The 57671-nt window shown below is 60.4% G+C and carries 45 protein-coding genes (1 of these 45 running past the window's edge); 17 read left to right on the forward strand and 28 right to left on the reverse strand.

The genetic code is table 11. The annotated features are described in order from the left end of the window. The 3 genes from ACJ8IP_RS16675 to speA all read right to left on the reverse strand — a co-directional run. Nucleotides 1-146, reverse strand: a 146-nt coding sequence (locus ACJ8IP_RS16675) for a Hok/Gef family protein (RefSeq protein ID WP_442524489.1), incomplete at its 3' end; no start/stop codon positions are given. A gap of 337 nt (nucleotides 147-483) precedes the next feature. Beyond that, on the reverse strand, nucleotides 484-1404 hold the full coding sequence (gene speB / locus ACJ8IP_RS16680) for an agmatinase (protein ID WP_004937606.1): 921 nt from the start codon (nucleotides 1402-1404) through the stop codon (nucleotides 484-486). Between the two features lie 194 nt (nucleotides 1405-1598). Then, nucleotides 1599-3575, reverse strand: coding sequence for a biosynthetic arginine decarboxylase (gene speA / locus ACJ8IP_RS16685; RefSeq protein ID WP_028127388.1), 1977 nt, complete (start codon nucleotides 3573-3575; stop codon nucleotides 1599-1601). A 908-nt stretch (nucleotides 3576-4483) separates the two neighbouring features. Here speA and metK point away from each other — a divergent pair. Beyond that, nucleotides 4484-5638, forward strand: coding sequence for a methionine adenosyltransferase (gene metK, locus ACJ8IP_RS16690; protein WP_033644710.1), 1155 nt, complete (start codon nucleotides 4484-4486; stop codon nucleotides 5636-5638). Nucleotides 5639-5762: 124 nt separating this feature from the next. Here metK and ACJ8IP_RS16695 read toward each other — a convergent pair whose 3' ends face one another. The 7 genes from ACJ8IP_RS16695 to hrpB all read right to left on the reverse strand — a co-directional run bounded on the left by ACJ8IP_RS16695 (nucleotide 5763) and on the right by hrpB (nucleotide 17458). Then, nucleotides 5763-5915, reverse strand: a complete 153-nt coding sequence (locus tag ACJ8IP_RS16695) for a Hok/Gef family protein (RefSeq protein ID WP_004937610.1) — start codon at nucleotides 5913-5915, stop codon at nucleotides 5763-5765. 305 nt (nucleotides 5916-6220) lie between these two features. Then, a complete protein-coding gene (gene fhuB, locus ACJ8IP_RS16700) occupies nucleotides 6221-8209 on the reverse strand; it encodes a Fe(3+)-hydroxamate ABC transporter permease FhuB (RefSeq protein ID WP_164106401.1) in 1989 nt (662 codons plus the stop codon). Continuing rightward, nucleotides 8206-9114 (reverse strand): Fe(3+)-hydroxamate ABC transporter substrate-binding protein FhuD, encoded by a 909-nt coding sequence (fhuD, locus tag ACJ8IP_RS16705; RefSeq protein ID WP_164106403.1) that lies wholly within the window; start codon nucleotides 9112-9114, stop codon nucleotides 8206-8208. Before fhuD ends, fhuB begins: the two co-directional genes overlap by 4 nt. Next, nucleotides 9114-9911 (reverse strand): Fe3+-hydroxamate ABC transporter ATP-binding protein FhuC, encoded by a 798-nt coding sequence (fhuC, locus tag ACJ8IP_RS16710; RefSeq protein WP_033651341.1) that lies wholly within the window; start codon nucleotides 9909-9911, stop codon nucleotides 9114-9116. The genes fhuD and fhuC overlap by 1 nt, the downstream gene beginning before the upstream one ends. A 47-nt stretch (nucleotides 9912-9958) precedes the next feature. Then, nucleotides 9959-12157: a ferrichrome porin FhuA gene (gene fhuA, locus ACJ8IP_RS16715; protein ID WP_033644706.1), complete on the reverse strand. Its 2199-nt coding sequence runs from the start codon at nucleotides 12155-12157 to the stop codon at nucleotides 9959-9961. A gap of 251 nt (nucleotides 12158-12408) precedes the next feature. Beyond that, a complete protein-coding gene (gene mrcB, locus ACJ8IP_RS16720; RefSeq protein WP_033644705.1) occupies nucleotides 12409-14901 on the reverse strand; it encodes a bifunctional glycosyl transferase/transpeptidase in 2493 nt (830 codons plus the stop codon). 118 nt (nucleotides 14902-15019) lie between these two features. Further along, nucleotides 15020-17458, reverse strand: a complete 2439-nt coding sequence (hrpB, locus tag ACJ8IP_RS16725; protein ID WP_197752595.1) for an ATP-dependent helicase HrpB — start codon at nucleotides 17456-17458, stop codon at nucleotides 15020-15022. 190 nt (nucleotides 17459-17648) lie between these two features. On the opposite strand from hrpB, the gene thpR reads away from it, so the two are divergent. The 6 genes from thpR to folK all read left to right on the forward strand — a co-directional run bounded on the left by thpR (nucleotide 17649) and on the right by folK (nucleotide 22750). Beyond that, nucleotides 17649-18191 (forward strand): RNA 2',3'-cyclic phosphodiesterase, encoded by a 543-nt coding sequence (thpR, locus tag ACJ8IP_RS16730; protein ID WP_042785353.1) that lies wholly within the window; start codon nucleotides 17649-17651, stop codon nucleotides 18189-18191. Beyond that, nucleotides 18188-18895 (forward strand): DNA/RNA nuclease SfsA, encoded by a 708-nt coding sequence (gene sfsA, locus ACJ8IP_RS16735; RefSeq protein WP_004937572.1) that lies wholly within the window; start codon nucleotides 18188-18190, stop codon nucleotides 18893-18895. Before thpR ends, sfsA begins: the two co-directional genes overlap by 4 nt. A gap of 183 nt (nucleotides 18896-19078) precedes the next feature. After that, entirely contained in the window at nucleotides 19079-19534 is a 456-nt protein-coding gene (gene dksA / locus ACJ8IP_RS16740) for an RNA polymerase-binding protein DksA (RefSeq protein WP_004937569.1), read from the forward strand. A 195-nt stretch (nucleotides 19535-19729) separates the two neighbouring features. Then, nucleotides 19730-20641 (forward strand): tRNA glutamyl-Q(34) synthetase GluQRS, encoded by a 912-nt coding sequence (gene gluQRS / locus ACJ8IP_RS16745; protein WP_033644703.1) that lies wholly within the window; start codon nucleotides 19730-19732, stop codon nucleotides 20639-20641. Between the two features lie 61 nt (nucleotides 20642-20702). Next, complete coding sequence (pcnB, locus tag ACJ8IP_RS16750; RefSeq protein WP_071883579.1) at nucleotides 20703-22250, forward strand: polynucleotide adenylyltransferase PcnB; 1548 nt, start codon at nucleotides 20703-20705, stop codon at nucleotides 22248-22250. Continuing rightward, nucleotides 22250-22750, forward strand: coding sequence for a 2-amino-4-hydroxy-6-hydroxymethyldihydropteridine diphosphokinase (gene folK, locus ACJ8IP_RS16755; RefSeq protein ID WP_004937558.1), 501 nt, complete (start codon nucleotides 22250-22252; stop codon nucleotides 22748-22750). Before pcnB ends, folK begins: the two co-directional genes overlap by 1 nt. 5 nt (nucleotides 22751-22755) lie before the next feature. Here folK and qseC read toward each other — a convergent pair whose 3' ends face one another. Beyond that, on the reverse strand, nucleotides 22756-24114 hold the full coding sequence (gene qseC / locus ACJ8IP_RS16760; RefSeq protein ID WP_047573704.1) for a quorum sensing histidine kinase QseC: 1359 nt from the start codon (nucleotides 24112-24114) through the stop codon (nucleotides 22756-22758). After that, the gene (gene qseB / locus ACJ8IP_RS16765) at nucleotides 24111-24773 is read right to left on the reverse strand and encodes a quorum sensing response regulator transcription factor QseB (RefSeq protein ID WP_033651337.1); all 663 of its coding nucleotides are present in this window, start codon (nucleotides 24771-24773) and stop codon (nucleotides 24111-24113) included. Before qseB ends, qseC begins: the two co-directional genes overlap by 4 nt. A 166-nt stretch (nucleotides 24774-24939) precedes the next feature. On the opposite strand from qseB, the gene panB reads away from it, so the two are divergent. From panB to panD, 3 genes are all read left to right on the forward strand, one after another. Further along, on the forward strand, nucleotides 24940-25734 hold the full coding sequence (gene panB, locus ACJ8IP_RS16770; RefSeq protein WP_042785355.1) for a 3-methyl-2-oxobutanoate hydroxymethyltransferase: 795 nt from the start codon (nucleotides 24940-24942) through the stop codon (nucleotides 25732-25734). Nucleotides 25735-25757: 23 nt separating this feature from the next. Further along, on the forward strand, nucleotides 25758-26612 hold the full coding sequence (panC, locus tag ACJ8IP_RS16775; RefSeq protein WP_033651336.1) for a pantoate--beta-alanine ligase: 855 nt from the start codon (nucleotides 25758-25760) through the stop codon (nucleotides 26610-26612). A gap of 145 nt (nucleotides 26613-26757) precedes the next feature. Beyond that, on the forward strand, nucleotides 26758-27138 hold the full coding sequence (gene panD, locus ACJ8IP_RS16780) for an aspartate 1-decarboxylase (RefSeq protein WP_004937544.1): 381 nt from the start codon (nucleotides 26758-26760) through the stop codon (nucleotides 27136-27138). Nucleotides 27139-27174: 36 nt separating this feature from the next. Here panD and ACJ8IP_RS16785 read toward each other — a convergent pair whose 3' ends face one another. The 3 genes from ACJ8IP_RS16785 to ACJ8IP_RS16795 form a co-directional block, all read right to left on the reverse strand. After that, the gene (locus ACJ8IP_RS16785) at nucleotides 27175-28452 is read right to left on the reverse strand and encodes a polysaccharide deacetylase family protein (RefSeq protein ID WP_164106408.1); all 1278 of its coding nucleotides are present in this window, start codon (nucleotides 28450-28452) and stop codon (nucleotides 27175-27177) included. Nucleotides 28453-28629: 177 nt separating this feature from the next. Continuing rightward, nucleotides 28630-29400 carry an ABC transporter permease gene (locus ACJ8IP_RS16790; protein WP_033644696.1) on the reverse strand — a complete coding sequence of 257 codons (771 nt, stop codon included), beginning with the start codon at nucleotides 29398-29400 and terminating at the stop codon, nucleotides 28630-28632. After that, nucleotides 29397-30320: an ABC transporter ATP-binding protein gene (locus ACJ8IP_RS16795; protein WP_033644695.1), complete on the reverse strand. Its 924-nt coding sequence runs from the start codon at nucleotides 30318-30320 to the stop codon at nucleotides 29397-29399. Before ACJ8IP_RS16795 ends, ACJ8IP_RS16790 begins: the two co-directional genes overlap by 4 nt. 211 nt (nucleotides 30321-30531) lie before the next feature. On the opposite strand from ACJ8IP_RS16795, the gene can reads away from it, so the two are divergent. Next, the gene (can, locus tag ACJ8IP_RS16800; RefSeq protein WP_015379031.1) at nucleotides 30532-31188 is read left to right on the forward strand and encodes a carbonate dehydratase; all 657 of its coding nucleotides are present in this window, start codon (nucleotides 30532-30534) and stop codon (nucleotides 31186-31188) included. 37 nt (nucleotides 31189-31225) lie between these two features. On the opposite strand, the gene hpt is transcribed toward can, so the two are convergent. After that, nucleotides 31226-31762: a hypoxanthine phosphoribosyltransferase gene (gene hpt, locus ACJ8IP_RS16805; protein ID WP_048234659.1), complete on the reverse strand. Its 537-nt coding sequence runs from the start codon at nucleotides 31760-31762 to the stop codon at nucleotides 31226-31228. 98 nt (nucleotides 31763-31860) lie between these two features. Then, nucleotides 31861-33537 carry a multicopper oxidase CueO gene (gene cueO / locus ACJ8IP_RS16810; RefSeq protein ID WP_042785357.1) on the reverse strand — a complete coding sequence of 559 codons (1677 nt, stop codon included), beginning with the start codon at nucleotides 33535-33537 and terminating at the stop codon, nucleotides 31861-31863. Nucleotides 33538-33756: 219 nt separating this feature from the next. Between cueO and ACJ8IP_RS16815 the strand changes: the two genes are divergently transcribed. The 3 genes from ACJ8IP_RS16815 (at nucleotide 33757) to speD (ending at nucleotide 35913) form a co-directional block, all read left to right on the forward strand. After that, nucleotides 33757-34104: a YacC family pilotin-like protein gene (locus ACJ8IP_RS16815; protein WP_033644927.1), complete on the forward strand. Its 348-nt coding sequence runs from the start codon at nucleotides 33757-33759 to the stop codon at nucleotides 34102-34104. Nucleotides 34105-34227: 123 nt separating this feature from the next. After that, complete coding sequence (speE, locus tag ACJ8IP_RS16820) at nucleotides 34228-35091, forward strand: polyamine aminopropyltransferase (protein WP_164106410.1); 864 nt, start codon at nucleotides 34228-34230, stop codon at nucleotides 35089-35091. Between the two features lie 27 nt (nucleotides 35092-35118). Continuing rightward, nucleotides 35119-35913, forward strand: coding sequence for an adenosylmethionine decarboxylase (gene speD, locus ACJ8IP_RS16825; RefSeq protein ID WP_004937510.1), 795 nt, complete (start codon nucleotides 35119-35121; stop codon nucleotides 35911-35913). A 32-nt stretch (nucleotides 35914-35945) separates the two neighbouring features. On the opposite strand, the gene yacL is transcribed toward speD, so the two are convergent. From yacL to pdhR, 6 genes are all read right to left on the reverse strand, one after another. Next, nucleotides 35946-36308, reverse strand: coding sequence for a protein YacL (yacL, locus tag ACJ8IP_RS16830; RefSeq protein ID WP_004937507.1), 363 nt, complete (start codon nucleotides 36306-36308; stop codon nucleotides 35946-35948). 139 nt (nucleotides 36309-36447) lie between these two features. Further along, a complete protein-coding gene (gene acnB, locus ACJ8IP_RS16835; protein ID WP_033644692.1) occupies nucleotides 36448-39045 on the reverse strand; it encodes a bifunctional aconitate hydratase 2/2-methylisocitrate dehydratase in 2598 nt (865 codons plus the stop codon). 514 nt (nucleotides 39046-39559) lie between these two features. Beyond that, the gene (gene lpdA / locus ACJ8IP_RS16840) at nucleotides 39560-40984 is read right to left on the reverse strand and encodes a dihydrolipoyl dehydrogenase (protein ID WP_033644926.1); all 1425 of its coding nucleotides are present in this window, start codon (nucleotides 40982-40984) and stop codon (nucleotides 39560-39562) included. Between the two features lie 233 nt (nucleotides 40985-41217). Continuing rightward, nucleotides 41218-43098, reverse strand: coding sequence for a pyruvate dehydrogenase complex dihydrolipoyllysine-residue acetyltransferase (aceF, locus tag ACJ8IP_RS16845; protein ID WP_033644691.1), 1881 nt, complete (start codon nucleotides 43096-43098; stop codon nucleotides 41218-41220). Nucleotides 43099-43111: 13 nt separating this feature from the next. Beyond that, on the reverse strand, nucleotides 43112-45775 hold the full coding sequence (gene aceE / locus ACJ8IP_RS16850) for a pyruvate dehydrogenase (acetyl-transferring), homodimeric type (RefSeq protein WP_089197421.1): 2664 nt from the start codon (nucleotides 45773-45775) through the stop codon (nucleotides 43112-43114). A 165-nt stretch (nucleotides 45776-45940) separates the two neighbouring features. Then, nucleotides 45941-46705, reverse strand: coding sequence for a pyruvate dehydrogenase complex transcriptional repressor PdhR (gene pdhR, locus ACJ8IP_RS16855; protein WP_004937490.1), 765 nt, complete (start codon nucleotides 46703-46705; stop codon nucleotides 45941-45943). A 631-nt stretch (nucleotides 46706-47336) separates the two neighbouring features. On the opposite strand from pdhR, the gene ACJ8IP_RS16860 reads away from it, so the two are divergent. Then, on the forward strand, nucleotides 47337-48713 hold the full coding sequence (locus tag ACJ8IP_RS16860; protein ID WP_004937488.1) for an amino acid permease: 1377 nt from the start codon (nucleotides 47337-47339) through the stop codon (nucleotides 48711-48713). Nucleotides 48714-48776: 63 nt separating this feature from the next. On the opposite strand, the gene ACJ8IP_RS16865 is transcribed toward ACJ8IP_RS16860, so the two are convergent. Genes ACJ8IP_RS16865 through ACJ8IP_RS16875 form a run of 3 tightly spaced genes read right to left on the reverse strand, consistent with a single transcriptional unit; the run spans nucleotide 48777 to nucleotide 53349 of the window. Beyond that, nucleotides 48777-50012 (reverse strand): cytochrome c, encoded by a 1236-nt coding sequence (locus ACJ8IP_RS16865; protein WP_046687796.1) that lies wholly within the window; start codon nucleotides 50010-50012, stop codon nucleotides 48777-48779. Next, nucleotides 50009-50563 carry a (2Fe-2S)-binding protein gene (locus tag ACJ8IP_RS16870; RefSeq protein ID WP_015379038.1) on the reverse strand — a complete coding sequence of 185 codons (555 nt, stop codon included), beginning with the start codon at nucleotides 50561-50563 and terminating at the stop codon, nucleotides 50009-50011. Before ACJ8IP_RS16870 ends, ACJ8IP_RS16865 begins: the two co-directional genes overlap by 4 nt. Further along, nucleotides 50560-53349 (reverse strand): xanthine dehydrogenase family protein molybdopterin-binding subunit, encoded by a 2790-nt coding sequence (locus ACJ8IP_RS16875; protein ID WP_164057074.1) that lies wholly within the window; start codon nucleotides 53347-53349, stop codon nucleotides 50560-50562. The genes ACJ8IP_RS16870 and ACJ8IP_RS16875 overlap by 4 nt, the downstream gene beginning before the upstream one ends. 208 nt (nucleotides 53350-53557) lie before the next feature. Here ACJ8IP_RS16875 and ACJ8IP_RS16880 point away from each other — a divergent pair, with 208 nt between their 5' ends. Both ACJ8IP_RS16880 and ACJ8IP_RS16885 read left to right on the forward strand, forming a co-directional pair. Further along, nucleotides 53558-54142, forward strand: coding sequence for a nucleotidyltransferase family protein (locus tag ACJ8IP_RS16880; protein WP_047573692.1), 585 nt, complete (start codon nucleotides 53558-53560; stop codon nucleotides 54140-54142). Between the two features lie 8 nt (nucleotides 54143-54150). Beyond that, nucleotides 54151-55203, forward strand: coding sequence for an XdhC family protein (locus ACJ8IP_RS16885; RefSeq protein ID WP_047573689.1), 1053 nt, complete (start codon nucleotides 54151-54153; stop codon nucleotides 55201-55203). Here ACJ8IP_RS16885 and ACJ8IP_RS16890 read toward each other — a convergent pair. Then, a complete protein-coding gene (locus tag ACJ8IP_RS16890) occupies nucleotides 55127-55993 on the reverse strand; it encodes a helix-turn-helix domain-containing protein (protein ID WP_033644684.1) in 867 nt (288 codons plus the stop codon). The two genes, ACJ8IP_RS16885 and ACJ8IP_RS16890, sit on opposite strands and share 77 nt — an antisense overlap. Before the next feature lie 151 nt (nucleotides 55994-56144). After that, nucleotides 56145-57671: the 3' portion of a class I fumarate hydratase FumA gene (fumA, locus tag ACJ8IP_RS16895; RefSeq protein ID WP_089192247.1), read on the reverse strand. Its footprint extends 120 nt past the window's final position; the window shows 1527 of its 1647 coding nt (coding positions 121-1647); the start codon falls outside the window, past its right edge; its stop codon occupies nucleotides 56145-56147.

The following is a 57671-nucleotide window of genomic DNA, read 5'->3' on the forward strand; positions in this document are numbered from 1 at the left end:
TCGGATTCGTAAGCCAAAATGGCCGCAACCTCCGTAGTGCCCGATCGGATACGCAGCTCACACAGCGTGCTGCGGGTTATCCATGCCAGTGATATTACCGTGGCACAAATAACCACCAATCTTAACAGGCTCCGTTTGTTCGGCATCATGCCTTCTTCTCCTTGCCTCGCGGCGGGTAAGAGGCTAACTTAACGTTGTCTGGCGTTAGAGTTGGCCTCGGGTTGATGAATATCGACTCGGGGCTTTTCTCTTTGTACCTTTCACGCAGGCTCTAGATACAAAGATCCAGAGCACCCGCCCGCAGTATATTCATCCTCCCCGTTATCCCGGTTCCTTTTTACTGACTCCGTTTCATTTCTGCGCAAAATTGCGCAAAGGCGTTGCAACAGACTGAAAATCGCCGCACGGATGGCGACAAATGAAATAAAAAAAAGCGGCCCCCATACGATGGGAGCCGCTTTTTCAGCGAGGCGTGGCCTGGCGTCAGGCGTGTTTCTTGGCCGCCTGCAGGTACAGCATCTCCAGACCCAACGTCGCCGCGGCCAGCGCGGTGATCTCGGACTGGTCATAGGCCGGCGCCACTTCCACTACGTCCATGCCGACGATGTTCAGCGACTGCATGCCGCGCACCAGTTTCAGCGCGCGATCGGAAGTCAGGCCGCCGATCACCGGCGTGCCGGTGCCCGGTGCGAACGCCGGATCCAGACAGTCGATGTCGAAGGTCAGGTACACCGGCATATCGCCGACGATGCCTTTGATCTGGGTCAGCAGGTCGTCCACGCTGCGATCGTTCACCTGCGCGGCGTCCAGTACGGTAAAGCCATTGTCGTGATCGAACTCGGTGCGAATGCCGATCTGCACCGAGTGATGCGGATCGATCAGGCCTTCGTTCGGCGCATGGTAGAACATGGTGCCGTGGTCGAACTTGCTGCCGTTGGCGTAGGTATCGGTATGGGCGTCAAAGTGCACCAGCGCCAGCTTGCCGAAATGCTTGGCGTGCGCGCGCAGCAGCGGCAGGGTGACAAAGTGGTCGCCACCGAACGAGAGCATGCGCTTACCGGCCTTCAGCAGTTTCTCCGCGTGCGCCTGCAGCTTGTCGCTCATGTCCTGCGCATCGCCGAAGTTGAACACGATGTCGCCGCAGTCAACCACGTTCAGGCGATCGCGCAGATCGAAGCTCCACGGCCAACGGTTGCCTTCCCAGGCCAGGTTGGTGGACACCTGGCGGATGGCCGCCGGGCCATGACGGCCGCCGGCGCGACCGGAGGTCGCCATGTCAAACGGAATGCCGGTGATGACCCACTCTGCATCGCTGTCGTAAGGCATGAAGTTCAGCGGAAAGCGCAGGAAACCAAAGGCGTTGGACACTAATGAATTATCGGACTGATGGCCTAAGGTGCTCATAGTAAACCCTCATAGTTCAACAAGTTGCCGGGCGCAGACGCCGGGCCGTGACAAAAAAAAATCCCTCCCGCGTCGTTAGCCCGACGAGAAAGGGATTTATTCGATGTGTGTTTCGGTGCTACCGATACAGCAGATTATGGCCGCATTTTGTTCATGCTTCAAGGGGGCCGATATCGCCCCCCTGAAGAAGGCGGTTACTCGTCTTCCAGATACGTGTAGCCGTACAGGCCAGCTTCAAACTCTTCCAGGAACTGCGCCTGCAGCTCGCTGTCCAGATCGGTTTCTTTGACCTGATCGCGGAACTTGGACAGCAGCGCGCTCGGATCGAGCTGCACGTACTCCAGCATATCCGCTACGGTATCGCCCTCGTCGGACAGCTCGGTCTCGACGCTGCCGTCCGGGAACACGTACACATCAACCGAGGCGGTGTCGCCGAACAGGTTGTGCATGTTGCCGAGGATCTCCTGGTACGCACCGACCATGAAGAAGCCCAACGCCGGCGGGTTCTCCGGATCGTATGGCGGCATCGGCATGGTGGTCGCCACGCCGTCGCCGTCGACGTAATGGTCGATGGTGCCGTCGGAATCGCAGGTGATGTCGAGCAGCACCGCACGGCCTTCCGGCGGCTTATCCAACCCTTCCAGCGGCAGCACCGGGAACAGCTGATCGATGCCCCAGGCATCCGGCATCGACTGGAACAGCGAGAAGTTGACGTAGAACTTGTCCGCCATGCGCTCTTGCAGTTCGTCGATGATAGGACGGTGCGCGCGGTTGCTCGGATCGAGCTGCTGCTGGATCTTGTTGCAGATGTTCAGATACAGCTGCTCGGCCCAGGCGCGCTTGGTCAGGTCCAGCATGCCGTGCGCGTATTGGGTATGCACGTCGTGCAGATCCATCTGGCTGTCGTGCAGCCATTCGCGCAGCGAGCGGCGGTTTTCCGGCTCGTTCATTTCCAGCCAGGTTTCCCACATGCTTTCCAGCGCGCGCGGCGCGTCGGCTTCCGGCGGCTGCGGTTCGCTGAACTCGTTGCGCTCTACGCCGATCACGTTGGAGACCAGCACCGTGTGGTGCGCGGTCACGGCGCGACCGGACTCGGTGATCACCGTCGGGTGCGGCAGGCCGTGTTCGTTACAGGCGTCGCCGATGCCCCAAATCACGTTGTTGGCATATTCGTTCAGGCCGTAGTTGACCGAGCAATCGGACTGCGAACGGGTGCCTTCGTAGTCGACGCCCAAGCCGCCGCCCACGTCGAAGCACTGAATGTTGACGCCCAGCTTGTGCAGCTCAACGTAGAATCGCGCCGATTCGCGCACGCCGGTGGCGATGTCGCGAATATTGGCCAGCTGCGAACCCAAATGGAAGTGCAGCAGCTGCAGGCTGTCGAGGCGGCCCGCTTCACGCAGGGTTTCCACCAGTTTCAGCACCTGCACCGCCGCCAGACCGAACTTGGATTTTTCGCCGCCGCTCGACTGCCATTTGCCGGAGCCTTGCGATGCCAGACGCGCACGCACGCCCAGGCGCGGTATGACGTTCAGCCGCTCGGCTTCTTCCAGCACCAGATTGATCTCGGACATCTTCTCGATCACCAGGTACACCTTGTGCCCCAGCTTTTCCCCGATCAGCGCCAGACGAATATATTCACGATCTTTATAACCATTACAGACGATCACCGAGCGGGTCATGCCGGCATGCGCCAGCACCGCCATCAGTTCGGCCTTGGAGCCGGCTTCCAGCCCCAGCGGTTCGCCGGAGTTCACCAGCGATTCAATCACGCGGCGATGTTGGTTCACCTTGATCGGATACACCAGGAAATAGCCGCCCTGGTAACCGAAGGACTCACGCGCGCGTTTGAACGCGGCGTTGATAGAGCGCAGGCGATGCTGAAGGATCTGCGGGAAGCAGAACAGCGCCGGCAGACGTTGGCCGTCTTTCTGGCGCGTTTTCACCAATTCTGCCAGATCGACGCGCGCCTGCGGGACATCCGGATCCGGGCACACGCTGATATGGCCCAGCTCGTTGACGTCATAGTAATTGTTGCCCCAGTAGGCGACGTTATAAGTACGCAGCATCTTGCTGGCATTACGATCATTCATGGCAACCTCCTGCATGGAGCGCAAAGATAAAGACTCGCCCGCAACCGGCGGACGGTGAATCAACAGATCATCAGACATGGTTCGCCTCACATTCCGTACTGACGAAACCGTCAGCCACTATCGCAGCTACAACCCGCGAGAACAACCCAACAAGCCGCGCCGGCGGCAGCGAAGAGAACTGCCGTTCGCGGTCAGCGATCGGTTTATCACTCATATAATTGTAAGACACCCTGTTCAAACCTCGTGAATCGGGCCAAGAAACATCCCACAGGAAGGCTGCAGGCTACCCTTGTTCAGTTCTTCAGACGACCGTTAGCCGGCCCGAGAATCCTGAGTAGCGGCCAAGTGTTTATCGCACCTGGTAAGTGACAGAGAGACAAGACGGGAAATAGCAGAAGAATGTGCGCCAGAACGGCACTGCTGTTGAGAACCAACAACCGGTAGACAACGGATCATTAATCCAACCACCTCCACGCGCGCCGTTCGGAGTGAACGACCCAGCCTCTAAAATAGTGTAAGAACGTGACCGTTCGATGAAGCGGCGGCGCCACGGCGAACGCCCGCGACGGATAATAGCGCAATGCCGGCGAATGCAAAGCGGAAGTTTACCGTACCTTCCCCCACGCCAGACCGCCGTACTGTGCAGCAAATGAACCGCGCGCGCAGTTTATACCGGTAAGCAGGTGAAAAAGCAAAATGAAAATTCGCCGAAAACTGTTTCAAGCGATGAAAATGGCGCCAACCCGTTTGCGCAAAAGAGCGAAAGCGCAAAAAATTACTGGCAATCTGGCTAAACCCTGACCTAAAATAGACGTCCAGATGTTAATCCATCTATACTGGTTAACTGATAAACTGCTTAACGGCTTTGCCTGAGGGGCGTTGCAGGATGCATCTCGCGCCATCAGCGGAAGACCCTTCGCTTCGATGCCGGATCTCCAGCGCTGTGCAGTAATTTCTAACCCGTCTTATGCAAGGTAAAGAACACAATGGCTAAACACCTCTTCACGTCCGAATCCGTCTCCGAAGGACATCCAGATAAAATCGCCGACCAGATCTCCGATGCCGTCCTCGACGCCATCCTGGAACAAGATCCGAAAGCGCGCGTCGCCTGCGAAACTTACGTGAAAACCGGCATGGTGCTGGTCGGCGGTGAAATCACCACCAGCGCCTGGGTCGATATCGAAGAGATCACCCGCAAGACCGTGCGCGAGATCGGCTACGTTCATTCGGACATGGGCTTTGACGCCAACTCCTGCGCAGTGTTGAGCGCCATCGGCAAGCAATCCCCGGATATCAATCAGGGCGTTGACCGTACCGATCCTCTCGAGCAGGGCGCCGGCGATCAGGGCTTGATGTTTGGCTACGCCACCAATGAAACCGACGTGCTGATGCCTGCGCCTGTCACCTACGCGCACCGTCTGGTGCAGCGCCAATCCGAAGTGCGTAAGAACGGCACCCTGCCGTGGCTGCGCCCGGACGCGAAGAGCCAGGTGACCTTCCAATACGACGACGGCAAAATCGTCGGCATCGACGCCGTCGTTCTGTCCACCCAGCACTCAGAAGACATTTCGCTGAAAGATCTGCAAGAAGCGGTGATGGAAGAGATCATCAAGCCGGTACTGCCGGCGGAATGGCTGACGGCGGGCACCAAATACCACATCAACCCGACCGGCCGTTTCGTTATCGGCGGTCCGATGGGCGACTGCGGCCTCACCGGCCGTAAGATCATCGTCGACACCTACGGCGGCATGGCTCGCCACGGCGGCGGCGCCTTCTCCGGTAAGGACCCGTCCAAGGTTGACCGTTCCGCGGCATACGCGGCGCGCTACGTGGCGAAAAACATCGTCGCCGCCGGCCTGGCCGATCGCTGCGAGATCCAGGTGTCTTACGCTATCGGCGTAGCGGAACCGACCTCCATCATGGTGGAAACCTTCGGTACCGAGAAAGTGCCAACCGAACAACTGACGCTGCTGGTGCGCGAATTCTTCGATCTGCGCCCATACGGCCTGATCCAGATGATGGATCTGCTGCAGCCGATCTACCGCGAAACCGCCGCCTACGGCCACTTCGGCCGCGAACACTTCCCATGGGAAGCGACCGACAAAGCTGCACAGCTGCGCGATGCCGCCGGCCTGAAATAAGCCCCGACATCAACATGAAAAACGGCGAGCCAAGGCTCGCCGTTTTTATTGAACGGATGGGTGCTCATGGATCAACGCATCGACTGCCGGCCGGCGGAGGCAAAGCCCCCGCCGCCGGGTTGCCTTACCGTTCGGATTCGTAAGCCAAAATGGCCGCAACCTCCGTAGTGCCCGATCGGATACGCAGCTCACACAGCGTGCTGCGGGTTATCCATGCCAGTGATATTACCGTGGCACAAATAACCACCAATTTTAACAGGCTCCGTTTGTTCGGCATCATGCCTTCTTCTCCTTGCCTCGCGGCGGGTAAGAGGCTAACTTAACGTTGTCGTGCGTTAGAGTAGGCCTCGGGTTGATGGATATCGACTCGGGGCTTTTCTCTTTGTACCTTTCACGCAGGCTCCAGAGACAAAGATCCAGAGCACCCGCCCGCAGTATATTCACCTCCCCCTCTCTTCCCGCGTTCCTTTTCACGTTAAATGTCTTTCTTGCGCAGCGACACGCAACGCCTTGCAAGGCGTTGAAAAAAGGCCCAGCAACGCTGGGCCCTTGATGGTGAAGAAGGCAAAGTAGGGGTGAAGCTTACGACGTCTGCTTACGCAACAGATAAACGAAGTACGGCGCGCCGATAAAGGTCGCCAGTAACCCCGCGGGGATCTGATACGGAAACAGCAGCATCCGCCCGCACCAGTCGGCAAATACCATCAGCAAACCGCCCAACAGCGCGGCGATCACCATTTGCGGCAGCGCGCGGCGGAAGCCCAACATGCGCGCCATGTGCGGCGCCATCAGCCCGACAAAGCTCAGCGGCCCCACGGTCAGGGTCGCCATGGCGGTCAGCGTGGCGGCCAACAACAGGATGGTCAATCGCGCAGGCGTCAACGCAATCCCCACCGAACGGGCGGTGGCCCCGCCGAGCGGCAGAATGGTCAGCCAGCGGCGGCACAGCGGCGCCAATATCATCAATCCGGCGGCGATCAGCGCGGTGCGCAGCGCCTGCGCAGGCTCCACCGAATAGGTTGAACCGGAGAGCCAGGTCAGCAAGCCCCCCATACGCGGATCGCCGCTGGCCAGCAGCAGGAAGATGACGGTGGTAAAGGCGGTGCTGAGCGCGATGCCGGCGAGCAACATGCGTTCGGTCGAGAAACCGCCGCGGCCAGCGGCAATCATGATGATCAGCAGCGTAACGGCCGCCCCCAGACTGCCGGCGGGCAACAGCCAAACGAAGGCGTCGCCCGGCACCATAAACAGCATCATCACGACGCCAAAAGCGGCGCCGGAGCTGATGCCCAACACTTCCGGGCTGGCCATCGGGTTGCCGGTCAGCTTCTGGATCAGCGTGCCGGCGACCGCCAGCATCATGCCCGCAGCCAACGCCGACAGCACCCGCGGCCAGCGCCACGGCAGCAAGGCGTCCAGCTCCGCGCCCAGGCTCCAGTGCCAGCCGCCGGCGTTTTTGCCCAGCATCAGCGCCAGGGTCAGGCCGATCAACAGCACGGCACCGGCCAGCGCTGCCCAGCCAGGCAGATTCCCGCGCTCGGCAGGCACCTTGTCGCCAAGGTTCATCGGCGGCGGCGTGGCGGCGCTGCGCAAACGCGGCAGCAGCCACAGCAGCAGCGGCGCGCCGAACAGCGCGGTGGCCGCCCCGGTCGGGATCTCACGCCACACCTGCGCCACCCCAATCATCACCTGATCGGTCAGCCACAGCAGCAACGCCCCCAGCAACGGCGCCAACATCATGCGATGCGCCAGGCGGCGAGCGCCCAGCATCTTCGCCATCAGCGGCGCAAACAGGCCGATAAAGCCGATAACGCCCACCGCGCTCACCAACATGGCGCTGAAGATGATGGCCAGCCCCAGGGCGCAGAAGCGCGCCATCGACAGCCCCAACCCCAGGTTGCGCGCCACGCCGTCGTCCAGCCCCAGCAGCGTCAGCGGGCGCAGCAATAGCGCCGCCAGCGCACCGGCCACCAGCAAACGCGGCAGGATAAACTGCACCGCGCTCCAGTCCTGTTGGTTCAACGCGCCGGTGCCCCACAGGAACATGCCCTGCAGCTGATCGTAATTAAACAGCGCCAACAGGCTGTTGACTGCGCCGCAGTAAAGCCCCAGCACCAGCCCGGCCAGAATCAGCGTCACCGGCGACATCCGCTTGCCCCAGGCGACGCCGAACACCAGCCCGCCCACCGCGATCGCCCCCGCCATAGCGGCCAGTTGACGAGTGAACTCGCCCCCCGGCAGCACCCACAGCGTGGCGATGGTCAGGCCGAGCTGCGCGCCGGCGGCCACGCCGAGCGTCGACGGTTCCGCCAACGGATTGCGCAACACCTGCTGGAACAATACGCCGACCAATCCCAGACCGGCCCCGGCCAACAGCGACACCGTCAACCGCGGCAGCAGGCTGTAATGGAACAGCATTTGCCGCACGTCGTCGATGTCCGGCGCGCTCAGCGCCCGCGCCCATTGCGCCGGTGGCAGCTGCTGCGTCAGGTTGTATATCGTCAAACCGCCGGCCGCCGCCAGCAACAGCAGGATCAGCGTCAGCGGCAATTTCCGGATGCCAGCATTCATGCCGCACTCTCCTGAGCCTGCGCCAACAGGCGGCAAAACCGCATCGTCGACAGCGTAGCGCCATAGAACCACACCGCCGGCACCTGCCGCAGCTGGTTTTGCCGCACAAAAGGCAATGACTGCCACAGCGGCGTCGCGCTGACCTTGTTCATCATCGCCTGATTACCGTGATCGAGATAAATGACCCGGGCGTTACGCACCGTGGCCAACCGTTCAATCCCCACCACCGCCGTGCCCCAAAAGTCGGTTTGCTCCTGCCAGGCATTGCGGATGCCGAGCTGATCCATCGCTTCCTGGAACAGGCTTTTTTGACCGATGATCAACGCATGGCGGGTGTCTATCAGGGAAAACAGCAGCAACGGTTGCCGGGTGTAGCTTTGCAGGCGCTGGCGCGCATCCTGCATAAAGCTGTCGAACTGCGCCAGGTGGTTTATCGCCCGGCTTTCTATGCCTAATCGTTGCCCCAGCGCCAGCAGCGACTGGCGGGCGACGGTCAGCGGTTTGCCGCTGCCGTCGTTGAAGCCGAAGCTCATGGTTGGCGCGATGGGTTTGATTTTGCGCGGCGTCGGGCCATAGCCTTGCGACAGCAACACCAGCGAAGGCTGGAGCTGCTGCAGCAGTTCGAGATTCGGTTCAGTGCGCTGGCCGACGTCGACGACCGTCGTCGGCAGCTTCGGCTCCGCCACCCACAGGTTGTAGTTATGGACATCGGCCACCGCCAGCGGCGTCACGCCCAATGCCAACAGCAGCTCGATCGGCAGCCATTCCAGCGCCGCAACGCGCGCGATATCCGGCGGCGCATCCGCCGCTCGCCCGGGCAACGATCCCAACAGGGGCGACAGCGCCAGCGCCATCAACAGGCGGCGGCGCAGCGGATCGTGAGAAGAAGTGAATGCAGAGGACATCAGTAGACAAAACTCACCGGCGCGCCGCCGCTCGGGTGCGGCAACGTGCCCATAGGAATACCGTAAATTTGCTCCAGCACCGGCCCCTGCATCAGTTCCAGCGGGCCGCCCTGGGCGATCATGTCACCGCCGCGCAGCGCCACCAAATGGTCGCAGTAGCGCGCCGCCATATTGATGTCGTGCAGTACGGCGATCACCGTGAGATCGCGTTCGCGGCTCAGGCGCTGGATCAGCGCCAGCACCTCGACCTGGTGCGCGATGTCCAGCGCCGACGTCGGCTCGTCGAGCAACAGGCAGCGGCTGTCCTGCGCCACCATCATCGCCAGCCAGGCGCGTTGGCGCTCGCCGCCGGACAGGCTGTCCACCAGGCGGTGGGCGAACGGCTTCAGCCCCACCAGTGCGATGGCCTCTTCCACCTGTTGGCGATCGTTGGCGCCAAAACGCCCCAGCGCGCCATGCCACGGATAGCGGCCGACGGCCACCAGCTCGCGCACCGTCATGCCTTCCGCCGCCGGCAACTGCTGCGGCAGGTAGGCCACCTGGCGGGCGAAGGATTTGCTGTCCCACTGCGCCAACGGCTGCCGATTGAGCAAGACCTGACCGCCGCTGGGCGCATGGTGCCGCCCGAGCAGTTTCAACAGAGTGGATTTACCGGAACCGTTATGGCCGATCAGGCCGCAGACTTTGCCCTGAGGAAAACGGAGCGACAGCGGTTGCAACAGCACCCGGCCGGGAACGGCGAAGCTGGCGTTATCCAGTGCGAAAGTCGCGCCGGGATTAAGAAGTTTGTCCTGCATAGATCCTGCTTTTTCCGGGGCGACGCGCCGCCGCCCCGGCTATCCGGTTAGAAACGGAAGGTTGCGGTGGCGACCACCTGGCGTTCTGCGCCCCAGTAGCAGGCGTAGTCGCGGTAGCAGCTCGATACGTAAGTCTTGTCGAACAGGTTGTTGATGTTGACGCCCACGGACGAGCCCGGCAGGCCAAAGCGCGCCAGATCGTATTTAATGGTGGCGTCCACCAGCGTGTAGTCCGGCACCTTGAAGGTGGTGTTATCGCTGTTGAAGCTCGAGCTGGAGCCAACGTAACGCACGCCGGAACCCAGCGTCAAACCGCTCACCGCCGTTTCGTGGAAGGTATAATCCGCCCACAGCGACGCCATGTGTTTCGGCACTTCGACGGTCGGTTTGCCCTGATAGGTGTTGTCCTTGGTGTACTTCGCATCGGTGTAGGTATAGGAGGCGATCAGGTTGACGTTGGCATTCAACGCCGCCTTGGCTTCCAGCTCCACGCCGCGCGAACGGATCTCGCCACTCTGCACGCTGAACTGCGCGTTATCCGGATCCGGTGTCAGGTTGTTGTTCTTGGTCAGCTGATACAGGGCGCCGGTCAGCACGATTGGGCGATCCTTCGGCACGTATTTCACGCCGGCTTCATACTGCTTGCCGATCGAAGGTTTGAACGTACTGCCCCCTTGCGTCGTGCCCAAATTCGGCTCAAACGACTCGCTGTAGCTGAAATACGGCGTCACGCCGTTGTCGAACAGATAGTTCAGGCCGCCGCGCCAGGTGAACTGCCGGTCGGTCTGCTGGCTCGTCGAACTCGCATCACGGTTGTAAGCGGAGGTCTTCGCCCAGTCATAGCGCCCGCCCAGCGTCAACAGCCACTGATTCCACTCCCCTTGCTCCTGCACATACAGGCCGGTTTGCTCCTGACGGTTCAGATAATGGTAGGGGAAGTTGATGTTGACCGCGTCATTCCCGTATTGCGGATGGGTCATGCTCAGCCCGTCCGCTGTGCCAAATGCGGCATTGATATCGTTACGCATGCGCATGTAGTCCACGCCGAACAACAGCGTGTGGTCGATATCGCCGGTTTTCACCTTCGCCTGCGCCTGAGTATCCACCGAGAAATTGTTCAGGTGCTCTTTCGACTGAACATAGGCGCGGTTAATCGTCGTCGGCGTCGCAGCAGAAACGCCACTGCCATAAATACTCTTCATGTCGGTGTCCAACTGCAGATAGCGCAGGTTCTGGCGCACCGCCCAGGTATCGTTGAAGGCGTGTTCGAAGCTGTACCCGATCATCCGCTGCTTGCGGGAGGTATAGTTGCTGGCTTCGCCTTCGTTGAAATCGGTCGGCAGCTTACCGCCATTCGGCAACGGGATCAGCGTGCCCTGCTTCGGCAGCCAGCCGTAATAACCGGTATAGGGATCGTTTTGAATGTTGGCCAACAGTGTGAAGTTGGTCTTGTCATCCGGGCGCCAGCTAAAGGACGGCGCGATCGCATAGCGCTTCTCTTTGCTCATGTTTTGCTGCGCATCGCTGTCTTTCGCCAGGCCGGTCAGGCGATAGGAGTAGATGCCCTGATCGTCCAGCGCGTCGCTGAAATCGAAACCGGTTTGGAACAGGTTATCGGTGCCCATCTTGAACTGGATTTCGCGCAGCGGCTCGGTGGTTGGCCGCTTGCTGACCAGGGCGACCAGGCCACCCGGGTTGCTTTTGCCGTACAGCACCGAGACCGGGCCGCGCAGCAGCTCGGCGCGCTCGAGGAAATAAGGATCGATGGACGCTTCGCTGTAGTTGTCGCCCAGCAGCCGCAGGCCATCCAGATACTGGGTGGTGTTGGTGGCCGGGAAGCCGCGGATCGCCACCGCGTCATAGGTCGTGGAGCTGCCGCGGCTGGCGAATACGCCCGGCGCATAGGCCAGCGCGCCTTTCACCGTATCCGGCTGGCGCATGTCCATCTCTTCACGCGTTACCACGGAAACGGACTGCGGGTTCTTCTCGATCGGCGTATCGGTTTTGGTGCCGGTGGCGCTGCGCTTGGCGACATAGGTGCCGACCGGCCCCCAGGCGCTTTCCTGCTGGGCGGTGTTGCTGCTGCCCACAACGGTAATCGTGTCTTCCTTGGCGGCCGGCTTGGCGTCGGCGGAAAAAGCCGGCATCGCCAGCGTACCCAACGCCGCAGCGACGGTGATCGCTAACGCGCTGACGGGGAGACGGCCCTGCTTGGCCGCGGATGATGAAAGACGCTTGGTCAGCATGATTTATTTCTCTGATGAATTATTAAATGACGAATGTAAACGATAATAATTATTATAAGCGTCGCATTTTATGCAGAAGCCAAATTAAACTGCAAGCCGAATTCATAGGGCAAATAGGTTAAGGATTAGGCGCTTAGCCTTGCAGTTAACAGGGAAATAAAACGAGCGGAAAAATAAAAAAGCCCGCAACCAAGGTTACGGGCTTAATAACAAAGCAAAAATTTTCGCCGGGGCCGACGCCCCGGCAGCGATTACTGACCGAACATATCCTTGATCCAGCCGGCGACGCCATCGCCATCTTTTTGCTCACCCGCCGCCGGTTGCTGCTGTTGCTGCACCGCCGCCTGGCTGGCCTGACACAGTCCCTGCGGATTGTCGGTCCAGACCGGGATGGTGCGCCAGCTGCCGCCGCCGCAGATAAAGTTGCCTGCGGAGTCGATGCTCATCTGGTTAATACCTTCCGGCGGCTGCAGCATCAGCGGCAGCGGCGTCTGGTTTTCCAGATAGCGGCGATACAGGGTCAACGCGCCGTTGGCGCCGGTCAGCTTGGCCGGGCCGTTGTTATCGCGCCCGACCCAGGCGATCGCCACTTCCTTGCCGTCGATGCCGGCGAACCAGCTGTCGCGCAGATCGTTGGTGGTACCGGTTTTCGCCGCCAGGTTGTAGTTCGGGAACTTCACCGACAGCGAGCGGGAGGTCCCGCGCGCCACGCCCTGCTGCATCGCGTACAGCGTCAGGTAAGCGGCCTGCGCCGGCACCATGCGCTCCGCCTGCGGGAAGCTCTGGTACAGCACCGTGCCGTCTTCGGCGATCACCGAACGCACCGCCGACAGCGGCGCACGGTTACCGCCGCTGGCGATGGTCTGGTATTCCTGCGCCACTTCCATTGGCGTCAGGCCGATCGCCCCCAGCAGCATCGAAGGCACCGGATTGATCTCCGCTTTCGGGATCCCCAGGCGTTGCAGCGTGGCGCTGATCTGATCCAGCCCAACCGACAGGCCGAGGTTCACCGTCGGCACGTTCAGCGAGTTGGCCAACGCATCCACCAGCATCACCTGACCGCGGAATTTGCGATCGTAGTTGTTCGGCTGCCAGACGGCGCCGTTCGGCTGTTTCAGCGACAGCGGCGCATCCGCCAGCCAGGTGTTGAGGCGGTATTTGTCCGGCTCGGACAGCGCGGTCAGGTACGTCGGCGGTTTGGCCAGCGAGCCGACCAGGCGTCGCGCCTGCATGGCGCGGTTGAAACCGGCGAACTGCGGGTTGGCGCCGCCGACCATGGCGCGTACTTCACCGCTGAAGCGATCGACGATCACCATCGCCGCTTCCAGATCCTGCAGGTGACGCGCAGCGCGCAGCGCCGGGATGCCGTCTTCGACCGCTTTTTCCGCCGCGTCTTGCGACACCGGATCCAGCGTGGTGAAGATCTTCACGCCGGACAGGTCATTCACCTTATCGCCCAGCTTGGTCTGCAGTTCCTGACGCACCATCTGCATAAACGCCGGCTGCGGCGTAATGACGCCGCCTTTCGGCTGCACGCCCAGCGGACGCGCGCTCAGCATGTCATACAGCTCGCCGTCGATCACGCCCTGGTTCTGCAGCAGTTTGAGCACCAAATTGCGGCGTTCCAGCGCCAGTTTCGGGTTACGCCACGGGTTGTACAGCGACGCGCCCTTGACCATGCCGACCAGCAACGCCTGTTGATCGAGGCTCAGCTCATCCACCGGGCGGCCGAAGTAATACAGGCTGGCCAGCGGGAAGCCGCGGATCTGGTCGCTGCCGCTCTGGCCGAGGTATACCTCGTTCAGATACAGCTCCAGGATGCGGTCTTTGCTGTAACGGTAATCCACCAACAGCGCCATATAGGCTTCGTTGGCCTTACGCCACAGCGAACGTTCGTTGGTCAGGAACAGGTTCTTCACCAGCTGCTGCGTCAGGGTGCTGCCGCCCTGCACCGCGCGGCCGGCGGTCAGGTTGGCCAGCACCGCGCGGCCGATGGAGTACGGGCTGATGCCGTCATGCTCATAGAAGTGGCGGTCTTCCGTGGCGATCAACGTATCCACCAACAGATCCGGGAAACCGGAGCGCGGCACGAACAGCCGCTGTTCGCCGTTCGGCGACTGCAGCATGGTGATCAGACGCGGGTCGAGGCGGAAGAAGCCGAAGCTGCGGCCGCTGTCCAGGTTTTCGATCTTCGCCAGGCGGTTATTCTGGAAATCGAGGCGGGCGCGGATCTGCCCTTCTTTACCATCCGGGAAGTCGAACGGACGGCGCAGCATCTCGATGCTGTTGGCCTGCACGGTAAACTCGCCCGGACGCGTCATGCGGCTGACCTGGCGGTACTGCATGCCTTCCAGCAGGTTAACCATCTCCTTCTTGCTGTACGGCATGCCCGGTTCCAGGTTGACCATGCGGCCGTACACCGCCGCCGGCAGCTGCCAGACTTTGCCGTCGATGCGGCTGCGGATCTGCGAGTCCAGGTAGACGCCATAGATCGCCAACAGGACGGCGAGCACCAGGATCAGTTTGATAAACAGGCCGAGCCAGCGGCGTTTTTTACGCGGCGGAGTCGCTTTCACCTTACGCGGCATGCGTTCCTCCTCCTCTTCATACTCGTCATCGTCATACTCGTCTTCTTCGTAATCGTCATAATCGTCGTCTCGGCGACGGCGCGGCGGCTTGCGCGACGCGGTGCTTTTTGGTTGTTTTCCTTTGCGCCCGATGGGCTCGCGGTCATCCCCAGCCATGGCTGTTGTTCTCCGAGCTTGCCGACACTGCCGGCCATAATGAGTCGCTTAATCTGTGCCGACGCCGTGGCGCTGAACAGAAGAAACATCTGAATTCCAAACCTTAAACGCTCGCGGCCTACTGATATTTCTTCGTTCGGCGCGTCGGGGCCGCCGTGGCCGGATCGTCCGGCCATACGTGTTTCGGGTAGCGGCCCTTCATCTCTTTTTGCACCTCGCGGTAGGCGCCTTGCCAGAAGGCCGCCAGATCGCCGGTGATTTGCAACGGCCGGTGCGCCGGTGAGAGTAACTCAAGCACTACCGGGATGCGACCCTCCGCCAACATCGGGCTGCGCTGCTCGCCGAACATTTCCTGCAAACGCACCGCCAGCGCCGGCGGTTTGCCGGCCTCATAACGGATCGGCAGGCGGCTGCCGGTCGGCACAGTGTAATGAGTGGGTAATGCATTATCCAGCCGCTGTTTTTGCTGCCAGTCCAACAGCCGGGACAACGCCTCGGCGAGGTTGACCTGCTTCAATCCGCGCAGATCGCGCACGCCGTTCAGCGACGGCAGCAGCCACTGCTCCAGCGCCGCCAGCAGCGGTTCTTCGTCCATCGCCGGCCACTCCGCCTCCGGCAGCCAGGCTTGCGCGCACTGCAGGCGCACCCGCAGTTGTTCAGCTGCGCCCTCCCAGTTGAGCACCGCCAGCCCCTGCGCGCGCACCCAGTCGAGCAGCGCCTGCTGCAGCTCTTCGTCCGCCGGCTTGGCCAGCGGCTGCGCGCGCAGCGTCAGACGGCCGATCTGCTGGCGTTTCCAGGCGCGCAGCGTCCCCTTCTCTTCATCCCACTCCACCGCCGTGCGTTGCATGACCATCGCCGGCAGCTGCGCCGCCAACGCCTCGATATCGACCGGCAACGCCAACAAAATACGCGCATCCGGGCTGTTGTGGCCCTGCAACAGGTTGGGGACAATCAACCAGGGCGCGCGCGACAGCGCCTCGTCCTGGTTCATCGCCGCGCCCAGGCCGTTGGCCAGCAGGTAGCGGCCATCCTGACCGCGACGCTGGGCGATGCGATCGGTAAATGCCAGCGCCAACAGCCGCGGCGCCAAATCGGCGTCAACTTGCCCCGCACGTTGCGGCAGACGTTTGGCCAACTGCGCGGCGCGCTGCCGCCAGTTCGGCTGCGGGCGGCTCAGCCAATAACCGATATCCATCTGTCCGCCGCGCGGCGGTTCTTCCAGCAATGCCGCCAGCAACGCGGCCGTCGCCAGGCCGTCGGCGCTCAGCGCCGCGCCGGCGACCAGCATCGCCGCCAGCCGCGGTTCACATCCCAGAGCGGCCATTTGGCGCCCCGGCGCGGTGAGTTTGTCGCCGTCATCCGTGGCCCCCAGCCGGTGCAGCAACGCCCTGGCCGCCGCCAATGCCGCTGCCGGAGGCGCGTCAAGCCAGGTCAGCTGCGCCGGATCATGGCACCCCCACTGCAGCAGCTCGAGCCAGAAGCCGGTGAGATCGCTCTGTAAAATTTCCGGCTCAGCATGTTCCACCGCGCGCTCCGCCTGCTCTTTGGCGAACAGATGCCAGCAAATGCCCGGTTCCAGACGCCCGGCACGCCCGGCGCGCTGCACCATCGAGGCCTGACTGATGCGCTGTGTCGCCAGCCGCGTCAGACCGTTGCGCACGTCGTAGCGCGCTACGCGTTCCAGGCCGCTGTCCACCACCAGCCGAATGCCCTCGATCGTCAGGCTGGTCTCGGCGATGTTGGTCGCCAACACCACTTTGCGGCGGCCCGGCGCCGCCGGCTGAATCGCTTTTTGCTGTTGCGCCAGAGGCAGAGCGCCATACAGCGGGCAAAGATCGGTATCACTCGCCACTTCGCCGGTCAAACGCTCCAGCACCCGGTTGATCTCCGCTACGCCCGGCAGGAACAGCAGCAAAGACCCCGGCTGTTCGGCCAGCATGCGCTTCACCGCCGCCGCTACGCCATCCTCCAGCCGCTGATGGCTGGCCAACGGCTGATACAGGCGTTCAACCGGGAAACTGCGCCCCTCGGACACCACCACCGGCGCCTGCGGCAGCAGTTGCGTCATACGGGCGTTATCCAGCGTGGCCGACATGATCAACAGTTTCAGATCGTCGCGCAGCCCTTGCTGCACGTCGAGCAGCAGCGCCAGCGCCAAATCGGCCTGCAGACTGCGTTCGTGAAATTCATCGAGGATCACCAGCGACACGCCCTGCAGCTCGGCATCCTGCTGCAGCATGCGGGTGAGAATGCCTTCCGTCACCACTTCCAGCCGGGTCTGCGGCCCGCTTTTACTTTCGGCGCGCATGCGATAACCCACGGTCTGGCCGGGCTCCTCCCCCAGTTGCTGCGCCAGGCGGTAAGCGACGTTTTTCGCCGCCAGCCGCCGCGGCTCCAGCATGATAATGCGCCCCGGCAACCCGGCCTTAGCCATGATTTGCAGCGGCAGCCAGGTGGATTTACCGGCACCGGTCGGGGCGTGCAACAGCACCTGCGGGGCAGACTGCAGCGCAGCCAGCAACTCATCGAGCACTGCGCTGACGGGCAATGAAGACACTGAATTCTCCGTAGTGGTTAGCGTTAAACGGCGTACAGTGTAGCATTAGCTTTATACCCGTAACCTTTCAAACTGTTGCGGCGTTAGCTATAGTACGGAGCTCATTCGTGCGCCGCGCCCCTCGCGGGGCCGCTGCCAGTAACGTTTACCGCTGTTCCCGACCGTATTGTCATGCATTTGCCGAGCCCTTATGTCCAATTCGCGCCGCCTGTTTTTCGCCCTGTCCTTGCCTGACGCCCTGCAACAGCAGGTGGTCCGCTGGCGCGCCGAGGCGTTTGCACCGGAGGCCGGTCGGCCGGTGGCGGCGGCCAATTTGCACCTGACGCTGGCGTTTCTCGGTGAAGTCAGCGCACAGAAAGAACTAGCGCTGCGTAAGTTGGCCGGCCGTATCGCTCAACCCGGCTTCAGCATGCGGCTCGACGATCTCGGCCATTGGCCGCGCCCCGGCGTGGTCTGGCTCGGCACCCGCCGCGCGCCGCGCGGGTTGCTGCAGCTGGCCGAGCTGCTGCGTTCGCAGGCCGCACGCAGCGGTTGCCATCAAAGCGCGCTGCCGTTCCATCCGCACATCACGCTGCTGCGCGCCGCCACCCAGCCGGTGGCGATCCCGCCGGCGACGCCGGGCTGGGCGTTCAGCGCCGACGCCTTTTCCTTGTATGAATCGGTGTTCGAAAACGGCCGCACCCGTTACCAACACCTTGAACAGTGGCCGCTGGCCAAGCAGGCATCCCCATGATTTTTTCTCCACCGCTGCGCTCCGCCACGCTGATCAAACGTTACAAACGCTTTCTGGCTGACGTGATCACCCCGGAAGGGGAAACCTTTACGCTGCACTGCGCCAATACCGGCGCCATGACCGGCTGCGCCACGCCCGGCGACACCGTGTGGTACTCCACCTCGGACAACCCCAAACGCAAATACGCCCACAGCTGGGAGCTGACCCATACCCAACAGGGGCACTGGATCTGCGTCAATACCCTGCGCGCCAACGCGCTGGTGCGCGAGGCGATCGAACACAATTTAATCAATGAATTATCCGGTTACAGTAAAATTAGCGGCGAAGTGAAATACGGCGGTGAAAACAGCCGTATCGATTTGTTATTACAGGCAGAAAATCGGGTTAACTGCTATATTGAAGTTAAGTCAGTCACATTACTGCAACAACAACGTGGTTACTTTCCTGATGCGGTAACGCTCAGAGGGCAAAAGCACCTGCGTGAGTTGCTCAGCGTGGTTGAAAGCGGGCAACGGGCGGTATTGTTCTTTGCCGTGTTACACAGCGGTATTGAGCAGGTCGCACCGGCACATCATATAGATGAGCGCTATGCGGCGCTGTTGGCACAGGTCCGGCAGTTGGGAGTGGAAGTGGTTTGCTATGGGGCAAAATTATCACCTGACGGTATTTATCTCTGCGATAAGCTGCCGTTTTTTATCGATTAGCGCAGCCGGGTCCCTATAAATAGACAACCGGCCAGCACGATCGCCAAATACGCCTTCCTTCACACGATTGTCAAGCGGGCGACAGGAATAATTGCCAACCTACCTTCCTTCTGTTATTTATAGCGGCCTGTTTTTCCCCCGCATTGGGGATTCGATAGTGCGTGTGTATGTAGGAGAAGCAACATGCAAGAAGGGCAAAACCGTAAAACCTCGTCCTTGAGCATTCTCGCCATCGCTGGGGTGGAGCCGTACCAAGAGAAGCCGGGCGAAGAGTACATGAACGACGCCCAGTTGTCGCATTTCAAGCGCATTCTTGAAGCGTGGCGCAACCAGCTCAGGGACGAAGTGGACCGTACTGTATCGCATATGCAAGAAGAGGCAGCCAACTTCCCTGATCCGGCCGACCGCGCTACTCAGGAAGAAGAGTTCAGCCTTGAACTGCGTAACCGTGACCGTGAACGCAAACTGATCAAAAAGATCGAGAAAACGCTGAAGAAAGTGGAAGACGATGATTTCGGCTACTGCGAATCTTGTGGCGTGGAGATCGGTATTCGTCGCCTCGAAGCGCGTCCGACCGCCGATCTGTGCATCGACTGCAAGACGCTGGCTGAGATCCGCGAAAAGCAGATGGCCGGCTAATACCGCTACTCTACATGATTGGAGCTGCATCAAGGCGGCAAGAATGCGCATGCCGATGAGCTTACTCAAGTAAGTGATTCGGGTAAGCAGGCGCAGCTAACACAGATGCAGTTTCAAGCATAACGAGTATGTTACCGCTGCGGCGTGCGCATCCGCGTGCGCCGCACAGAGAAAAGGGAACCCCTCCCCTCTGATATGCAAGAAAGTCATTATGTGGGGCGCTTTGCCCCATCGCCTTCCGGGGATCTGCATTTCGGCTCGCTGATTGCCGCTCTGGGAAGCTACCTTCAGGCTCGCGCCCAACGCGGGCAGTGGCTGGTTCGCATCGAAGATATCGACCCGCCGCGCGAAGTCCCCGGCGCCGCCGCTCGCATCCTGTCCGCGCTGGAACATTATGGTCTCCACTGGGACGGCCAGGTCATCTATCAATCCCAACGTCACGACGCCTATCGCGCCGCGCTGGATCTGTTGCAGCGCCAGGGGCTCAGCTATTACTGCACCTGCACCCGCAGCCGCATCCAGCAAATCGGCGGATTGTACGACGGCCACTGCCGCGATTTGCAGCTCGGCCCGCAGGGCGCCGCCATCCGCTTGCGTCAGACCGCCCCCGTTTACCGGTTCCACGATCGCCTGCAGGGAGAATTGCACGCCGATCCGGCGCTGGCGGGAGAAGACTTTATCATTCGCCGCCGCGACGGGCTGTTCGCTTACAACCTGGCGGTGGTGATCGACGACCATTTTCAGGGCGTGACCGAGATTGTCCGCGGCGCCGATCTGATCGAACCGACGGTGCGCCAAATTGCCCTTTACCGCCAGCTGCAGGCGCCGGTGCCCGCCTATGTGCATCTGCCGCTGGCGCTGGGCGCCAACGGCATCAAACTGTCGAAGCAAAACCATGCGCCGGCGTTGCCCGCTGGCGATCCGCGCCCGGTGCTGATCGCCGCGCTGAAATTTCTGCGCCAACCGCTGCCGGAAAGCTGGCAAGATCTTGACCTGCCATTATTATTGAGCTGGGCGATCGAACACTGGCGGTTGGAAAACGTGCCGCGTCAGGAGGCTATCCCTCTGGATGAAAACACGCCGGCATTCTCAAAGGAGCCATGGTGAGCTATGATTAGCCGCTATTTTTTGTTAGCTCCATTTTTATCAGTCACTATCGAGGTGTACCATTTTTACCCGAGTAGCCAACTTCTGTCGTAAGGTACTGACCCGCGATGACAAGCTGCCCCGCGACGACGCGGCGGCCGGCGATAAAAACGTAGTCCGCGAAGAGCGTGCCGCGGCGCCAAGCCGCCCTGCGCCGCAGCCGCGCGCCGCCGATAACGGCAGCAACGCCCCTGCCCGCCGCTCAACGCCGCGCAAGCGTCCGCCTTTCCCCCTCGCCGAGAGCAACGACTCGATGACCGTGATCCCGCGCGAACAACACTCGATTTCGCGCAAAGACATCAGCGAGAATGCGCTGAAAGTGCTTTATCGCCTGAACAAGTCAGGCTACGAGGCTTATCTGGTCGGCGGCGGGGTGCGCGATCTGTTGCTCGGCAAAAAGCCGAAAGACTTCGACATCACCACCAACGCCACGCCGGAGCAAGTGCGCAAGCTGTTCCGCAACTGCCGCCTGGTCGGCCGCCGCTTCCGTCTGGCGCACGTGATGTTCGGGCCGGAGATCATCGAAGTGGCCACCTTCCGCGGTCACCACGAACAGAATCAGGAATCCGACAAGAATTCCTCCCAGCAGGCGCAAAACGGCATGCTGCTGCGCGACAACATCTTCGGTTCGATCGAGGAAGACGCCCAGCGCCGTGATTTCACCATCAACAGCCTGTACTACGGCGTGGCGGATTTCACCCTGCGCGATTACGTCGGCGGCCTGAACGATCTGAAACAAGGCGTGATCCGCCTGATCGGCGATCCGGAAACCCGTTACCGCGAAGATCCGGTGCGCATGTTGCGCGCGGTGCGCTTCGCCGCCAAGCTGGATATGCGCATCAGTGAAGAGACCGCCGAGCCGATCCCGCGTCTGGCTTCTCTGCTGCATGAGATCCCACCGGCGCGCCTGTTCGAAGAATCCCTCAAGCTGCTGCAGGCGGGTTACGGTTTCCAGACCTACCTGAAGCTGTGCGAATATCAGCTGTTCCAACCGCTGTTCCCGCTGATCGCCCGCAACTTCACGCCGAACCACGATACGCCGATGGAGCGCATTCTGGTGCAGGTGCTTAAGAACACCGATCATCGCCTGCAGAACGACATGCGCGTCAACCCGGCCTTCCTGTTTGCCGCCATGCTGTGGTACCCGCTGCTGGAGCACGCGCAGAAACTGGCGCAGGAAAGCGGCCTGGCGTACTACGACGCCTTCGCGCTGGCGATGAACGATGTGCTCGACGAGCAGTGCCGCTCGCTGGCGATCCCGAAACGCATTACCACGCTGGTGCGCGATATCTGGCAGCTGCAGCTGCGCCTGTCTCGTCGTCAGGGCAAACGCGCGCACAAACTGATGGAACATCCGAAATTCCGCGCCGCCTATGATTTGCTGGCGCTGCGTGCGGAAGTGGAAGACAATCAGGAGATGCTGCGTCTGGCCGAGTGGTGGGGTGAGTTCCAGGACGCCACGCCGGCGCGGCAGAAAGCCATGTTGAGCACCCTGGGTGACGATCCGGCGCCGCGTCGCGCGCGTCAACGCCGTCCTCGTCGCCGGGCACCGCGTAAAGAAGGGGCATAATGATCCGCGTTTATATCGCGCTGGGCAGCAACCTGGCGCAGCCGCTGCAACAGGTTAACGCCGCGCTGGAGGCGCTGGAGCATCTCCCGCGCACCCGGCTGGTCACCTGTTCTTCGTTTTACCGCACCAAGCCGCTGGGGCCGCAAAACCAGCCGGACTTTCTCAACGCGGTGGTGGCGCTGGATACCCTGTTGCCGCCCGAACAGCTGCTCGACCATACCCAGGCGATAGAACGCAATCAGGGGCGCGTGCGCAAGGATGAACGCTGGGGGCCGCGCACGCTCGATTTAGACATCATGCTGTACGGCGACAAGGTGATCCATACCGATCGCCTGACCGTACCGCATTATGGCCTGAAAGAGCGCGAATTCATGCTCTACCCGCTGGCGGAAATCGCCCCCGATCTGATTTTCCCCGATGGCGAACCGCTCGCCAGCTGCCTCAAGCGCGTGCCGGAAAACGGCATGGCGCTGTGGCACTCGCCAAAACCGAAATCCTGACCCGCCTACAGCGCCAGCCGCGCGACGAACCCGCCTGTCGGGCGATTGGCGAAACTGACCTGTAAACCATGCAAGCCGGCGATACGCTGCACGATCGATAACCCCAGCCCGCTGCCGGTTTGCTCCTGTCCCGGCGGGCGATAGAAGCGTTCCCCCAACCGCGCCAGATGCTCTGTCGTCACCCCCGGCCCCTCATCCTCTACCGTCAGCGAGCGCTCGCTCAACGTCACGGTGACCGCGCCGCCCTGCGGGGTGTAACGCACCGCGTTGTCCAGCAAGTTGCGCAATAACAGTGACAGCAGCAAGGTCTGCCCCTGACGCACCGGCGGCGTTCCCTGCTGTTCATAACGCAGCGTCACGCCCGCCGCATGAGCCAGCCGATCCTGTTCCGCCAGGGTCATCATCACCAGTTCGTTCCAGTCAATGGGCGCCAGCTCGGCCAGATCCGACAGCGAATCCAGCCGCGACAACGTCAACAGCTGATCCACCAGCCGGGTGGCGCGATCGATGCCGACCGTCAGATTGTCCAGCGCGTGCTCGCGCATCGGCGCATCCTCCCCCGCCAACTGCACCACTTCGGTCTGCACCCGCAATGCCGCCAGTGGGCTGCGCAATTCGTGCGCGGCATCGGAGGTGAAACGCCGCTCCCGCACCAGCAACGCATTGATGCGGGCGAACAGCGCGTTGAGCGCATCCACCAGCGGGCGCACCTCGGTTGGCACCTGGCGCGCATCCAGCGGCGTGGCGTCATCGGGCGCGCGCCGACGCAAACCGGCGGCCACCGCACGCAGCGGCCGCAGCTCGCGCCCGACCATCAGCGCAATCAGCAACATCAGCACCGGCAGCGTCGCCAGCCAGGGCACCAATTGGCCGGTCACCATGCCCAGCGCCATATCGCGCCGGTAATCCCACTCCTGGCCGACCACGATGCGGTAGCGCCCGTCGGGGCTGGTCAACCATACCAGGCGCCAACTGTCGTCATCGCCTTTGCGTTCGCCGTCGGTAAAACCTTCACGCTCCCCGTCAAACAGGAAGTCGGCACCGTTCTCGCCGTCGTTGAGCAGCATCTTGCCTTGGCGATCGAAGATGGCGAACGCCAGCGCGTCATCATCTTGCTCGCCCCGTTTGCCATGATGCACCAGCTTCTTGGTTTTCGGCAGGCTGCGCGCGCTTTCATCGGCCAGCAGATCGCCGAGGTTGGCGGTCGCCAGCCGCTTGGCGAACAGCATCTGCTGGGTGTCGAACACTTCGTTGATGGTATTGCGCGACATCACCCAGGCCACCACGCTGGCAGTGCACCAGGTCAGCAGCGCCAGCAGGCTGAAAATCAGGATCAGACGCAGCCGCAGGCTGAGGCGCTTCACGGGGCATCCCCCAGCGTATAGCCCACACCGTGGATAGTACGGATGAAGCCGTTGCCCAGCTTGCGCCGCAGGTGGTGAATATGCACCTCCACCGCGTTGCTGCTCACCTCGTCGTCCCAGTTGTACAGCTTCTCCTGGATCAACGGCCGCGCCAACACGCGCCCTTTGTTGTGCAGAAACAGCTCCAGCACCGCCAATTCGCGCGGCGTCAGCGTCACCGGTTCGCCGTTGCAGCTCACGCTGCGGGTGGCGCTGTCGAACACCACGTTGCCGTGCGTCAGCTGTGGCATCAGTTGGCCGTGACGACGCCGGATCAGCGCCTGCAGGCGCGCCGCCACTTCGGCCAGCGCGAACGGCTTGCACAGGTAATCGTCGGCGCCGCTTTGCAACCCGCTGACCCGTTGCTCCAACGCATCGCGGGCGGTGAGGATCAGCACCGGCACATCCTGCCCGGCCTGGCGCCACTGGCGCAGGAGATCCAGACCATCGAGGCCCGGCAGGCTGAGATCGAGGATCACCGCGTCATACGGCGCGCTGCCCAGGGCGTTTTTACCAACCGCGCCGTCGGTGAACCAGTCCAGATTGAAGCCGAGTTTGGTCAGCCCGGCCTTGATGCCGTCCCCGATCAGTTTGTCATCTTCGATCAGCAGAATTCGCATGAGTATCCCTTTTGAGTCATGACGCCATTGCACCACAAGGTTCTTAAGAACCGCTTAAGCATGGCGATCCGCGCTACCCACCCCGATAGGGTTACAGTAGAATGGCTGCACTTTTTTGCAGCCTGGGCCTGCGTAAGCCGCACGGCCCGTTTCAGGAGACGTTGTGATGAAACCCACCACCGTGACCCATTTGCGCCAGTGGAAACAGGAGCAACGCAAGTTTGCTACCCTTACCGCCTACGATGCCAGCTTTGCCAAGCTGTTTGAAGAGCAAGGCATTAAAGTCCTGTTGGTGGGCGATTCGCTGGGCATGACGCTGCAGGGCCACGACTCCACGCTGCCGGTCACCGTCGCCGACGTCGCCTATCACACGCGCGCCGTGCGCCGCGGCGCGCCGGCCTGCCTGTTGCTGGCCGATTTGCCGTTCATGAGTTACGCCACCCCGGAACAGACCTTCGCCAACGCCGCCGAGCTGATGCGCGCCGGCGCCAACATGGTGAAACTGGAAGGCGGCAGCTGGCTGTGCGACACGGTGAAAATGCTCGCCGAACGCGCGGTGCCGGTATGCGGCCACCTGGGGCTGACGCCGCAGTCGGTCAACGTGTTCGGCGGTTATAAGGTGCAAGGGCGCGACGAACTGGCCGCCAAACAGCTGCTGCAGGACGCGCGGAATCTGGAGCTGGCCGGCATTCAGCTGCTGGTGCTGGAGTGCGTGCCGACCGAGCTGGCACGCCAGATCACCGAAGCGCTCTCCATTCCGGTCATCGGCATCGGCGCCGGCAACGGCACCGACGGCCAAATCCTGGTGATGCACGACGCCTTCGGCATCACCGGCGGCCACACGCCAAAATTCGCCAAGAACTTCCTGGCGCAAAGCGGCGATATCCGCACGGCGGTGCAACACTACATTCAGGAAGTGGAGCAAGGCCTCTATCCGGCGGCTGAACACTCTTTTAACTAAGCGATGGTTCCAGGAGTCACCCAATGATTATTATCGAAACCCTGCCGCTGCTGCGTCAGCAGATCCGCCGCTGGCGCCAGGAAGGCAAGCGCATCGCACTGGTGCCGACCATGGGCAACCTGCACGACGGCCATATGACGCTGGTCGATGAAGCGCGCGCCCGCGCCGACGTGGTGGTGGTGAGCGTCTTCGTCAACCCGATGCAGTTCGATCGCCCGGACGATCTGGCGCGCTACCCGCGCACGCTGCAGGAAGACAGCGAGAAGCTGACCCGCCGCGGCGTCGATCTGGTGTTCGCGCCGGCCCCGGCTGCGGTCTATCCGCACGGGCTGGAGCAGCAAACCTATGTCGACGTGCCGGGCATCTCCACCATTCTGGAAGGCGCAAGCCGGCCGGGCCACTTCCGCGGCGTTTCCACCATCGTCAGCAAGCTGTTCAACCTGGTGCAGCCTGATTTGGCCTGTTTCGGCGAGAAGGACTACCAGCAATTGGCGCTGATCCGCAAAATGGTGGCGGACATGGGTTACGACATCGACATCGTCGGCGTGCCGACCGTGCGCGCCAAAGACGGCCTGGCCCTCAGTTCACGCAACGGTTACCTGACCGCCGAAGAGCGCAAGGTTGCGCCGCAGCTGAGCAAAATCATGAACGCGCTGGCGCAGCAGCTGGCCAATGGCGAGCGCCATGTCGAAACGCTGTTGGAACAGACCGCCGAGCAACTGCGCGCCGCTGGCTTTACGCCGGATGAGCTGTTTATTCGCGATGCCGACAGCCTGCAGCCGCTGACGGTGGACAGCCAACGGGCGGTGGTGCTGATGGCCGCCTGGCTGGGCAAAGCGCGGCTTATCGACAACCAGCAGGTTGACCTGACGCTGTAAGTCATTTTTTATACTGTCGTCATCCTGCCGCCCTGACCATAGGTAGACAATGGCGGAACGATCGGTGACGATAGAGATTGCAGGGATGCAGGAGAGATGTTCAACCCCAACGCCTGTGAAGGCCGATATTCAGTTAGGTAAAGCTATGATACGTACTATGCTGCAAGGCAAGCTGCATCGCGTCAAAGTCACTCAGGCTGACTTGCACTATGAAGGATCCTGCGCCATCGATCAGGACTTCCTGGAAGCGGCCGGCATTCTGGAATATGAAGCGATCGATATCTACAACGTGGATAACGGCCAGCGCTTCTCCACCTACGCCATCGCCGCCGAGCGCGGTTCGCGCATTATTTCGGTCAACGGCGCCGCCGCGCGCTGCGCCTGCGTGGGCGACAAACTGATCATCTGCTCCTATGTGCAAATGACCGACGCCGACGCCCGCCAACATCACCCGAAGGTCGCCTATTTCGAGGGTGACAACAACCTGCAGCGCAAGGCGAAAGCCGTGCCGGTTCAGGTCGCCTGACGGTAAAACGGGCGCCTCGCGCGCCCGTTCTTTTCCTTACTGCACCACCGTGCCCGGCTTGTTGGCTATCCGATCCGCCATGGTCTGGATCGAGTCGGTGCGCAGAATATACAGCCGCTTCAACGTATAGGGATTATCCCCCGGCTTCACCTTGCCCTGCACCGTGGTCACCGCCAGATGGAAACCGGCGTCCTGTGCCGCCTGGATAGCCCGCTGGTTATAGCCGCCGAACGGGTAGGACAGATACAGCACGTGCGGGTTGAACTGCGACAGCGCGCGGCGCGAGCGCTCAAAATCGAACTCGATATTATGCAGCGAACGGCTCAGCAAAATCGGCTGGCGATTGCCGTCGGTGCGATGCAGGAAGTGGGTGTGCGACTGCACGTCGAACACGTCCTGAATCTGCTTGAGCTCCGAGACGCTCATAAACTGCAGCGAGTCCGGGTTCCATTTCTGCGGATGGCGCTTGATGCGCGAAGAGATGATGAACGCCGTCGCGCGGAAACCGTAATCCTTCAGCACCGGGTAAGCGTAGCGATAAACCGACTTCAGCCCGTCGTCGAAGGTCAGCACGATCGCCTTGCCCGGCAGGTTGATCTGGTTCTTCAGGTAGGCTTCCAGCTGATACAGCGAAATGGTGTCGTAACCCGCCTGCTTCAGGTAGGTCATCTGGTTGCTGAACGCCACGTCTGAGGTGGTGGTCGAGGTGTGGCGGAAGCGTTTATTCTCTTCGTTTTTCAGCAGGTGGTGGTAAGTCAGCACCGGGATGCCGTTATCGATCTCACAGTCCAACTCATTGACGAACCCCAGCCGATCGCCGATGTTGACCTCGTACCAGGTGTTGTTCAGCCGGTCCTTCAGCTTGCCGATGATCGGATAGCGCAGGTTGCCTTCCAGCGTGCCGAAGACCTCGCTGTCCTTGTCCGCCGCGGTGTAAACGTCGATCGCTTTTTGAGTGATCAGATTCTGGTTGGTCAGCGGTTTGTTCAACTCGCCCAAATCGTCTTGCACCTTGCGCGACTTCTTCAGCTCGCGCACGTCGTCTTTATCGATAAAGCCGGTGCCGTGCCCGAATTTTAATTCATAGTATTCCGCATCCGCCGGGAACACCTGAATCAGCTGCCCGCGCTTCACTTCCCCTACCGGGATCACATGCTCGCCCACCAGCGAATAGACTTCGCTGTCGCGCTGCGCTTCCATGTATTCAGATTTAACCGCGCCGTCTTCCGACAGCAGATTCGCCAGGCTCACAGGGGAAACCAACGACATCAGAATGCCGAGTAACCCAGTCGCCAACTTGTATTGAGGCCGCATGATGATGTTCTGCTTACGAGTGCGTAATGACAAAAATGAAGGAAATGTGGAGCGCCAGCATAGCACGATTTGAACAGCGGGGAACTAGCGGTTATTTGAGCGATTCTATTGATTTACGCGCCGCCTGCGCCAAATCGGGAAAAGCGCCCCCGCCGGGAAAACGAGGGCGCATCAGGATCAGCTGCGCAGGCCGCGGCCGCGTTCGATCAGGTACCAGGACAGCAGGTAGAACACAGTGATAAACGCCACCAGCACCGCCATGGTGAACGCCAGCGGCACGTCGTTGATGCCGAGGAAACCGTAGCGGAAACCGCTGATCATATAGACGATCGGGTTCAGCTTCGACACCGCCTGCCAGAACGGCGGCAGCAGCGACAGCGAGTAGAACACCCCGCCCAGGTAAGTGAGCGGCGTCAACACGAAGGTCGGGATCAGGCTGATGTCGTCGAAAGTGGTGGCGAACACCGCGTTGATCAGCCCCGCCAGCGAGAACAGGATCGCCGTCAGCAACAGCGTCAGCGCAATCACCCACCAGGCGTGCACCTGCAGCGGCACGAAGAACAGCGAGATGATGGTCACCAGCACGCCGACGCAGATACCGCGCGCCACGCCGCCGCCGACATAGCCGGCGATCACCACGTGGGTCGGCACCGGCGCCACCAGCAGTTCCTCAATGTTGCGCTGGAATTTGGCGCTGAAGAACGACGACGCGACGTTGGCGTAAGAGTTGGTGATCACCGCCATCATGATAAGGCCGGGCACGATGAACTGCATGTAGCTGAAGCCGTGCATATCGCCGATGCGCGAACCGATCAGATTGCCGAAGATGATGAAGTACAGCGTCATGGTGATCACCGGCGGCACCAGGGTCTGGATCCAGATGCGCGCGAAGCGGTTCACCTCTTTGGCCCAGATGCTCTGTAAGGCCACCCAATACAAACGCGTCATGCTTTCTCTCCATTGCCGTTAACCAGGGTGACAAACAGCTCTTCCAGGCGGTTCGCCTTGTTGCGCATGCTCAGCACCTGCACGCCCTGCGCGCTCAGCTGGGCGAACAGGCCGTTCAGCCCCTGTTCACGCATCACCTCCACTTCCAGCGTCGAGGTATCCGTCAGGCGGCTGCGGTAACCGTCCAGCTTCGGCAGCGGGCTTTTCGCCGCCAGATCGAGGATAAAGGTTTCCGACTTGAGCTTGGCCAGCAGCCCCTTCATCGAGGTGTTTTCCACCAGCTCCCCGTTCTGGATGATGCCGATGTTGCGGCACAGCATCTCCGCCTCTTCCAAATAGTGGGTGGTGAGGATGATGGTGGTGCCCTGGGCGTTCAGCTCTTTCAGAAAGCCCCACATCGAGCGGCGCAGCTCGATATCCACCCCGGCGGTCGGTTCATCGAGGATCAACAGCTTTGGTTGGTGCATCAACGCGCGGGCGATCATCAGACGGCGCTTCATGCCGCCGGACAGCATGCGAGCACGCTCGTTGCGCTTGCCCCACAGGTCCAGCTGATTGAGGTACTTTTCGGCGCGCGCCATCGCTTCACGCCGCGTGACGCCATAGTAACCCGCCTGGTTCACCACGATCTGCAATACGGTCTCAAACGGGTTGAAGTTGAACTCCTGCGGTACCAGGCCAAGCTGGCGTTTGGCGTTGACGATGTCTTTATCGATGTCGTAACCGAACACCCGCACGCTGCCGGCGGTTTTGTTCACCAGCGAGCTGATGATGCCGATGGTGGTGGACTTTCCGGCGCCGTTTGGCCCCAGCAGGGCATAAAAATCCCCCGCCTCGACGCTCAGGTCGATGCCGCGCAGCGCCTTGACGCCACCGGCGTAAGTCTTGGTCAGCTGCGCTAATTCCAGTGCATAATTCATATGTAAAATAGTACCTTATAACGATGAGTATGCCGCCGCGCCCCCTGTTTGCGAGGCTTGAAACAATAACAATAATCCTAGCATCGACGGCGTTTTCACTGCGTCGAATCCGTGCGGTAAATGAGGTTGCACCACTGTTCCGATTTCCAAATTGTGACGCTTACCCTATATTACCCCAACGCAATCTGTTCGTTACGGGTCAATCACCTCCATGAAAGAAATCGAAGAGCTTATCGCCAACAACCAGGCCTGGTCGGCCAATATCAGTCAGGAAGACCCGGATTTTTTTGAACGTTTAGCCCAGGCGCAAAAGCCCCGCTTCTTATGGATTGGTTGCTCTGACAGCCGCGTTCCCGCAGAACGCCTGACCGGCCTCGAGCCGGGTGAACTGTTCGTCCATCGCAACGTGGCGAACCTCGTTATCCACACCGATCTTAACTGCCTGTCGGTGGTGCAGTATGCGGTAGATGTGCTGGAGGTCGAACACATCATCATCTGCGGCCACCTGGGCTGCGGCGGCGTGCAGGCCGCGGTGGAAAACCCGGAGCTGGGGCTGATCGACAACTGGCTGCTGCACATTCGCGATCTGTGGTACAAGCACAGTTCGCTGCTGGGCGAGCTGCCGCCGGAACAGCGTTTCGACATGCTGTGCGAGATCAACGTCATTGAGCAGGTATACAACCTGGGCCACTCCACCATCATGCAATCGGCCTGGAAACGCGGCCAGAAGGTGATGATCCACGGCTGGGTGTACGGCATTCAGGACGGCCGTCTGCGCGATATGGAAGTGCTGGCGACCAGCCGCGAGAGCCTGGAGATGGGCTACCGCAAAGCGATAGCCAAACTGAAGCAGGATAAAGGCGTATAATCCCGCCGCGGGCGCGGCAGGCCGCGCCCCACATCAATTACTCGTCCAGCAGCACCACTTTGCCGACGTACGGCAGGTGACGGTAGCGCTGGGCGTAGTCGATGCCATACCCCACCACGAACTCATCCGGGATCGAGAAGCCGACGTATTCGACCGGCACCTGCACTTCACGGCGCTCAGGCTTGTCCAGCAAGGTGCAAATCGCCAGCGATTTCGGCCCACGCAGCGCCAAAATCTCGCGCACTTTGTTCAGCGTGTTGCCGGAATCGATGATGTCTTCCACGATCAGCACGTCTTTGCCGCGAATGTCTTCGTCCAGATCCTTGAGGATCTTCACGTCGCGAGTGGTGGACATGCCGCTGCCGTAGCTGGAAGCCGTCATGAAGTCGACTTCATGCGGCACGTCAATCGCGCGGCACAGATCGGCCATGAACATGAAGGAGCCGCGCAGCAGCCCGACCAGCACCATGTCACTGCCGCTGTCGCGGTAATGTTCGGTGATCTGGCGGCCAAGTTCGGCGATACGGGTCTTAACTTCCTGCTCGGAAATCATTACGTCTACAGTGTGTTTCATAGTATTCAGGTCAGTTGCCGGAAGAAAGGCGCAGAGTTTAGCATAGCCTTTCGCCGGTGGCGACGCGAGCGCACCGCCACCTGAGCGACGGGCCGCGATCATTCGCCGACGGTAAAGCCCATCATCATGCCGGTATCTTCATGCTCCAGCAGGTGGCAGTGGGCCATATACGCATGTTCGCTGCTTGCCGGATGGTCGAAGCGCACCAGCACTTCGCTGCGCCAACCTTCGACGCGCACCGTGTCCTTCCAGCCGCTGCGATGCGCCGCCGGTGGTTTGCCGTTTTCCGACAGGATACGGAACTGGGTGCCGTGAATGTGGAACGGGTGCAGCATCATGTCGCCCTCGCCGGAAATGGTCCATTTTTCATACTGGCCCCGTTTGGCGGCAAACATCGGTTTGTTCATGTCGAAGGCCTTGCCGTTGATCATGTTGCCATGGCTGAAGTCGAACGGTTTGGCGTTGCCCTGCGCGCCGCCATGATCCATCCCTGCCATCTTGCCATGATCCATGCCTTTCATGCTGCTCATGTCGCCGTGGTCCATGCCCTGCATGCCGCCCTTCTCCATGCCCTTCATGTTACCGTGGTCCATACCTTTCATGTCTCCAGCGCCCGTCGCGCCATGATTCATGCTCATGCCGGCCATCGCCTGATGACCATAACGATCCATCAGCGCCTGCATGCCGAGCATATCCAGCTGCGGATCCATCATCAGCTGCAGCCAACGCTCCTGGATGCCGGCGGTGGCAGGCAATGTCGGCAGCTTCACCAGGCTGTCCGGCATGGTTTTGATGCCCTGCGCCAACGACGGCTGAATGCGCAACACCGGCAGCGGCCGATCGAACGGCGCCAGCGTCATGCCCATCTGTTTCACCGGCAACGTCACGATGTCGAACGCTTTCCCGTCGGAGGCATCGACCAGCACTTCAAAGCGCTCGCCCATCAGCATCGGCAGCTCGGTCAGCTTCACCGGTTCCGCCAGGAAACCGCCGTCGCTGGCGATAACATACAGCGGACGGTTGTCACTGGCCGCCAGATTCAGCGAGCGGGCGTTGCAACCGTTGAGGAAACGCAAACGCAGCCAACCGCGCGGCGCCAGATGTTGCGGGTACTGCGCGCCGTTGGTAAACATGCGATCGCCAAACCAACCCACCGCCGCGCTCATCACGTCCAGGCGATATTCGATCTGGGCATCTTTGCCCAAGCGCTTATCCTGCAGGATCACCGGAATGTCATCCTGCCCCCAGGTTTTCGGCAGCGGCAGTTTGGCGCTTTCATCGTCTTCCAGCAGCACCAGCCCCGCCAGCCCCATCATCACCTGGCTGCCGGTTTTACCGTGGGTATGCGGGTGGAACCAGCAGGTGGCCGCCGGTTGATCGACGGTGAAATTCACCGTGCGCGTTGCGCCGGGATGGATCAACGCCTGCGGGCCGCCATCGACGTCGCCGGGGATTTCCAGGCCGTGCCAGTGGACGGTACTGGCTTCCGCCAGGCTGTTTTTGATATCGACCGTCACCGGCTGACCCCGCTGCAGCTTCACCGCCGGCCCGAGCAGCGCGCCGTTGAATCCCCAGGTTTTGGTGGCGGCGCCGGGCAACCAGCGGGTTTCCCCCGCCTGCAGCGCCAGCGCAATCTTTCCCTGCGCGTCGGGCGTTAACAACGGGGGCACCGGCAGAGCCGGCCGCTCGGCCGCTAAGGCGGCCCGGCTCCATAACGGCAATGCGCTCGCGGCGCCCAATGCAGCGGTCAATTTAATAAAATCACGGCGTAACATCGCTGACTCCCTTTTCTCAGTGACATAACTCAACGCAGCCAGCCTAAACCTTCCCCCAGGCGGAAGGTCAAGCCTTTCCTGGCGGTATTTTAAGCTATGCCTCACAATCAAGAGCGCGCCGTGGGTGAGCGCTATGGCAGCGCCCGTCAGCAATAAAATTTGGTGCCTTTACAGACAAGTGTGGTAACGTCTGCAGACGACAAACAGGCCTATTTCATGATGAAAAAAACAACGTTAACGATGCTGTTGCTGGCGATGCTGGGCTTCTCCAACGCCAGTCTGGCGCTGAATGAATCCGAGGCGGAAGATCTGGCCGATCTGACGGCGGTATTTATTTATTTGAAAAATGATTGCGGCTACAACGATTTGCCAAATGCGCAAATCAAGCGCGCCATCGTCTATTTCGCGCAACAAAACCGCTGGGATTTGAGCAACTACAACAGCTTTAACATGAAGGCGCTGGGCGAAGACAGCTATCGCGATCTGAGCGGCATCGCCATTCCAACGCCTAAAAAGTGCAAATCGCTGGCGCGCGACTCCCTGAGCCTGCTGGCCTACGCCAATTAATCTTCCCCCTCGCCCGTCCGCCCTCCGCTCTCTCTGTCTGAAATTCAACCGTGCATCGCCAGGCAGAGTTAGCTATGATGTTGCGCCGATTTTTCATGGCTGTTATTACGGAGTTTCCCGCACATGACCCAGAAAGAAATTTGGTACGAAACGCTGCATACGGGCTTCGGCCAGTACTTTTCGGTAGAGAAGGTGCTGTACCGCGAGAAGACCGCTCATCAGGATCTGGTGATCTTCGAGAACCCGGTGCTGGGGCGCGTGATGGCGCTCGACGGCGTGGTGCAAACCACCGAGCGTGACGAGTTCATCTATCACGAAATGCTGACCCACGTGCCGCTGTTGGCGCACGGCCAGGCGAAGAAAGTGCTGATCATCGGCGGCGGCGACGGCGGCATGCTGCGCGAAGTCAGCCGGCATCCTGGCGTTGAGCAGATCACCATGGTCGAAATCGACGCCGGCGTCGTCGAGTTCTGCCGCCAGTACCTGCCCAACCACAGCGCCGGCGCCTATGACGATCCGCGCTTCAAGCTGGTGATCGACGACGGCGTCAACTTCGTGAATCAAACCGACGAAACGTTCGATGTGATCATCTCCGACTGCACCGATCCGATCGGCCCCGGCGAAAGCCTGTTCACCTCGGCGTTTTATGAAGGCTGCGCCCGCTGCCTGAATGAGGGCGGCATTTTCGTCGCGCAAAACGGCGTCTGTTTCCTGCAGCAGGACGAGGCGGTCAACAGCCACGCCAAACTGAGCCGCTACTTTAGCGACGTCAGCTTCTATCAGGCGGCGATCCCGACCTATTACGGCGGCATCATGACCTTCGCCTGGGCGAGCCAGAACCCGGCGCTGCGCCAGCGCGATCTGCCAACCCTGCAACAGCGCTTTAACCAAAGCGGCCTACACTGCCGTTATTACAACCCGGCAATTCACGTCGGCAGCTTTGCCCTGCCGCAATATTTGCTCAATGCCCTGAACGTAACACGTTAAGCGAGAAGATAAAGGAGGTGGCCCAAATTGCATAAGCTAAAACTGCACGGCTTCAACAACCTGACCAAGAGCCTGAGTTTTTGTATTTACGATATTTGTTACGCCAAAACCGCGGACGATCGCGATGGCTATATCGCCTACATAGACGAACAATATAACGCCAACCGGCTGACCGAGATCCTGAGCGAAACCTGCTCGATCATCGGCGCCAATATTCTGAACATCGCGCGTCAGGACTACGAGCCGCAGGGCGCCAGCGTCACCATCCTGGTCAGCGAAGAGCCGATCGATCCGAAAGACGTCGATACGTCGGAACACCCCGGTCCGCTGCCGAATACGGTCGTCGCGCACCTGGACAAGAGCCATATCTGCGTGCACACCTACCCGGAAAGCCATCCGGAAGGCGGGCTGTGCACCTTCCGCGCCGATATCGAGGTCTCGACCTGCGGCGTCATTTCGCCCCTCAAGGCGCTGAACTACTTAATTCACCAGCTGGAATCCGACATCGTCACCATGGACTATCGCGTGCGCGGTTTTACCCGCGACGTGAACGGCGTGAAACATTACATCGATCATGAGATCAATTCGATCCAGAACTTTATGTCGGAAGACATCAAGGCGCTGTACCACATGATGGACGTGAACGTTTACCAGGAAAATATCTTCCATACCAAGATGTTGCTGAAGGATTTCGATCTGAAGCACTACCTGTTTAACGCGGAGCCGGAGGCGTTGAGCGCAGCCGAACGCAAGCAGATCACCGATCTGTTATGGAAAGAGATGCAGGAAATCTATTACGGCCGCAATATTCCGCATCTGTGATGGAAAGGGCGCGCCGCGCCGCGCCCTGATGCTTAGTACTTCAGCATGAAAGAACGATAGGCCTTCAACACCAGCAGGAAATCCTCAACGCCGCAGAATGAGAGGCTTTCTTCGTCGTAGTAGTTCATCCCCTCTTCCATTTCGTCGCCCTCGAACTCCAGCTGATTGGCGCGGATCATCACTTCTTCACCATCCATCAGCAGCGTATATTCATGGCCTTCCAGCTGCCATTGGCGCTCGCTGCCTTTGACCTCGGCCGCGCCGGCTTCAATGCGGTCCAGCAGGTTGAAATCGCCTTTGACTTCTTCATTGATCCAGTGGCCAATCGCTTCATGCCCCATCGAAAATCTGACGATCACCTGACCGGTGACGTCACGCAGAAATTCGTAATCCATAGCATGCCCTCCTGAGCCCTTTTTCTTAGTGTAAACATAAATGGCGGACTAACTCAGTGAGCGCTCGCAAAGTTGGCAACTGAGCAAAATAAAACGGGAGGCCAAGGCCTCCCGTTAAACAGTTGCGCAATATAGCGGCTTACACGGCGGTTTGGAAGATCACGCCGTCGGCTTTTTCGGTGTACTGGCCCAGCTGGTCAAAGTTCAGGTAGCGGTAGGTATCCGCCGCCGTCTTATCGACCTGCGCCATATAGGTCTGGTACTCGTCCGGCGTCGGCAGGCGGCCCAGCAGGGACGCTACCGCGGCCAGTTCGGCAGACGCCAGATAGACGTTGGCGCCGGTGCCCAGACGGTTCGGGAAGTTACGGGTTGAGGTGGAAACCACCGTCGCGCCGTCCGCCACGCGCGCCTGGTTGCCCATGCACAGCGAGCAGCCCGGGATCTCGATACGCGCGCCGCTCTTGCCGAAGACGCTGTAGTAGCCTTCTTCGGTCAGCTGAGCCGCATCCATCTTGGTTGGCGGCGCCACCCACAGACGAGTCGGCAGCTGGCCCTTGTGCTGATCCAGCAGCTTGCCCGCCGCGCGGAAATGGCCGATGTTGGTCATGCAAGAACCGATGAACACTTCATCGATTTTGCTGTTGGCCACGTCAGACAGCAGGCGCGCATCGTCAGGATCGTTCGGCGCACACAGGATCGGCTCTTTGATCTCGTTCAGATCGATGTCGATCACCGCCGCGTATTCCGCATCCGCATCGCCTTCCAGCAGTTGCGGATCCGCCAGCCATTTTTCCATGCCCTGAATACGGCGCTCCAGCGTACGGCGATCGCCGTAGCCTTCGGAGATCATCCACTTCAGCAGCACGATGTTGGAGTTCAGGTACTCTTCAATCGGCGCCTTGTCCAGCTTGATGGTACAACCGGCGGCGGAACGTTCGGCGGACGCATCGGTCAGCTCAAACGCCTGCTCGACCTTCAGATCCGGCAGGCCTTCGATCTCCAGAATGCGGCCGGAGAAGATGTTTTTCTTGCCCTTCTTCTCGACGGTCAGCAGACCCTGCTGGATCGCGTAGTAAGGGATGGCGTGCACCAGATCGCGCAGGGTGATGCCCGGCTGCATTTTGCCTTTGAAGCGCACCAGCACCGACTCAGGCATATCCAGCGGCATCACGCCGGTCGCGGCGGCAAACGCCACCAGGCCGGAACCGGCCGGGAAGGAGATGCCGATCGGGAAGCGGGTGTGGGAATCGCCGCCGGTGCCGACGGTGTCAGGCAGCAGCATACGGTTCAGCCAGGAGTGGATCACGCCGTCGCCCGGGCGCAGCGAGACGCCGCCGCGGTTCATGATGAAGTCAGGCAGCGTGTGGTGCGTGGTCACGTCGACCGGTTTCGGGTACGCAGCGGTGTGGCAGAACGACTGCATGACCAGATCGGCGGAGAAGCCGAGGCAGGCCAGGTCTTTCAGCTCATCGCGGGTCATCGGGCCGGTGGTGTCCTGAGAGCCGACGGAGGTCATCTTCGGCTCGCAGTATTCGCCAGGGCGAATGCCGGCGACGCCGCAGGCGCGGCCGACCATTTTCTGCGCCAGCGAGAAGCCTTTGTTGCTGGCGGCTACCGGTTTGGCGATGCGGAACACGTCGCTGTGCGGCAGACCCAGCGCTTCGCGCGCCTTGGTGGTCAGGCCGCGGCCGATGATCAGCGGGATACGGCCGCCGGCGCGCACTTCATCCAGCAGCACGTCGGTTTTCAGCTCGAAGTTGGCGATCAGCGCGCCGGTTTCGTGGTTGCGCACTTCACCTTTGTACGGGTAAACGTCGATCACGTCGCCCATGTTCAGCTCGGACACGTCCACTTCGATCGGCAAGGCGCCGGCATCTTCCATGGTGTTGAAGAAGATAGGCGCAATCTTGCCGCCCAGCACCACGCCACCGCCGCGCTTGTTCGGCACGTGCGGGATGTCGTCGCCCATGAACCACAGCACCGAGTTGGTGGCGGATTTACGGGAGGAACCGGTGCCGACCACGTCGCCGACGTAGGCCAGCGGGAAGCCTTTCTTGTTCAGCAGCTCGATCTGTTTGATCGGGCCGACGCTGCCCGGCTGATCCGGCACGATGCCTTCACGTTCGTTTTTCAGCATCGCCAGCGCGTGCAGCGGGATATCCGGGCGCGACCAGGCGTCCGGCGCCGGAGACAGGTCATCGGTGTTGGTTTCGCCGGTCACTTTGAACACGGTGACGGTGATCTTTTCCGCCAGCTCCGGGCGCGACAGGTACCATTCGGCATCGGCCCAGGACTGCATGATCTGCTTGGCGTGCGCGTTGCCGGCTTTCGCCTTCTCTTCCACATCGTAGAAGTTGTCGAACATCAGCAGCGTGTGGGACAGCGCTTTGGCGGCGATCGGCGCCAGCTTTTCGTTGTCCAGGGCTTCGATCAGCGGATGAATGTTATAGCCGCCCTGCATGGTGCCTAACAGTTCAATGGCTTTCTCGGGGGTAACCAGGGGGGATGTCGCTTCACCTTTGGCGATGGCCGCCAGGAAACCTGCTTTGACGTAGGCGGCTTCGTCGACGCCCGGTGGAACACGGTTAATCAGCAGGTCTAACAGGAATTCTTCTTCGCCTTTTGGCGGATTCTTCAGTAGTTCGACCAGCGCGGCCATTTGGGTGGCGTCTAGCGGCTTAGGGGCGATGCCCTCAGCAGCACGCTCGGCTACGTGCTTACGGTATTCTTCTAGCACGACGTTCTCCTCGCTCTCATTGTCATTTATTGTGCCTGGCGTATATGCAAACCGGGTTTATACCCTTTGGGTTTCACTCTGTGGCTAGGCGATCGGCCCGTAAAGGCCCCGAAACGGTGATTGGGGCAAACAAGCACGGTCAAACAGCGTTACAGCATGAAAGACTGATGGGTAGAGCGCACGGCGATATTGATGCCATCTATCCTGACGGGGCACTGCTGTCGATGTCCTGGACTGTAAGGTACAGTGCCCGGTTCCGCTCAGCCAGCATATCAGGATTTGAAACGGTTGTTAATTCGTTCACATAAAAGCAACATTAAATCTTTGCTGAATCGTTGAGCGCAGCGTAATCGGCTGCCGGACAAACAGGGCATTATATCCACATAATTAAAACGGATATAAGCATGAGGATCGGAATTTGGCGCAGCGGCCACAAAAAACCGCGTTCTGCATCTGAGCAAAAAAAAACGGCCCCTTCTCAGGAGCCGCTTGTTAACCGGTCAAACCAGCAGAATTACTTCTTCTTGGCTTTCGGGTTAGGCAGATCGGTGATGCTGCCTTCGTAGATTTCCGCCGCCAGGCCCACGGATTCGTGCAGGGTCGGGTGAGCGTGGATGGTCAGCGCGATGTCTTCCGCGTCGCAGCCCATCTCGATAGCCAGACCGATTTCACCCAGCAGCTCACCGCCGTTGGTGCCGACAATCGCGCCACCGATGATGCGGTGAGTTTCTTTGTCGAAGATCAGTTTGGTCATGCCGTCTGCACAGTCGGAAGCGATCGCACGGCCGGAAGCCGCCCACGGGAAGGTGGAGGTTTCGTAGCTGATGCCTTTCTCTTTCGCTTCTTTCTCGGTCAGACCCACCCACGCCACTTCCGGCTCTGTGTAAGCGATGGATGGGATCACTTTCGGATCGAAGTAGTGCTTCATGCCGGCGATAACTTCTGCGGCGACGTGGCCTTCGTGCACGCCTTTGTGCGCCAGCATCGGCTGACCGACGATGTCGCCGATGGCGAAGATGTGCGGCACGTTGGTGCGCAGCTGTTTGTCGACGTTGATGAAGCCACGCTCGTCAACTTCAACACCGGCTTTGCCGGCATCCAGCAGTTTGCCGTTCGGCACGCGGCCGATCGCCACCAGCACCGCGTCGTAACGCTGTGGCTCTGCCGGCGCTTTTTTACCTTCCATCGTGACGTAAATGCCGTCTTCTTTGGCTTCTACCGCGGTCACTTTGGTTTCCAGCATCAGGTTGAACTGCTTGCTGATACGTTTGGTGAAGACTTTCACCACGTCTTTATCTGCCGCCGGGATAACCTGATCGAACATTTCAACGACGTCGATCTGTGAACCCAGCGCATGGTATACGGTGCCCATTTCCAGGCCGATGATGCCGCCGCCCATAACCAGCAGACGCTCTGGGACGGTTTTCAGCGCCAGCGCATCGGTAGAATCCCACACGCGTGGATCTTCATGAGGAATGAATGGCAGTTGGATCGGACGAGAACCTGCAGCGATGATGGCGTTGTCGAAGTTGATGGTGGTTGGGCCGTTTTCGCCTTCAACAACCAGGGTGTTAGCGCCGGTGAACTTGCCCAGGCCGTTGACCACTTTCACTTTACGGCCTTTCGCCATGCCAGCCAGACCGCCGGTCAGCTGAGTGATGACTTTTTCTTTCCAGACGCGCACTTTGTCGATGTCGGTTTTCGGCTCGCCGAAAACGATGCCGTGTTCGGCCAGCGCTTTGGCTTCTTCGATCACTTTGGCAACGTGCAGCAGTGCTTTGGAAGGGATACATCCCACGTTCAGGCAAACCCCGCCCAGAGTGGAATAACGTTCAACCAGAACGGTTTCAAGACCTAAGTCAGCGCAACGAAAGGCTGCAGAGTAACCTGCCGGGCCCGCCCCAAGTACCACGACCTGAGTTTTAATTTCAGTACTCATCATGACCTCTTAATTGATTGTCCGGCGGGTCAGACGTCATTTTTATTGCTAATCGATCTCATAACGCCCTTCATCCACCGGGACGCTTACACCGCGAGCAGTTTACAGAATTGTTAATAATCTGCAAAGCGTGTTCGAGTGACCCGTGTCTCAACAATTTTGTCGAGTTATGCAAAATCCGACAAAACTGCTACAGAATCGTCAGGGGCGCAGCATGCTGCGCCCCTTTTGCATTACATCACCAGACGGCGAATGTCGGACAACATGTTGTTGATGATGGTGATGAAGCGCGCACCATCGGCACCGTCGATAACGCGGTGGTCGAAGGACAGCGACATCGGCATCATCAGGCGCGGCATGAACTCTTTACCGTTCCAGACCGGCTCCATCGCAGACTTGGAGACGCCCAGGATAGCCACTTCCGGCGCGTTGACGATCGGCGCGAAGTGAGTCGTCCCGATGCCGCCCAGGCTGGAGATGGTGAAGCAGCCGCCCTGCATCTCGCCCGCGGTCAGCTTGCCGTCGCGCGCTTTCTTGGAGATGGTCATCAGCTCGCGAGACAGCTCGGTGATGCTCTTCTTGTTCACGTCCTTGAACACCGGAACCACCAGGCCGTTCGGGGTATCTACCGCCACGCCGATGTTGATGTATTTCTTCAGCGTCAGCTTCTGACCGTCTTCGGACAGCGAGCTGTTGAAGCGCGGCATCTGCTCCAGAGCGGCAGCGACGGCTTTCATGATGAACACGACAGGCGTGAACTTCACGTCCAGCTTGCGCTTGGCCGCCTCTTCGTTCTGCTGCTTGCGGAACGCTTCCAGATCGGTGATGTCGGTTTTGTCGAAGTGAGTCACGTGCGGGATCATCACCCAGTTGCGGCTCAGGTTCGCGCCAGAGATCTTCTGGATGCGGCCCATTTCGACTTCTTCGATCTCGCCGAACTTGCTGAAGTCCACTTTCGGCCATGGCAGCATGCCTGGCAGACCGCCGCCGGCAGCAGCCGGGGCCGCTTCAGCGCGTTTCACCGCGTCTTTCACGTAAGCCTGAACGTCTTCGCGCAGGATGCGGCCTTTACGACCGGTGCCTTTCACTTTCGCCAGGTTAACGCCGAATTCACGCGCCAGACGACGAATGACCGGAGTCGCGTGCACGTAGGCCGCGTTCTCGGCGAACTCGCCTTTGTCTTCAGCTTTCGCAGCCGGAGCGGCGGCTTTAGCGGCGGCCGGCGCCGGCGCAGCGTCCGCTTTAGCGGCTGGAGCGGCGGCAGCGGCAGGCGCAGCGCCTTCCACTTCGAACACCATGATCAGGGAGCCGGTTTTCACTTTGTCGCCGGTCGCGATCTTGATCTCTTTCACGGTGCCCGCGAACGGTGCTGGCACTTCCATGGAGGCCTTGTCGCCTTCCACGGTGATCAGAGACTGCTCGGCGGCAACCTTGTCGCCCACCTTGACCATCACCTCGGTCACTTCGACTTCGTCACCGCCGATATCCGGCACGGCGACGTCTTTAGCCGCAGAGGCCGCAGGCGCTGCGGCGGCAGCCGGTGCTTGCGCCGCAGCCGGGGCCGCAGCGGAAGCGGCGCCGGCCACTTCGAACACCATGATCAGGGAACCGGTTTTCACTTTGTCGCCGGTCGCGATCTTGATCTCTTTCACGGTGCCCGCGAACGGCGCAGGGACTTCCATGGAAGCCTTGTCGCCTTCCACAGTGATCAGGGACTGCTCGGCTTCCACCTTGTCGCCCACTTTCACCAGGATCTCGGTCACTTCGACTTCGTCGGCGCCGATATCCGGCACAGCAACGTCTTTGGCCGCAGCGGCAGCCGGGGCAGCTGCTGCCGCCGGTTTTTCTTCCGCTTTCGCCGCCGGTGCAGCTTCCGCTGCGCCTGCCGCTTCGAAGATCATGATCAGTTTGCCGGTTTCGGTTTTATCGCCGACCGCCACTTTAATCTCTTTCACCACGCCCGCCTGCGGGGAGGGCACTTCCATGGAAGCCTTGTCGCCTTCCACGGTGATCAGCGATTGTTCCGCTTCAACTTTATCGCCGACCTTCACCAGAATCTCGGTGATTTCGACTTCATCTGCACCGATGTCCGGTACGTTGATTTCGATAGACATTATTCAGTACCTCTTAGGCCAGACGCGGGTTAACTTTTTCCGGGTTGATGTCGAATTTCTTGATTGCATCAGCAACCACGGAAGCTTCGATCTCACCGCGTTTAGCCAGTTCACCCAGAGCAGCAACCACCACGTAGGACGCATCGACTTCGAAGTGGTGACGCAGGTTTTCGCGGCTGTCCGAACGACCGAAGCCGTCGGTGCCCAGTACGCGATAATCGCTGGCCGGCACATAAGTACGAACCTGTTCGGCGAACAGTTTCATGTAGTCGGTAGAGGCTACCGCCGGCGCTTCGTTCATCACCTGAGCGATGTAAGGCACGCGTGGCGCTTCGGTTGGGTGCAGCATGTTCCAACGCTCGCAATCCTGGCCGTCGCGCGCCAGTTCGGTGAACGAGGTCACGCTGTAGGTGTCGGAACCCACGCCGTAGTCCTTCGCCAGGATCTGCGCAGCTTCGCGCACGTGGCGCAGGATGGCGCCGGAGCCCAGCAGCTGCACCTTGCCTTTGCTGCCTTCCAGCGTTTCCAGCTTGTAGATACCCTTGCGGATACCTTCTTCCGCACCCTGCGGCATCGCAGGCATGTGGTAGTTTTCGTTCAGCGTGGTCAGGTAGTAGTACACGTTTTCCGGGTTGTCGCCATACATGCGCACCAGACCATCGTGCATGATGACCGCCACTTCGTACGCGTAAGCCGGATCGTAAGAGATGCAGTTAGGGATGGTCAGAGACTGGATGTGGCTGTGGCCATCTTCGTGCTGCAGACCTTCGCCGTTCAGGGTAGTACGGCCCGAGGTCCCGCCGATCAGGAAGCCGCGCGCCTGTTGGTCGCCCGCTGCCCAGCACAGGTCGCCGATACGTTGGAAACCGAACATCGAGTAGTAGATGTAGAACGGAATCATCGGCAGATCGTTGGTGCTGTAGGAGGTCGCTGCGGCAAGCCAGGAAGAGGCTGCGCCCAGTTCGTTGATGCCTTCCTGCAGGATTTGGCCTTTCTCGTCTTCTTTGTAGTAAGCAACCTGCTCACGGTCCTGCGGGGTGTACTGCTGGCCGTTCGGGCTGTAGATACCGATCTGACGGAACAGACCTTCCATACCGAAGGTACGCGCTTCGTCGGCGATGATTGGCACCAGGCGATCTTTGATCGACTTGTTCTTCAGCATCACGTTCAGGGCACGCACGAAGGCGATAGTGGTGGAGATCTCTTTGTTCTGTTCTTCCAGCAGCGAGCTGAAATCTTCCAGCGCCGGCATTTCCAGCTTCTGGGTGAACTCCGGCAGACGGGTAGGCACGTAGCCTTTCAGCGCCTGGCGACGTTCGTGCAGGTATTTGTACTCTTCGGAATCTTTCTCGAAGGTGATGTACGGCAGTTTTTCGATGTCAGCATCGGCAACCGGCACGTTGAAACGATCGCGGAAGTGGTGAACCCCTTCCATGTTCATTTTCTTCACCTGGTGAGCGATGTTTTTACCTTCCGCGGTTTCACCCATGCCGTAACCTTTGATGGTGTGGGCCAGGATAACGGTCGGTTTGCCTTTGGTGTCCTGCGCTTTTTTCAGTGCAGCGAAGATTTTCTTCGGATCGTGACCACCACGGTTCAGCGCCCAGATTTCGTCGTCGGTCATGTCTTTGACCAGCGCCGCGGTTTCCGGGTAACGGCCGAAGAAGTGCTCGCGCACGTAAGCGCCGTCTTTGGATTTGAAGGTCTGGTAGTCGCCGTCCAGGGTCTCGTTCATCAGCTGAACCAGTTTACCGCTGGTGTCTTTGCGCAGCAGCTCGTCCCAACGGCCGCCCCAGATCACTTTCAGCACCTGCCAGCCTGCGCCGGAGAAGATGCCTTCCAGTTCGTTGATGATCTTGCCGTTACCGGTGACCGGGCCGTCCAGGCGCTGCAGGTTGCAGTTGATGACGAACACCAGGTTGTCCAGCTTCTCGCGGGTGGCGATGGTGATGGCGCCTTTGGATTCCGGCTCATCCATCTCGCCGTCGCCCAGGAAGGCGTAAACGGTCTGCTCAGAGGTGTCTTTCAGGCCGCGGTGTTCCAGGTATTTCAGGAACTTCGCCTGATAGATGGCGCTGATTGGGCCCAGGCCCATGGATACGGTCGGGAACTGCCAGAATTCCGGCATCAACTTAGGATGCGGGTAAGAGGACAGGCCGTTGCCGTGCACTTCCTGACGGAAGTTGTTCATCTGTTCTTCGGTCAGGCGGCCTTCAAGGAAGGCGCGCGCGTAAACGCCCGGAGAGATGTGGCCCTGGAAGTAGACCAGGTCGCCGCCGTCTTTCTCGTTGCGTGCGCGGAAGAAGTGGTTAAAGCAGACTTCATAGAAGGTCGCGGAAGACTGGAAGGAAGCCATGTGGCCGCCCAGCTCCAGGTCTTTCTTGGATGCGCGCAGAACGGTCATGATCGCGTTCCAACGGATCGCAGAGCGAATGCGGCGTTCCAGATCCAGGTTGCCTGGGTAAGCCGGTTCGTCTTCTACCGCGATGGTGTTGACGTAGTTGTGCGCTGCAGCACCGGCCGCAACGTTAACGCCGCCTTTGCGGGCTTCTCCCAATACCTGATCAATCAGAAACTGAGCTCGCTCAACACCCTCTTCACGGATGACCGATTCGATCGCCTGCAGCCAGTCGCGGGTTTCGATCGGATCCACGTCATTGTTTAAACGTTCTGACATGGTGGTATTCCTTATCTGTCTAATGGTTTGTTTGGAGCCTGTCTTCCTGTGCTCTGTGAAAAAACACACGAAGACAGGCCCATCAGTTTAGTTGCCGCTTAAGTACTTAACTAAGTACCTCGAACTTAACCCCCGCAGGCTGGTGTACCCTGAAGAGGACAGCTCTTAATCCTTGCGTTGCTGGAGACGCCGCAGCGATCTCTCGCGCCGAGTATGCTCCCGGCTGAGATCCAGCAAGATTTCCTCGATAAACGCCAAGTGGCGATGCGAGGCTTCACGGGCCTTTTCCGGCTCGCGTGCCACAATCGCCTCAAAAATTCCGGCGCGGTGGCTGCTCACTTTTGCCAACATCTCACGGCGCGAGTAGAGCAATTCAAAGTTCTGACGCACGTTCTGTTCCAGCATCGGCCCCATGCAGCGTAGCAGGTGAAGTAACACAACGTTGTGAGCGGCTTCAGTCACGGCGATTTGATACTGCATGACCGCATCGGCTTCGGCGTCGAGATCGCCGCTGTCTTGAGCCTGTTGAATCACGATGTGGCAGTCGCGGATGCGCGCCAGATCTTCATCGGTGCCGCGCAGCGCCGCGTAATAGGCGGCAATGCCTTCCAGCGCGTGACGGGTTTCCAGCAGATCGAACTGTGATTCGGGATGGTCGGCCAGCAGCTCGGCCAGCGGATCGCTGAAGCTCTGCCACAGATTAGTTTGCACGAAGGTGCCGCCGCCCTGACGGCGCAGGAGCAGCCCTTTCGCTTCAAGGCGCTGAATGGCCTCTCTCAGAGAAGGACGGGAGACATCAAATTGTTTCGCCAGCTCGCGCTCCGGAGGCAGTTTTTCGCCTGGGCGCAGTGTCCCCTCGAGGATCAGGTATTCGAGCTGTTGCTCGATAACATCTGACAACTTGGGTTGGCGGATTTTGCTGTAGGCCATGAGTGAATTCTTCTCTGCGAATGGCGCGGAGTCAATTGGTAATACCAATTTCAAAAACGTGACGGTAAAGTAACAAAGTATTCACCTCCTGTCCATACGGGCCTTGATCGAAATCAGGTTACCCGCACATTTTAACACCCCGCTGAAAACCCCGCTGCAAACCGGTAACGCCGTGATGGTATTACCATTTACGCGGCGGGTTGGGGATTTAACTTTTACCAAACCTTACGCAAGGCAGAGTGCAAACTTTTTGCCCGAGTTTTATTGCATGGTTATTACGCTTTAATGAATGGCTATTTGGCGAACAGCGCAACGGCGGTTCGTTCATTATTTGAACGCGGCCCACCGTTCAGATCTACGTTATTTTTGCGCATTATGTGATTTGTTGCTTATTTCATGCACTGAATCCCCCCTGCCGTCACACAACCCGCATTTTGTTTCCTAAACTGCTGCAATCTTAATCACTCACACGACAAAGCAGGTGCAAACCGACGCGCATAACATTATTCTCTGCCAAACGGTAGCGGCGCCGTGGAATTAATAGCTATAACGCCGTAAATAAAACAAAACACACATCGTAACCACTGCTTTACAGGCAGGTGGGCATTCACAACGACAGAGGGTTAGATTGATGGATGGTCAACAGCATGGTGACCAGCTGAAGCGCGGCCTGAAAAACCGCCATATTCAGCTCATCGCCTTAGGTGGCGCAATCGGCACCGGGTTATTTCTCGGTATCGCTCAAACAATAAAAATGGCCGGCCCGTCAGTGCTCCTCGGCTACGCCATCGGCGGCTTCATCGCGTTTCTGATCATGCGCCAGCTGGGGGAAATGGTGGTGGAAGAGCCGGTCGCCGGTTCCTTCAGCCACTTCGCCTACAAATACTGGGGCAATTTCGCCGGCTTCGCCTCCGGCTGGAACTACTGGGTGCTGTATGTCCTGGTGGCGATGGCGGAGCTGACGGCGGTCGGCATCTACGTACAGTACTGGTGGCCGGAGATCCCCACCTGGGTTTCCGCCGCGGTATTCTTCCTGGCGATCAACGCCATCAACCTGGCCAACGTGAAAGTTTACGGCGAGATGGAGTTCTGGTTCGCCATCATTAAAGTGGTGGCGATTATCGGCATGATCGTGTTCGGCGCCTACCTGCTGTTCAGCGGCATGGGCGGCCCGGAAGCCACCGTCACCAACCTGTGGGCGCAGGGCGGGTTCTTCCCGAACGGCGTCATGGGCCTGGTGATGGCGATGGCGGTGATCATGTTCTCCTTCGGCGGCCTCGAGCTGGTCGGCATCACCGCCGCCGAAGCCGACAACCCGCAAAAAAGCATTCCGAAAGCCACCAATCAGGTGATCTACCGCATCCTGATCTTCTATATCGGTTCACTGGCCATTCTGCTGTCGCTGTACCCGTGGGGCAAAGTGGTTGAAGGCGGCAGCCCGTTCGTGCTGATCTTCCACGCGCTGAACAGCAACCTGGTGGCGACCGTGCTGAACATCGTGGTGCTCACCGCCGCGCTGTCGGTCTACAACAGCTGCGTCTACTGCAACAGCCGCATGCTGTACGGCTTGGCGCAGCAGGGCAACGGCCCGAAAAGCCTGCTGAAGGTCGACGGCCGCGGCGTGCCGGTGGTGGCCATCGGCATTTCCGCCCTCGCCACCGCGCTGTGCGTGCTGATTAACTACCTGATCCCGGGCCGCGCCTTCGAACTGCTGATGGCGTTAGTGGTATCGGCGCTGGTGATCAACTGGGCGATGATCAGCCTGGCGCACCTGAAATTCCGCGCCGCCAAAAACCGCGAAGGCGTGGTGCCGAAGTTTAAAGCGTTCTGGTACCCGTTCAGCAACTACCTGTGCCTGCTGTTCATGGCCGGCATCCTGGTGATCATGTACCTGACGCCGGGCATTCAAATCTCGGTGCTGCTGATCCCGGTATGGGTGGCGATCCTGGCCGTCGGTTACGCCATCAAACAGCGCAGCCAGCGTGTCGACGGCGTCACCAGCCGTTGAATCCCGTGACCGCGCAATAAAATGGCCCGCAGATGCGGGCCATTTTTTTCGTCTGAACGCCGCTTACTTGCGCAGCGCTTTCACCTGCTCGGCGGTGACGTCCGCCGGCAAACCGCCCCAGGTCACCCGCAGGTAGTTTACCAGTTCCGCCACGTCGGCATCGCTCAGACGCTCGCCGAAGCCCGGCATGCTCTGCATGCTTTCACCGTTCGGGAACTGCTGGGCCGGCAGGCCGTCCAGCACCGACACGATCAGGTTCTTGCCGTCCGCCTGGCGCAGCGTGGCGTTATCGCGCATCGCCGGTGCGACGTGCGGTTTGCCTTCGCCTTCGCGCGCATGGCAGCCGGCGCACTGATCCAGATAGGTCATGCGCCCGGCATCGCTGCCCTGCCCCATTTTCACCGGCACTGCCGCCGGCGGCTGCTCGCCCATCAGATACAGCGCCAGCGCCTGATGGTCTTCCGGCGTCAAATGACGGGTGCTGAGATCCACCACCATATGCATCTCACTGAAGGCCGAACCCTGCGGCGCGAGGCCGGTGCCGAGGAAGCGGCTGACGTCCTGCGGCGTCCAGCCGCGCTGCGCCAGGCCGTGCGGCGTAATGTCCGGCGCCATGAAGCGGCCGAGATCGCCGCCCTGCATCGGCTTGCCGAGATCCATCTGCCCCAGCGCGCCGCGCGGCGTGTGGCATTCGCCACAGTGGCCCAGCACGTCGGCCAGATAGCGGCCGCGCTGCCATTGCGGCGAGCTGCCCTGCGAACTGGCCGGCAGCGGATCCTGGCTGCGGAACAGCAGATTCCAGCCGATCAGCGCCATGCGCTGGTTGAACGGGAACGGCATGTCGTTGGCCGGAATGGCCACGTCCACCGCCGGGCGCGTCATCAGGTAAGCGTAGATGTCATCGGCGTCCTGACGCGAAATGCCCTTGTACGAGGTGTAAGGCATCGCCGGGTACAGGTGCCGTCCGCCCGGCGCCACGCCCTGCGTCAGCGCCAGGAAGAAGTCGTCCTTGCTCCAGCGCCCGATGCCGTGGTCGGCCGACGGCGTCAGGTTGCTGCCGTAAATCGTGCCGAACGGCGTGTCCAGCGGATAGCCGCCGGCCAACGGCGCCCCGCCGCTGGCGGTATGGCAGGCGGCGCAGTCGGCGGCCTGCGCCAGATAGCGGCCGCGCGCGATCTGTTCGGCGCTGGCGGTCACCTGCTGCACCGGGCCGTCGTAACGGCGGTTTTCCCGCCACCACAACAGCGCAATCACCACGATCGCCACCAGCACAATCAACATTGCGAGACGTTTTTTCATTGCGCCGTCTCCTTCAGCAGGCCCGGCGTTTTCAGCACCACGTCGCGCACCGCTTCGTAGTAGCGCACGTAGCCGGTGCAGCGGCAGATGTGGCTGTCCAGCGCCTGCTCGATGGCGTTCTCCAGCTGATCGCGGGCGATCGGCTCACGCTTGAGCTTTTCCACGAAGATGGTGGCGGCGTTGACGAAGCCTGGCGTGCAGTAGCCGCACTGGAAGCTGTAGTGCTCCAGAAACGCCTGCTGGATCGGCGACAGCTCAACCACCTCCCCCTGTTCGTCCACCCTGGCGTGGCCTTCGACGGTGCGCACTTTCTTGCCGTTGAAGAAATGCGCGCCGGTGATGCAGGTGCGCACCTCTTCGCTGGTGCCGCTCGGGTGATCGACAATAGCCACGCAGGCGTGGCAAATGCCCTGCCCGCAGCCGAGGCGCGAACCGGTCAAATCGAGATACTCGTGCAGGAAATCGATCATCATCAAGCCTTCCGGCACCTCGATCGGGCCGTACTGTTTCTCGTTGATGGTCAGGGAAATCGGCTGGGTTTTAATGCTCATTGTAATACCTCACGAATATTTTCTGCACGAACGGGCAAATCACGGAAACGGTGGCCGGTGGCGTCGGCAATGGCGTTGACCAGCGCGGCCACGATCGGGATCATCACCACTTCCGCCATGCCTTTCGGCGGATCGGTTTCCGACAGCGCCGGCAGGATGTCGCCGCTCTGTTTCCATACCGCCACGTCGCTGGCGCGCGGCAGGTGGTAACGGTTGAAGTTCCAGGTGCCGTTGCCCGGGCCGTCTTCGTACAGCGGTAAATATTCGTGCAGCGCATGGCCGATGCCCATCGCCAGCCCGCCCTGCAGTTGGCCGGAAACCAGTTCCGGCACGATGAGGTTGCCACACTCCATGATCGAGTGGTGATTCAGCAACTCCACCTGGCCGGTGGCGATATCCACCGCCACTTCCGCCAACGTGCCGACGGCGCTGTAGTAGGTCACCGCCGCATTGTTGCGCTGGGTCGGCGGGTAGTAGACCTGCCCGCGCGCCAACGGTTTGAATTCGCCGCCGGCGTTGCGCAGCGCCATGCCGTCGATCGGCAGGCGTTCGCTTTTGCCGTTCAACGTGAAATCGGCCTCCGCCCACTGCCAGCGGTTGAACACATGCACCGCCGCGCCGGTGACGCCGCCCATCTGATAAGCCGTCTTGGCCAGCAGCTCGAGGCTCAGCACCGACATGCCCGCCGCCGTCAGGCCGCCTTCGACCCAACGCGCATCTTCGCGCCGCACCACCAGCGGCGCCGCCTGGCCGCCGCCGATACCGGCCTGCCACAGCGCCATCGCCGCCGGCCACAGGCCGTGATCGAAGATCAGGCGCGCCGCTTCGCGGGTGCTGTGCGAGAAGTAATAGGCCGAGTTGCTGGCGCTCGACGGCGAACAGTAGCTCGGCGTCCAGTTGGGGTTGGTTTGCAGCTTATCCTGCTCTTCCTGCGACATCAGGTAAGGATCGCCGCTGGTGACCATCGGCAATACCGACCAGTCGGTGACCGAGAAGTGCGCTTCGTCGGCCGGTTTGCCCAGCCACTGCGCGCACAATACCGACTGCGAGGTCGACATGCCGGTGCCCATCTCCGCGCCGCTGTGATGCAGGGTGATGCTGCCGTCTTCGCTCAGCTCCACCCGGGCGAACGAGGTTTCCGCCCCGGTGCCGAAGTCTTTCTGCACGCAGCCGAAGCCGACGCCATAGCGCTTGCCGGGATGGCGGCTCTCAAACTCGGCCTTGCGTTCGGCGCGCTTAAGCCATATCTCATGCTTCGCCGCCTTTTCCAGCACTTCATCGGCGCGGATCGCACCGGCCGGGATCGCCCCCTGGGTGTTTTTCATGCCGGATTTCAGCACGTTGCGCAGGCGGAACTCGATCGGGTCAATCTTCAGCTCGGCGGCCAACTCATCCACCATCATCTCAGTGGCGGCCATGCTCTGCAGCGTGCCGTAACCGCGCGCCGAACCGGCGTCGATGGCGCGTGAAGCCAGCCCGACCGACGACAGATCGCTTTTCGGGAAGTAGTAAATCGACTGGGCGGCGGTTGCGCCGACCATCACCACCGAAGGGGTAAAGTTGCTGCGACCGCCGCCGTCCGCGGTCATGTCACCGAGGAACGACTGCATGACGCCGGTCTGCTTATTCACCGCGATGCGGTAGTTCATGTCGAACGCGTGGCGCTTCAACGCCGTCTGGAACTGTTCGAAGCGATCGTTGGCCAGGCGCACCGGGTGGCCGTCGCCATACATCGCCGCCACCGCGCCGTAATACGGGAAGTTGTAGTGGTCTTTCGAGCCGTAGCCCACGGTATAGCACGGGTGCAGGATCAGCTGTTTCACCGGCGGATTGCGCTTGGCCAGCATGCGCGGCATCTCGTCGGCCACTTCCTGCGGCGACTGAGTCGGCACCACCAGATGCAAGGTTTGCGTCTGCGCGTCGAACCAGCCGTTGGCGTTGTCCGGCTCCAGCGCCGAGGTGTCTATCGACTGCGTGGTGTAGCGGCGCGACATTACCAGCCAGTCGGCCGGCGGATTCGCCAACTCGTCGGCGATCATCCCTGCATAGCGCATGCCTTCCTGATCCAGCTTGCCGCCCTCGCGCCCTTCCGGCCACACCGGCAGGTGTTTTTTCATCGACACCGGGAAGATCGGCGTGTCCTTCAGGCTGGAGAAACGATCGTCGTCGAACGGCTGTTCTCCCCCCACCCGCACATAGCGGAAGCTGCCCCAGGGATCGCGCTCGAGCGGGCCGGTCACCGCGCCGTATTTGATGGTTTCTTCGCGGAATTTCAGCTTGTCCTTGGCGAAGCGGAAACGGGCGAAGTCGTGATAGATCAGGATCGCCACCGCCTGGCCGAGGTAGGCCGGGGTTTTGCCGCTCGGCAGCAGCATGTCATCACCGTAGAACGCCGGAAAGGCCAGGCCGTCGCGCGCCAGATCTTCCGCCGTCACCAGGCGATCCGGTTGCAGATCGTCCCCCAACAGCGACAGATCGACCCCTTCGAACAACCGGTCGGCTTTGGTCACGCGCAGAATGAAGGCGTGCGCCTGTTTCTGCGGCCAGTGCGGCATGTCCACCGCGCGGATGTCGCGCGCGAACACCTTCTGCCCCATGACCTTGGCGCGGCCGTCGATACGGAAACGCACGCGCTTGGCCTGCGGATCCCAATTGGGCGACTGGAGGATTTTTTGCTCGAACAGCGCGGCGTAGGCGCGGCTGTACAGGGGCGCGAGGTACACGGATACCCCCGCAATCACGGCGCTTTTGATAAAGCGACGCCGCGACGGGTTGAAATTGCTCATAAATAAGTCCTTCACGTCTTTCTTGTAATTGGTTTTTGTTCGCGGTGTTGTTGCGCAAACGCTGACGACCTTGCCGTAGACGTCATAAGCATATGCTTATAACTAAAATTATGTGATGATTAACAGGCTGTTTTCAACAAAAAAACATTTGCAAAACACATAAGGTTTGTACGCTAATAAATAATTTGCGCAAACGCGGGCTTGAACCATGATCACGGGCATCATTATTACCGCCGCCGGACGCGGGGAGCGCTTTATTCGGGCCGGCGGCCAGGGCAACAAACTGAACGCCGGGTTTGCCGATGCGGCGGGCGAGCGGCGTTCGCTGTTCGAACACACCCTGCGCCAGGCGCTGGCTTCCGAGCTGCCGGTGCAGGTGGTGACCCGTCCGGATAATCTGCCGGTGCTGGCAGCCTGCGCCGCCAATCAGGTGCCGGTTACCCTGCTCGCCAGCGCGGGCCTCGGCGACTCGATCGCCGCAGGCGTTGCGGCCACGCCGCACTGGCAAGGCTGGCTGATCCATCTGGCCGATATGCCGTTCGTCGGCGCCGACGTTTTCCGGCAGGTGGCGAGCGCCTTACGGCAACACGCGATCGTACGCCCCAGCTATGCGCAACAGCCCGGTCACCCGGTCGGCTTTTCCGCCCTATTGCGCAAACAACTTTGCCAACTGCGCGGCGATAATGGCGCCCGTGGGCTGTTGCAAGGCGCAGCGGTGCACCTGTTGCCGCTTGAGCACCCCGGCGTCGTGCAGGATATTGATCTTCCATCGCAACTTCCGGCCAGCGAGTAAATTCACCTATGCAACATCTTGATGTCACCGTGGTCAGCCAGGCGATAAGCTGGCTGCAACACCAGCCGGTCTGGTTATGCACCGTCCTCAGCACCTATGGTTCTTCGCCGCGCTCGCCGGGCGCGCTGATGGCGGCTACCCGCGACGGCCGCTACAGCGGTTCGTTGTCGGGCGGGTGCGTGGAGGAGGACTTTCTGCGCCGCGTGGCCGCCGGGGAGTATCAGGCGGCCAGCCAGGTGATCCGTTACGGCGAAGGCGGTATGACGCCCAACGTGGCGCTGCCGTGCGGCGGCGTGCTGGACGTGCTGATCGAGTATCTGCCGGCGGGAGAAGCCAGCGTCGCTTACCTGCGACGCATCGCCGGCGCGCTGGAAGGGCATCACGCGTTGATCAAACGCCTGACGCTGCCCCACGCCTGCCACAGCCTCGAGCAGAGTCATTTCACCAGCGCCACCCAGGTGGAACGCCGGCTCGAACAGATTACCCTGCATATCGCGGCCGCGCCGCGCCTGCTGATCGCCGGGCTGTCCAGCGTGGCGCTGTACTGCGCCGATTTCGCCGTGGCGCTGGGGTTTGAGGTGCTGGTTTGCGAGAATCGCCCGGAGGCGCTGGATAACTTCGCCGCCGAGTTAAAACCGGGCGTGACGCTGCTGCGCCAGTTTCCGGCCAAGTTCATTGAGGACGGCGGTTGCCACGCCAATACCGCCGTCGTGGCGCTGACCCACGATCCGCGTATGGACGATCTGACGTTGATGGAAGCGATCCACACTCCGGCGTTTTACATCGGCGCCATGGGATCGCTGAGAAACAGCGCGCGGCGGCGCCAGCGGTTGCAGCAGATTGCCGAATTCACGCCGCAGGAGTTGGAACGCATCCATGCGCCGATCGGCCTGCCGCTGGGCAGCAAAACGCCGGCGGAGATCGCCCTGGCGGTGATGGCGGCGATCGTGCAGCAGAAAAACCGACGGCCGGCCGCCGACGGGATCAGTGCAGCGGCACCACCGGCACCAGATGCTGCAGCTCCAGATGCAGCTCCTCTTTCCCGCTCAGCGAATAGCTGAACACCGTCATGTCCGGCCCGTCACCGCGGGCCAGCCCCATTTCGGGCAGCACCTGCGTGTAAATTTTAATGATGTGATCATTGAGCGCCACCGGCTTGCCGGAATAGCGAAAACGGCAAAACTCGCCGTGGATCTCCGGCAGCGGCTCCAGCGCCACGCCTTCACGCAGCGGATAGTCCGTCGTCACGCCCAGGGTATAGTCGACCCTGACCCGCTCGCCGTCCGGCACCAGTTGGGTAAACGAATAGGTTTGCGTCGGGCGCTCGCCCAACAAGGTGTAAAACTGTGCCCGCAGCGCGCTGCGCTGCGGCAGATGCGACTTATCCAACCTCTCTATGTCCAGGTGGTAAGCGTACTGCTTGCCGTGAAAAGCGTATTGCCCTCTGGCGATGCTGACGCGTTCGACCTCAATATCGCCGGGCTGGCTGGCCGCGAGTGAACGCACCAGATTGCTGAAGTCCTGTTTGCGGGCATGACGATAAACGCTGGGCGACTCGGCGAAGTGTTTCTTGAAACAGCGCGAGAACGTCTGCTGATTATCGAATTGATATTCAACCGAAATGTCCAGAATGCTCTTCTGCGTGAAGCGCAAGGCGAAGGCGGCGAGGTAGAGGCGACGAGCGCGGATGTAGGAGGCTAACGACAATCCGGTCTGCTTCTTGAACATGCGCTGCAGGTACCATTTCGTATAGCCTGACTTGGCGGAAACGATATCCAACGACAGCGGATTGGTCAGGTTGTCTTCAATCCAGACCAGCAATTCCCTGATGTGACTTTCCTGCGTACCCATGTGCTTGCCGAACCTTATGTTACCGATATTCCATTAGTCGAATTTTAGTGCTATCCGCGTAGGGTATACAGGTTAAAACTCGCAGTCCAGCAAGCTACAGGACTTTACACAGTCCCCCTTCACCGCCCGCGAGCGGCGAAGGGGGCAACGCTTATTTCAGGCAACTGGCGCATTGGCCGGCCTGGATCTTCTGGAAGAAGTCATTGCCTTTGTCATCCACCAGGATAAACGCCGGGAAATCTTCCACTTCGATTTTCCAGATCGCTTCCATGCCCAATTCAGGGTACTCCACGCACTCCAGGCTCTTGATGCTCTGCTGCGCCAGCACCGCCGCCGGGCCGCCGATGCTGCCGAGGTAGAAGCCGCCGTGCTTGTGGCAGGCATCCGTCACCTGCTGGCTGCGGTTGCCTTTCGCCAGCATGATCATGCTGCCGCCGTGAGATTGCAGCAGATCGACGTAGGAATCCATACGCCCGGCGGTAGTCGGCCCCAAGGAACCGGACGCATAGCCTTCCGGCGTTTTAGCCGGGCCGGCGTAGTAGATCGGGTGATCCTTGACGTACTGCGGCAGGCCCTCACCGCGATCCAGGCGCTCTTTCAGCTTGGCGTGCGCGATATCGCGGCCAACGATGATGGTGCCGCTCAGCGACAGGCGGGTGGAAACCGGATACTGCGACAGCTGTTTGAGGATCTCGGCCATCGGGCGGTTGAGATCGACCTTGATCGCCTCGCCTTCCCCGGCCTGGCGCAGCTCCTGAGGAATGAATTTACCCGGATTGTGCTCCAGTTTTTCCAGCCAGATGCCGTCGCGGTTGATCTTGCCTTTGATGTTGCGGTCCGCCGAACAGGAAACGCCCATGCCGACCGGGCAGGAGGCGCCATGACGCGGCAAACGCACGACGCGGATATCGTGCGCGAAGTATTTGCCGCCGAACTGCGCGCCCAGCCCCAGTTTTTGCGCTTCTTGCAGCAGTTCCGCTTCGAGTTCCAGATCGCGGAACGCCTGACCATGCTCGTTGCCTTCGGTCGGCAGGCCATCGTAATACTTGGTCGAGGCCAGTTTGACGGTTTTCAGCGTCGCTTCCGCCGAGGTGCCGCCGATGACGAACGCCACGTGGTACGGCGGGCAGGCCGCAGTGCCCAGCGTGCGCATCTTGTCGACCAGGTAGTTTTTCAGCTTGCCCGGCGACAGCAGCGCCTTGGTTTCCTGATACAGATAGGTTTTGTTGGCTGAACCGCCGCCCTTGGCGATGCACAGGAACTTGTACTCTTCGCCGTCAACGCTGTAGAGATCGATCTGCGCCGGCAGGTTGCTGCCGGTATTGACCTCTTTGTACATATCCAGCGCGGCGTTCTGCGAATAGCGCAGGTTCTCTTCGATGTAGGTGTTGTACACCCCACGCGACAACGCTTCTTCATCGCCGCCGCCGGTCCAGACGCGCTGGCCCTTTTTGCCGACGATGATCGCCGTGCCGGTGTCCTGGCAGGTCGGTAAAATACCCTTGGCGGCGATTTCTGAGTTACGCAGAAATTGCAGCGCAACGTACTTGTCGTTTTCGCTGGCGTCCGGATCTTTGAGGATATCGGCCACCTGCTGTTGGTGCGCCGGGCGCAGCATGAACGACGCGTCGTGGAACGCATGCTGGGCAAGCAGGGTTAACGCTTCTGGGGCAACTTT

The organism is Serratia sp. CY52157, assembly GCF_052168495.1.
Classification (GTDB): domain Bacteria; phylum Pseudomonadota; class Gammaproteobacteria; order Enterobacterales; family Enterobacteriaceae; genus Serratia; species Serratia ureilytica.

Coding starts and splice junctions, on each gene's coding strand:
- cueO (WP_042785357.1), bottom strand. CDS start 33,537: ATGTTACGCCGTGATTTTATTAAATTGACCGCTGCATTGGGCGCCGCG.
- ACJ8IP_RS16875 (WP_164057074.1), bottom strand. CDS start 53,349: ATGAGCAATTTCAACCCGTCGCGGCGTCGCTTTATCAAAAGCGCCGTG.
- fhuC (WP_033651341.1), bottom strand. CDS start 9,911: ATGCAGGACAAACTTCTTAATCCCGGCGCGACTTTCGCACTGGATAAC.
- ACJ8IP_RS16865 (WP_046687796.1), bottom strand. CDS start 50,012: ATGAAAAAACGTCTCGCAATGTTGATTGTGCTGGTGGCGATCGTGGTG.
- dksA (WP_004937569.1), top strand. CDS start 19,079: ATGCAAGAAGGGCAAAACCGTAAAACCTCGTCCTTGAGCATTCTCGCC.
- fhuD (WP_164106403.1), bottom strand. CDS start 9,114: ATGTCCTCTGCATTCACTTCTTCTCACGATCCGCTGCGCCGCCGCCTG.
- aceF (WP_033644691.1), bottom strand. CDS start 43,098: ATGTCTATCGAAATCAACGTACCGGACATCGGTGCAGATGAAGTCGAA.
- panC (WP_033651336.1), top strand. CDS start 25,758: ATGATTATTATCGAAACCCTGCCGCTGCTGCGTCAGCAGATCCGCCGC.
- ACJ8IP_RS16870 (WP_015379038.1), bottom strand. CDS start 50,563: ATGAGCATTAAAACCCAGCCGATTTCCCTGACCATCAACGAGAAACAG.
- ACJ8IP_RS16885 (WP_047573689.1), top strand. CDS start 54,151: ATGCAACATCTTGATGTCACCGTGGTCAGCCAGGCGATAAGCTGGCTG.
- ACJ8IP_RS16795 (WP_033644695.1), bottom strand. CDS start 30,320: ATGAATTATGCACTGGAATTAGCGCAGCTGACCAAGACTTACGCCGGT.
- ACJ8IP_RS16785 (WP_164106408.1), bottom strand. CDS start 28,452: ATGCGGCCTCAATACAAGTTGGCGACTGGGTTACTCGGCATTCTGATG.
- lpdA (WP_033644926.1), bottom strand. CDS start 40,984: ATGAGTACTGAAATTAAAACTCAGGTCGTGGTACTTGGGGCGGGCCCG.
- pdhR (WP_004937490.1), bottom strand. CDS start 46,705: ATGGCCTACAGCAAAATCCGCCAACCCAAGTTGTCAGATGTTATCGAG.
- ACJ8IP_RS16815 (WP_033644927.1), top strand. CDS start 33,757: ATGAAAAAAACAACGTTAACGATGCTGTTGCTGGCGATGCTGGGCTTC.
- metK (WP_033644710.1), top strand. CDS start 4,484: ATGGCTAAACACCTCTTCACGTCCGAATCCGTCTCCGAAGGACATCCA.
- folK (WP_004937558.1), top strand. CDS start 22,250: ATGATCCGCGTTTATATCGCGCTGGGCAGCAACCTGGCGCAGCCGCTG.
- gluQRS (WP_033644703.1), top strand. CDS start 19,730: ATGCAAGAAAGTCATTATGTGGGGCGCTTTGCCCCATCGCCTTCCGGG.
- ACJ8IP_RS16880 (WP_047573692.1), top strand. CDS start 53,558: ATGATCACGGGCATCATTATTACCGCCGCCGGACGCGGGGAGCGCTTT.
- fhuB (WP_164106401.1), bottom strand. CDS start 8,209: ATGAATGCTGGCATCCGGAAATTGCCGCTGACGCTGATCCTGCTGTTG.
- yacL (WP_004937507.1), bottom strand. CDS start 36,308: ATGGATTACGAATTTCTGCGTGACGTCACCGGTCAGGTGATCGTCAGA.
- can (WP_015379031.1), top strand. CDS start 30,532: ATGAAAGAAATCGAAGAGCTTATCGCCAACAACCAGGCCTGGTCGGCC.
- ACJ8IP_RS16860 (WP_004937488.1), top strand. CDS start 47,337: ATGGATGGTCAACAGCATGGTGACCAGCTGAAGCGCGGCCTGAAAAAC.
- qseB (WP_033651337.1), bottom strand. CDS start 24,773: ATGCGAATTCTGCTGATCGAAGATGACAAACTGATCGGGGACGGCATC.
- speA (WP_028127388.1), bottom strand. CDS start 3,575: ATGTCTGATGATCTGTTGATTCACCGTCCGCCGGTTGCGGGCGAGTCT.
- aceE (WP_089197421.1), bottom strand. CDS start 45,775: ATGTCAGAACGTTTAAACAATGACGTGGATCCGATCGAAACCCGCGAC.
- speE (WP_164106410.1), top strand. CDS start 34,228: ATGACCCAGAAAGAAATTTGGTACGAAACGCTGCATACGGGCTTCGGC.
- fhuA (WP_033644706.1), bottom strand. CDS start 12,157: ATGCTGACCAAGCGTCTTTCATCATCCGCGGCCAAGCAGGGCCGTCTC.
- ACJ8IP_RS16790 (WP_033644696.1), bottom strand. CDS start 29,400: ATGACGCGTTTGTATTGGGTGGCCTTACAGAGCATCTGGGCCAAAGAG.
- thpR (WP_042785353.1), top strand. CDS start 17,649: ATGTCCAATTCGCGCCGCCTGTTTTTCGCCCTGTCCTTGCCTGACGCC.
- mrcB (WP_033644705.1), bottom strand. CDS start 14,901: ATGGCTGGGGATGACCGCGAGCCCATCGGGCGCAAAGGAAAACAACCA.
- speB (WP_004937606.1), bottom strand. CDS start 1,404: ATGAGCACCTTAGGCCATCAGTCCGATAATTCATTAGTGTCCAACGCC.
- hpt (WP_048234659.1), bottom strand. CDS start 31,762: ATGAAACACACTGTAGACGTAATGATTTCCGAGCAGGAAGTTAAGACC.
- panB (WP_042785355.1), top strand. CDS start 24,940: ATGAAACCCACCACCGTGACCCATTTGCGCCAGTGGAAACAGGAGCAA.
- sfsA (WP_004937572.1), top strand. CDS start 18,188: ATGATTTTTTCTCCACCGCTGCGCTCCGCCACGCTGATCAAACGTTAC.
- ACJ8IP_RS16695 (WP_004937610.1), bottom strand. CDS start 5,915: ATGCCGAACAAACGGAGCCTGTTAAAATTGGTGGTTATTTGTGCCACG.
- panD (WP_004937544.1), top strand. CDS start 26,758: ATGATACGTACTATGCTGCAAGGCAAGCTGCATCGCGTCAAAGTCACT.
- ACJ8IP_RS16890 (WP_033644684.1), bottom strand. CDS start 55,993: ATGGGTACGCAGGAAAGTCACATCAGGGAATTGCTGGTCTGGATTGAA.